The sequence below is a fragment of the Sinorhizobium sp. BG8 genome (assembly GCF_016864555.1).
Taxonomy (GTDB): Bacteria; Pseudomonadota; Alphaproteobacteria; order Rhizobiales; family Rhizobiaceae; genus BG8.
In genome coordinates, this window is sequence record NZ_CP044011.1 from 3319072 (window position 1) to 3375547 (window position 56476).

54 protein-coding genes and 1 pseudogene (1 of these 55 cut by a window edge) are annotated in these 56476 nt (G+C 62.0%); 28 read left to right on the forward strand and 27 right to left on the reverse strand.

The genetic code is table 11. The features are described 5' to 3' along the window. Nucleotides 1-44 precede the first annotated feature (44 nt). The 3 genes and pseudogenes from F3Y30_RS26730 to F3Y30_RS15660 all read right to left on the reverse strand — a co-directional run. A pseudogene (locus F3Y30_RS26730) lies at nt 45-464 on the reverse strand (hypothetical protein); the annotation flags it as partial. A gap of 143 nt (nt 465-607) precedes the next feature. After that, nucleotides 608-1309 (reverse strand): ferredoxin, encoded by a 702-nt coding sequence (locus F3Y30_RS26420; protein ID WP_246752989.1) that lies wholly within the window; start codon nt 1307-1309, stop codon nt 608-610. Nucleotides 1310-1407: 98 nt separating this feature from the next. Continuing rightward, complete coding sequence (locus F3Y30_RS15660; RefSeq protein WP_203423648.1) at nt 1408-2982, reverse strand: trimethylamine methyltransferase family protein; 1575 nt, start codon at nt 2980-2982, stop codon at nt 1408-1410. 324 nt (nt 2983-3306) lie between these two features. Between F3Y30_RS15660 and F3Y30_RS15665 the strand changes: the two genes are divergently transcribed. Then, nucleotides 3307-4005, forward strand: a complete 699-nt coding sequence (locus tag F3Y30_RS15665; protein ID WP_203423649.1) for a B12-binding domain-containing protein — start codon at nt 3307-3309, stop codon at nt 4003-4005. Between the two features lie 57 nt (nt 4006-4062). Here F3Y30_RS15665 and F3Y30_RS15670 read toward each other — a convergent pair whose 3' ends face one another. After that, complete coding sequence (locus tag F3Y30_RS15670) at nt 4063-4221, reverse strand: entericidin (protein ID WP_203423650.1); 159 nt, start codon at nt 4219-4221, stop codon at nt 4063-4065. Between the two features lie 17 nt (nt 4222-4238). Between F3Y30_RS15670 and F3Y30_RS15675 the strand changes: the two genes are divergently transcribed. The 8 genes from F3Y30_RS15675 to F3Y30_RS15710 all read left to right on the forward strand — a co-directional run bounded on the left by F3Y30_RS15675 (nt 4239) and on the right by F3Y30_RS15710 (nt 11252). Further along, a complete protein-coding gene (locus tag F3Y30_RS15675; RefSeq protein WP_203423651.1) occupies nt 4239-4877 on the forward strand; it encodes a DUF1638 domain-containing protein in 639 nt (212 codons plus the stop codon). A 102-nt stretch (nt 4878-4979) separates the two neighbouring features. Beyond that, nucleotides 4980-5777 carry a formyl transferase gene (locus F3Y30_RS15680; protein WP_203423652.1) on the forward strand — a complete coding sequence of 266 codons (798 nt, stop codon included), beginning with the start codon at nt 4980-4982 and terminating at the stop codon, nt 5775-5777. A 108-nt stretch (nt 5778-5885) separates the two neighbouring features. Next, nucleotides 5886-6188: a virulence factor gene (locus tag F3Y30_RS15685; protein WP_203423653.1), complete on the forward strand. Its 303-nt coding sequence runs from the start codon at nt 5886-5888 to the stop codon at nt 6186-6188. Continuing rightward, a complete protein-coding gene (locus F3Y30_RS15690; protein WP_203423654.1) occupies nt 6181-6756 on the forward strand; it encodes a methylenetetrahydrofolate reductase C-terminal domain-containing protein in 576 nt (191 codons plus the stop codon). Before F3Y30_RS15685 ends, F3Y30_RS15690 begins: the two co-directional genes overlap by 8 nt. A 3-nt stretch (nt 6757-6759) precedes the next feature. Then, nucleotides 6760-7854, forward strand: coding sequence for a methylenetetrahydrofolate reductase (locus F3Y30_RS15695; RefSeq protein WP_203423655.1), 1095 nt, complete (start codon nt 6760-6762; stop codon nt 7852-7854). Nucleotides 7855-7879: 25 nt separating this feature from the next. After that, nucleotides 7880-8848, forward strand: coding sequence for a methyltetrahydrofolate cobalamin methyltransferase (locus F3Y30_RS15700; RefSeq protein ID WP_203423656.1), 969 nt, complete (start codon nt 7880-7882; stop codon nt 8846-8848). 2 nt (nt 8849-8850) lie between these two features. Then, nucleotides 8851-9201 carry a hypothetical protein gene (locus F3Y30_RS15705; protein ID WP_203423657.1) on the forward strand — a complete coding sequence of 117 codons (351 nt, stop codon included), beginning with the start codon at nt 8851-8853 and terminating at the stop codon, nt 9199-9201. A gap of 47 nt (nt 9202-9248) precedes the next feature. After that, on the forward strand, nt 9249-11252 hold the full coding sequence (locus tag F3Y30_RS15710; protein WP_203426639.1) for an ASKHA domain-containing protein: 2004 nt from the start codon (nt 9249-9251) through the stop codon (nt 11250-11252). A gap of 326 nt (nt 11253-11578) precedes the next feature. Here F3Y30_RS15710 and F3Y30_RS15715 read toward each other — a convergent pair whose 3' ends face one another. Then, entirely contained in the window at nt 11579-12496 is a 918-nt protein-coding gene (locus tag F3Y30_RS15715; protein WP_203423658.1) for a LysR family transcriptional regulator, read from the reverse strand. A 112-nt stretch (nt 12497-12608) separates the two neighbouring features. Between F3Y30_RS15715 and F3Y30_RS15720 the strand changes: the two genes are divergently transcribed. Further along, nucleotides 12609-12827 (forward strand): hypothetical protein, encoded by a 219-nt coding sequence (locus F3Y30_RS15720; protein ID WP_203423659.1) that lies wholly within the window; start codon nt 12609-12611, stop codon nt 12825-12827. Between the two features lie 103 nt (nt 12828-12930). Further along, nucleotides 12931-13158, forward strand: a complete 228-nt coding sequence (locus F3Y30_RS15725; protein ID WP_203423660.1) for a hypothetical protein — start codon at nt 12931-12933, stop codon at nt 13156-13158. Between the two features lie 78 nt (nt 13159-13236). On the opposite strand, the gene F3Y30_RS15730 is transcribed toward F3Y30_RS15725, so the two are convergent. Beyond that, nucleotides 13237-13842: a GNAT family N-acetyltransferase gene (locus F3Y30_RS15730; RefSeq protein WP_203423661.1), complete on the reverse strand. Its 606-nt coding sequence runs from the start codon at nt 13840-13842 to the stop codon at nt 13237-13239. Between the two features lie 310 nt (nt 13843-14152). Between F3Y30_RS15730 and F3Y30_RS15735 the strand changes: the two genes are divergently transcribed. Then, a complete protein-coding gene (locus tag F3Y30_RS15735; protein ID WP_203423662.1) occupies nt 14153-15160 on the forward strand; it encodes a GlxA family transcriptional regulator in 1008 nt (335 codons plus the stop codon). Between the two features lie 46 nt (nt 15161-15206). On the opposite strand, the gene F3Y30_RS15740 is transcribed toward F3Y30_RS15735, so the two are convergent. The 5 genes from F3Y30_RS15740 to F3Y30_RS15760 form a co-directional block, all read right to left on the reverse strand. Then, complete coding sequence (locus tag F3Y30_RS15740; RefSeq protein WP_203423663.1) at nt 15207-16451, reverse strand: diguanylate cyclase; 1245 nt, start codon at nt 16449-16451, stop codon at nt 15207-15209. Nucleotides 16452-16701: 250 nt separating this feature from the next. Then, nucleotides 16702-17529, reverse strand: coding sequence for a response regulator (locus F3Y30_RS15745; protein ID WP_203423664.1), 828 nt, complete (start codon nt 17527-17529; stop codon nt 16702-16704). A gap of 109 nt (nt 17530-17638) precedes the next feature. Next, a complete protein-coding gene (locus tag F3Y30_RS15750) occupies nt 17639-17902 on the reverse strand; it encodes a hypothetical protein (protein WP_203423665.1) in 264 nt (87 codons plus the stop codon). Between the two features lie 117 nt (nt 17903-18019). Then, on the reverse strand, nt 18020-20509 hold the full coding sequence (locus F3Y30_RS15755) for a mechanosensitive ion channel domain-containing protein (RefSeq protein WP_203423666.1): 2490 nt from the start codon (nt 20507-20509) through the stop codon (nt 18020-18022). Nucleotides 20510-20764: 255 nt separating this feature from the next. Further along, the gene (locus F3Y30_RS15760; protein WP_203423667.1) at nt 20765-21310 is read right to left on the reverse strand and encodes a DUF924 family protein; all 546 of its coding nucleotides are present in this window, start codon (nt 21308-21310) and stop codon (nt 20765-20767) included. A gap of 204 nt (nt 21311-21514) precedes the next feature. Here F3Y30_RS15760 and F3Y30_RS15765 point away from each other — a divergent pair, with 204 nt between their 5' ends. Both F3Y30_RS15765 and F3Y30_RS15770 read left to right on the forward strand, forming a co-directional pair. After that, nucleotides 21515-22927 (forward strand): M10 family metallopeptidase C-terminal domain-containing protein, encoded by a 1413-nt coding sequence (locus F3Y30_RS15765; protein WP_203423668.1) that lies wholly within the window; start codon nt 21515-21517, stop codon nt 22925-22927. A gap of 141 nt (nt 22928-23068) precedes the next feature. Then, the gene (locus tag F3Y30_RS15770) at nt 23069-23329 is read left to right on the forward strand and encodes a hypothetical protein (protein WP_203423669.1); all 261 of its coding nucleotides are present in this window, start codon (nt 23069-23071) and stop codon (nt 23327-23329) included. 80 nt (nt 23330-23409) lie between these two features. Here the strand turns inward: F3Y30_RS15770 and F3Y30_RS15775 are convergent, their stop codons facing one another. Together F3Y30_RS15775 and F3Y30_RS15780 are read right to left on the reverse strand one after the other, a co-directional pair. Continuing rightward, nucleotides 23410-23979: a DNA-3-methyladenine glycosylase gene (locus tag F3Y30_RS15775; RefSeq protein ID WP_203423670.1), complete on the reverse strand. Its 570-nt coding sequence runs from the start codon at nt 23977-23979 to the stop codon at nt 23410-23412. A gap of 19 nt (nt 23980-23998) precedes the next feature. Beyond that, entirely contained in the window at nt 23999-24391 is a 393-nt protein-coding gene (locus F3Y30_RS15780) for a hypothetical protein (protein WP_203423671.1), read from the reverse strand. Between the two features lie 176 nt (nt 24392-24567). Between F3Y30_RS15780 and F3Y30_RS15785 the strand changes: the two genes are divergently transcribed. The 11 genes from F3Y30_RS15785 (at nt 24568) to F3Y30_RS15835 (ending at nt 38523) form a co-directional block, all read left to right on the forward strand. Next, nucleotides 24568-25167 carry an ANTAR domain-containing response regulator gene (locus tag F3Y30_RS15785; RefSeq protein WP_203423672.1) on the forward strand — a complete coding sequence of 200 codons (600 nt, stop codon included), beginning with the start codon at nt 24568-24570 and terminating at the stop codon, nt 25165-25167. 52 nt (nt 25168-25219) lie between these two features. Beyond that, nucleotides 25220-26500, forward strand: coding sequence for a CmpA/NrtA family ABC transporter substrate-binding protein (locus F3Y30_RS15790; protein WP_203423673.1), 1281 nt, complete (start codon nt 25220-25222; stop codon nt 26498-26500). Nucleotides 26501-26863: 363 nt separating this feature from the next. Continuing rightward, nucleotides 26864-28162: a CmpA/NrtA family ABC transporter substrate-binding protein gene (locus tag F3Y30_RS15795; RefSeq protein WP_203423674.1), complete on the forward strand. Its 1299-nt coding sequence runs from the start codon at nt 26864-26866 to the stop codon at nt 28160-28162. Between the two features lie 52 nt (nt 28163-28214). Further along, nucleotides 28215-29108: a nitrate ABC transporter permease gene (gene ntrB, locus F3Y30_RS15800; protein WP_203423675.1), complete on the forward strand. Its 894-nt coding sequence runs from the start codon at nt 28215-28217 to the stop codon at nt 29106-29108. Nucleotides 29109-29121: 13 nt separating this feature from the next. Continuing rightward, complete coding sequence (locus F3Y30_RS15805; protein ID WP_203423676.1) at nt 29122-29919, forward strand: ABC transporter ATP-binding protein; 798 nt, start codon at nt 29122-29124, stop codon at nt 29917-29919. A 5-nt stretch (nt 29920-29924) separates the two neighbouring features. Next, complete coding sequence (gene nirB / locus F3Y30_RS15810) at nt 29925-32375, forward strand: nitrite reductase large subunit NirB (protein WP_203423677.1); 2451 nt, start codon at nt 29925-29927, stop codon at nt 32373-32375. An 11-nt stretch (nt 32376-32386) separates the two neighbouring features. Then, nucleotides 32387-32716 carry a nitrite reductase small subunit NirD gene (gene nirD, locus F3Y30_RS15815; RefSeq protein ID WP_203423678.1) on the forward strand — a complete coding sequence of 110 codons (330 nt, stop codon included), beginning with the start codon at nt 32387-32389 and terminating at the stop codon, nt 32714-32716. A gap of 238 nt (nt 32717-32954) precedes the next feature. Continuing rightward, nucleotides 32955-35612 (forward strand): nitrate reductase, encoded by a 2658-nt coding sequence (locus F3Y30_RS15820; RefSeq protein WP_203423679.1) that lies wholly within the window; start codon nt 32955-32957, stop codon nt 35610-35612. Continuing rightward, on the forward strand, nt 35584-37083 hold the full coding sequence (gene cysG, locus F3Y30_RS15825; RefSeq protein WP_203423680.1) for a siroheme synthase CysG: 1500 nt from the start codon (nt 35584-35586) through the stop codon (nt 37081-37083). Before F3Y30_RS15820 ends, cysG begins: the two co-directional genes overlap by 29 nt. A gap of 513 nt (nt 37084-37596) precedes the next feature. Continuing rightward, nucleotides 37597-37851: a hypothetical protein gene (locus tag F3Y30_RS15830; protein ID WP_203423681.1), complete on the forward strand. Its 255-nt coding sequence runs from the start codon at nt 37597-37599 to the stop codon at nt 37849-37851. A gap of 165 nt (nt 37852-38016) precedes the next feature. Then, complete coding sequence (locus F3Y30_RS15835) at nt 38017-38523, forward strand: hypothetical protein (RefSeq protein ID WP_203423682.1); 507 nt, start codon at nt 38017-38019, stop codon at nt 38521-38523. Between the two features lie 24 nt (nt 38524-38547). Here F3Y30_RS15835 and F3Y30_RS15840 read toward each other — a convergent pair whose 3' ends face one another. Next, nucleotides 38548-38739, reverse strand: a complete 192-nt coding sequence (locus F3Y30_RS15840) for a hypothetical protein (protein ID WP_203426720.1) — start codon at nt 38737-38739, stop codon at nt 38548-38550. A gap of 345 nt (nt 38740-39084) precedes the next feature. Here F3Y30_RS15840 and F3Y30_RS15845 point away from each other — a divergent pair, with 345 nt between their 5' ends. Further along, a complete protein-coding gene (locus F3Y30_RS15845; RefSeq protein ID WP_203423683.1) occupies nt 39085-39348 on the forward strand; it encodes a hypothetical protein in 264 nt (87 codons plus the stop codon). 17 nt (nt 39349-39365) lie between these two features. On the opposite strand, the gene F3Y30_RS15850 is transcribed toward F3Y30_RS15845, so the two are convergent. From F3Y30_RS15850 to F3Y30_RS15885, 8 genes are all read right to left on the reverse strand, one after another. Further along, complete coding sequence (locus tag F3Y30_RS15850) at nt 39366-40148, reverse strand: glycerophosphodiester phosphodiesterase family protein (protein ID WP_203423684.1); 783 nt, start codon at nt 40146-40148, stop codon at nt 39366-39368. Nucleotides 40149-40203: 55 nt separating this feature from the next. Further along, nucleotides 40204-41076: an ABC transporter permease gene (locus F3Y30_RS15855; protein WP_203423685.1), complete on the reverse strand. Its 873-nt coding sequence runs from the start codon at nt 41074-41076 to the stop codon at nt 40204-40206. Between the two features lie 10 nt (nt 41077-41086). After that, nucleotides 41087-42016: an ABC transporter permease gene (locus F3Y30_RS15860; RefSeq protein WP_203423686.1), complete on the reverse strand. Its 930-nt coding sequence runs from the start codon at nt 42014-42016 to the stop codon at nt 41087-41089. Beyond that, on the reverse strand, nt 42016-43014 hold the full coding sequence (locus F3Y30_RS15865) for an oligopeptide/dipeptide ABC transporter ATP-binding protein (RefSeq protein ID WP_203423687.1): 999 nt from the start codon (nt 43012-43014) through the stop codon (nt 42016-42018). The genes F3Y30_RS15860 and F3Y30_RS15865 overlap by 1 nt, the downstream gene beginning before the upstream one ends. Next, nucleotides 43011-44018, reverse strand: coding sequence for an ABC transporter ATP-binding protein (locus F3Y30_RS15870; RefSeq protein WP_203423688.1), 1008 nt, complete (start codon nt 44016-44018; stop codon nt 43011-43013). The genes F3Y30_RS15865 and F3Y30_RS15870 overlap by 4 nt, the downstream gene beginning before the upstream one ends. 77 nt (nt 44019-44095) lie before the next feature. Further along, nucleotides 44096-45733, reverse strand: coding sequence for an ABC transporter substrate-binding protein (locus tag F3Y30_RS15875; protein WP_203423689.1), 1638 nt, complete (start codon nt 45731-45733; stop codon nt 44096-44098). Nucleotides 45734-46066: 333 nt separating this feature from the next. Next, a complete protein-coding gene (locus F3Y30_RS15880) occupies nt 46067-46885 on the reverse strand; it encodes a sugar phosphate isomerase/epimerase family protein (protein WP_203423690.1) in 819 nt (272 codons plus the stop codon). 314 nt (nt 46886-47199) lie between these two features. Beyond that, nucleotides 47200-48402: a glycosyltransferase family 2 protein gene (locus tag F3Y30_RS15885; protein ID WP_203423691.1), complete on the reverse strand. Its 1203-nt coding sequence runs from the start codon at nt 48400-48402 to the stop codon at nt 47200-47202. Between the two features lie 270 nt (nt 48403-48672). Here F3Y30_RS15885 and F3Y30_RS15890 point away from each other — a divergent pair, with 270 nt between their 5' ends. After that, nucleotides 48673-49467, forward strand: coding sequence for a WecB/TagA/CpsF family glycosyltransferase (locus F3Y30_RS15890; RefSeq protein WP_203423692.1), 795 nt, complete (start codon nt 48673-48675; stop codon nt 49465-49467). A gap of 54 nt (nt 49468-49521) precedes the next feature. On the opposite strand, the gene F3Y30_RS15895 is transcribed toward F3Y30_RS15890, so the two are convergent. The 3 genes from F3Y30_RS15895 to F3Y30_RS15905 form a co-directional block, all read right to left on the reverse strand. Beyond that, entirely contained in the window at nt 49522-49932 is a 411-nt protein-coding gene (locus F3Y30_RS15895; protein WP_203423693.1) for a pyrimidine dimer DNA glycosylase/endonuclease V, read from the reverse strand. Between the two features lie 81 nt (nt 49933-50013). Further along, nucleotides 50014-50790, reverse strand: a complete 777-nt coding sequence (locus F3Y30_RS15900; RefSeq protein WP_203423694.1) for a hypothetical protein — start codon at nt 50788-50790, stop codon at nt 50014-50016. 166 nt (nt 50791-50956) lie between these two features. Further along, nucleotides 50957-51898 carry a hypothetical protein gene (locus F3Y30_RS15905; RefSeq protein WP_203423695.1) on the reverse strand — a complete coding sequence of 314 codons (942 nt, stop codon included), beginning with the start codon at nt 51896-51898 and terminating at the stop codon, nt 50957-50959. A 613-nt stretch (nt 51899-52511) separates the two neighbouring features. Between F3Y30_RS15905 and nhaA the strand changes: the two genes are divergently transcribed. Next, the gene (gene nhaA, locus F3Y30_RS15910) at nt 52512-54377 is read left to right on the forward strand and encodes a Na+/H+ antiporter NhaA (protein ID WP_203423696.1); all 1866 of its coding nucleotides are present in this window, start codon (nt 52512-52514) and stop codon (nt 54375-54377) included. 73 nt (nt 54378-54450) lie between these two features. Here nhaA and F3Y30_RS15915 read toward each other — a convergent pair whose 3' ends face one another. After that, a complete protein-coding gene (locus F3Y30_RS15915; RefSeq protein WP_246752760.1) occupies nt 54451-55335 on the reverse strand; it encodes an alpha/beta hydrolase in 885 nt (294 codons plus the stop codon). Nucleotides 55336-55629: 294 nt separating this feature from the next. After that, nucleotides 55630-56476, reverse strand: the 3' portion of a protein-coding gene (locus tag F3Y30_RS15920) for an NAD-dependent succinate-semialdehyde dehydrogenase (RefSeq protein WP_203423697.1). 524 nt of this gene lie beyond the right edge of the window; only the last 847 of its 1371 coding nucleotides appear in the window; its start codon lies beyond the right edge, outside the window — the gene reads right to left on this strand; its stop codon occupies nt 55630-55632.

Genomic DNA, 56476 nt, shown 5'->3' on the forward strand with positions numbered 1-56476 from the left:
ACCACAAGCATCGGGCCTGACTGGGTGGCATGAAGCGGCTCCAGTCCGGCCCTGGCAAAAGCATCGCTCTCCATCACTCCCGCCCTGCCGCGCTCGACAAAGAAGACGCCGTTCGGCTTCAGGAAGAAATTTCCGGAGCCGCTGTCGCGGTTGAGCGGCGAAATCTCAACGCCGTTCTCTACGAGCAGTCCGACGGGGCGGTAGTCGGGATGGTACATGCCGCCATTCATGCCGAGGATCATGTATTCCCGTTCCTCTCGCAGCATCCCCCTGACCGATCGATAGGTCTCCGGCTTGCCCGTCTCACGCACACCGTAGATGCGCAGCGCATCACGCGACGGATCGAACGTGCAGACGATGTAGTCCTGCTGGAGGTGGTTCACGGAGCGGCATGGGGACGCTGCTGAAGCAGCGGAAGCACAGGCGAGCGTGACGAGAATGATGATCGAGGCGAGCGTCCGCATGTGTTGTCCTTCGGTGCGTCGGGGGCAAGCTAGGGCAACGAAGGGCTGTGTCAAATCCCAATTGGAAAATCATCCGGCGACAGATCGGTGCGGACAAGAGGTCTGCTCGAAACTCCTGCCCGTATCCCTGACCGGACGGTCGCTCAGACGTCCAGGGCCGCCATGTGAAAGCGAATCTGCTCCGCGCCATAACGATAGCCGCTCCCCACCGGACAGGCGCTGCGTGCGAGACAACCCCCATCGAGACAGCCCGTCCTCCCCTCAGACGTGGCCAGGTGGGATCGGCAGCGTCCGACATCGAATCCTCCGATCGTGAGGGCGCTCGCCGGACAGTGGCTGATGCATGGTTTAAAAGCACAGGCATCGCACGGGTGAGTGCGTGCCCGGGGTGCCGGCGATTCCGATGCCGATGCGAAGCCGAGTGCGCCCCTGTAGCCGTGCCATAGGCCGTACACGGGATGAATGAGGATGCCGAGCGGTGACGGCCGCATGGCCTCGGACCTCATCGCCCATTGTTGGAAGGGTTGCCATGGCTGGTCGGAGGGAAACCAAGCGGTCCCTCCGAAACGATGGGCAACCGGGCCGATCACCGCCTTTGACCAGGTGTCGAGGGGATCGCTGCCGCCTCGGTCCCGCTGCCCCTCGCGCCATGCGCTGAATGCGGCCCACATCGAACCGCCGATGTTGCCTACGAGAACCACACCAGCTGCCGGCCGGCCGTCGGCAAGAGCGGGCACCGTCTCGCCGTCCGTAAAATCGAAGCTTCCGCGCAAAAAAAGACCGTGCGGGCGCAGGGCCGCACGGATCTCTTCAATTGGGGGAGGATCGTCCCTCACTTGGGCAATGCCCCCTTCAGTTCATAGTGCGGGCGCCAGACTTCCTTCTGGATCATGTCCGCAACGCGCGCCGCCCCGCCTTGCTCCCTGGCGTGGTCGGGAGCCTTTCAAGTGAAGGCGTCCGGCATCGATTCCTTGCGCTTCGCGATATAGTCAAGCAACGCATCGTCGATCGCGGGATCGAGATAGGGTGCCTCATAGCTGTCGAGCCAGCTGCGGCAGAGAGCGTTGGCGCGCTGCTCGATCCGCTTCTGACCTTCCACTTCCCATTGCTCGAAGGAGTTGTTGTCGGCGAGGGGCGAGCGGTAGAAGGCCGTCTGGAAATTCGCCTGCGTGTGCGCGCAGCCGAGATAGTGGCTGCCAGGCCCAACTTCGCGGATAGCATCGAGCGCCTGCGCATTTTCAGAAAGATCGATGCCTTCGGCCATCTTCTGCATCATGCCGAGCTGGTCCTGGTCGATCATGAACTTTTCGTAGGACGAGACGAGGCCGCCTTCCAGCCAGCCCGCCGCATGCAGCACGAAGTTCGTGCCGGCCAGCAGCGTCATGTTCAGCGTATTGGCGGATTCATGCGCCGCCTGGGCGTCCGGAACCTTGGAACCGCAGAGCGATCCACCGGTACGGAACGGCAGTCCGAGCCGGCGGGCGAGCTGTGCTGCGCCATAGGAGACGAGAGACGGTTCCGGCGTGCCGAAGGTCGGCGCACCCGACTGCATGGAGATAGAGGCGGCGAAGGTGCCGAAGAGCACCGGCGCACCCTTGCGGATCAGTTGCGTGAACGCCGCACCCGCAAGAACCTCGGCCAGGATCTGCGTGAGCGTTCCCGTTACCGTTACCGGGCTCATCGCGCCAGAAAGGATGAACGGGGAGACGACGCACGCCTGATTGTGGCGGGCATAGACCTTCAGCGCTCCGACCATGGTCTCGTCGAACACCATCGGAGAGTTGGCGTTGATGAGGTTCAGCGTGACCGTGTTGTTCTCGACGAAGTCGTCGCCGAAGACCAGCTTCGCCATGGCAATCGTGTCTTCCGCGCGCTCCGGCGCGGTGACCGATCCCATGAACGGCTTGTCGGAATATTTGATGTGGCTGTAGACCATGTCGAGGTGACGCTTGTTCACCGGGATGTCGACCGGTTCGCACACCGTGCCGCCCGAGGAATGCATCGACGGCGCCATGTAGGCGAGCTTCACGAAATTACGGAAATCCTCGATCGTGGCATAGCGGCGGTTGCCCTCCAGATCGCGCACGAAGGGAGGTCCGTAGACCGGTGCGAATACGGTCGCCTTGCCGCCGATGGGCGCGCTGCGCTCGGAATTGCGCGCATGCCAGGTGAACGTGGACGGAGCCGACTTCAGGAGTTCCCGGCACAGCCCCTTCGGAAAGTGGACGCGTTCGCCCTTGACGTCGGCGCCGGCCTCCTTCCACAGAGCCAGCGCTTCGGCGTCGTCGCGAAACTCGATGCCGATCTCCTCGAGCACCCTGTCGGCGTTGCGCTCAATGAGTGTCAGGCCCTCCTCATCGAGAACCTCGTACTCGCGAATCTTGCGGGTGATGTAGGGAAGCGACGGTCCGGGACCGCCACCCGTGCGTGACGCGCGTCTCGCCGCAGCACCCCGCCCCTCGCCGCGCGAACGGCGACCGCCGCCTTCACCCTCTACCCGTTCAGAGACATCCGCCATGATCCGTTTTTCCTCACCATTCCAGCGCTCGCGGCGCCCACTCTTTCTATGCTACCAACCAGCGAAGTCGGGACGGTTCTTTATGCGCCAAGGCGTGGCGCACGCGGGATACCGCCGAGGGCGTCGTAATCTGCATCTTCTTCCCTGCGCAACTAAGGATCAATGCATTGACGTCATTGCCTGATCGAGTTGCACAGCTTTTGCTGGTCGTTTTTTGTCTCGCGCGACGTCGCTTTCAAAATTGGATTTTGAGGCTATCATCGCTAACACTGTGTTGGGGGAGCCGGCCCTTCAGCGCCGCACCATGGAGTCGAGGAACAAAACATGTCTGATGATGAAATCATTCTTGCGGATCTCTCCGACGAAGAACTCGTGCAGCAGATGCACGACGACCTCTACGATGGCCTGAAGGAGGAGATCGAGGAAGGTACGCACATTCTTCTCGAACGCGGCTGGGCGCCGTACGACGTCCTGACGGACGCGCTCGTGGAAGGCATGCGGATCGTCGGCATCGACTTCCGCGACGGTATCCTGTTCGTGCCCGAAGTGCTGCTTTCAGCAAACGCCATGAAGGCCGGCATGACAATTCTTCGTCCGCTCCTTGCCGCGACCGGCGCCCCGAAGCAGGGCAAGATGGTCATTGGCACGGTCAAGGGCGATATCCACGACATCGGCAAGAACCTGGTCGGAATGATGATGGAAGGCGCCGGCTTCGATGTCATCGACCTTGGCATCAACAATCCCGTCGAGAACTACCTCGAGGCGATCGAGCGCGAGAAGCCCGACATTCTCGGCATGTCCGCCCTTCTGACGACGACCATGCCCTACATGAAGGTCGTGATCGATACGCTGAAGGAAAAGGGAATGCGCGACGATTACGTCGTTCTCGTCGGCGGCGCTCCGTTGAACGAGGAGTTCGGCAAGGCGGTCGGCGCGGACGCCTACTGCCGCGACGCAGCCATCGCTGTCGAGACCGCGAAGGAGTTCATGCTGCGCAAGCACAACACGCTGGCCGGAGCCTGATATCGCGAAAGTAAGCGCCCAAGCACTTGCCTGGGCGCTTCCTGTGCGCATATCTGCTTACTTGGCAGCGTTAGCGACGCTCCTTCCGGCATCCTCCGTCGCATCGACCGCATTGGCCGTATCCTTGCCCATGCCGCGAATGGTATTGCCGCAAGCGCTAAGCGCGAGAAGGGCGGCGAGAATGATACTGATCTTGGTCGTGTTTGCTGCAATCATGGTCGGAGTCCCTCTTTATGGACAGGTTTGACGCAGAACTTCGGATCGAAAGCCCAAGCGGACAACGCGCGGAAGGCGAAAAAGTTCGTGTTATCGCCTGCGGCGCGATCGCCCGCGAAGTGCTGGCCGTCTGCAAGGCCAACAGACTCGATCATATCGATCTTCAGTGCCTGCCTGCAATCTGGCACGCGCATCCGGAACGCATTGCGCCCGGAGTGGAAAGCGCGATTCGAGATGCCCGGAACGAGGGTTTCTCGCGCATTTTCGTCGGCTATGCCGATTGCGGCACGGGCGGAATGCTCGACCTGCTCTGCGAGCGCGAAGGCGTCGAACGCATCGCCGGGCCTCACTGTTATTCCTTCTTCGTTGGAAACGACACGTTTGCGGCACAGGACGACGACGTCACCTCGTTCTTCCTTACCGATTTCCTCGCCCGACAATTTCGCGCCTTCGTGGTGGAACCGCTCGGTCTCGACCGGCATCCTGAGCTGAAGGAAATGTATTTCGGCAACTACCGCAAGCTCGTCTACATCTCGCAGATCGAGGACGCGTCACTGGCCGAAAAAGCCCGTGAGGCGGCCGACTACCTCGGCCTCGAATACGAGTATCGCTTCACCGGTTACGGCGACCTGACGGCAGAGCTGCTGCGCGCATGAATGCCTTATTCTGTCCGTCCCTGCACGATTGCTGCGCGGAAGCCTCTCTCCCTTAAAGCCTTCATAAACAATTCCTTTTAAGGTCCGGGCAGGAGCTGCCCCATGACCGCAACATCGAACACTTCAAACCTTCGCGGGACATCCCCCGTCGCTGTCCTGATACAGCCCGGATCCAATCCCGAGATCATCGTCAACGCCATCAAGGCGGAGTTTCCCGATCTCGTCGTGATCGAGGAGCAAGGGGAGTCCAAGGGCGTCTTCGTAAAACGCAGGGCCCGCAAGCTCGGATGGATACAGGCGCTCGGGCAACTCGCGACCATGATCGTCTCGAAGTTCGGCAAGCGCTTCACGAGCAGGAGGTCCGACGAGATCCTGCGGGAATACGGGGCCGACAGCCGCCGCGATCCATCTCTGCGCCGGGTGCAGGTCGCCTCCGCGAACGCCCCGGATTTCGCAAGCGTGATCGGGGAGTTGCGTCCAGCCGTGTTGTTCCTTGTCAGTTGCCGAATGCTGACAGCGCAGACCCTTGCCGCAATCCCCTGCCCGGTGCTGAATTTCCATGCAGGCATCAATCCACAATACCGCGGGCTCCAGGGCGGCTACTGGTCGAGGGTCATGAAGGACGAGGAGAACTTCGGCGCGACCGTGCATCTCGTCGACGCCGGCGTGGACACCGGCGACATCCTTTACCAGACCCGCATGCGCCCTTCTCCGCGCGATACGATGCACACCTATCCCCTCCTTCAGACGGCCGCCGGAACGGGTATCGCCGTCGCCGCTGTGCGCGATGCGCTGGCGGGCGACCTCAAGCCCTTCAAGATCGTTGCACCCTCGCGCCAGTGGTATCATCCACCGATCTGGACGTGGCTTTGGAATGGTCTCACGCGCGGCATCTGGTAGTTTTCTCCCGACCTGACGAGGCACGTCGCTTTTGAGCGAGGTGCGGTCGTGGCGAGTGCAGCCCGCGTGCCGGGCTATCAGCATTGTCAAGGCGAGGAGAATTCGAACATGGCAGATCGCATCGTCGTTTATTGGCGGGACATTCCTGCACAGGTCATCATCAAGCAGGGTCGCAAGACCGCCAAGCGCGAACTGACCCTGCGCTTCACGGAAGCGATCGACATGTGCGCCATGCGCACCGGCGCCGCCGAGACGGACGACTATCTCGCCGAGTGGCGCAAGGCCGATCCAGTGGCCGTCGGCGACGATCTCGAAGCAGAGGCCGACCGCGCCGCCGCCGAACTGGAGGCCGCCTACGACAAGGAGCGGCTCGTCGCACTCGTGAAGGCGGGAGGCCGCGACAATGGCTGACCCGAAGCCCGGCAACGCAGCGCCTGCCGCCAAAGCCGCAACCGGGGCCTACACCCCGGCGGGGGTATCGCCCAGCCGTCGCGCTCGCCACAAATACACGGTTCGCCTCTGGGCCGTCCGTCATTCGCGCTCGCTCGAATGGTTCTACAGTCGGTTCGCCGACGCCTTCCTGCTGCTGCATCCGCTTTGGAAGATGTTGGGCTACAACCGCGTGGAACGCCCGATCACCTTCGTGGAGCGGCATGTGAAGGGCTTCCTCTTCGACTGTCGCATGTGCGGCCAATGCGCATTGTCTTCCACCGGCATGTCGTGCCCGATGAACTGTCCGAAGCAGTTGCGCAACGGCCCCTGCGGCGGCGTCCGGGCCAACGGCAATTGCGAGGTCGAACCGGATATGCCCTGCGTCTGGGTGCAGGCCTGGAAGGGGTCGCAGAATATGGTCAAGGGAAATGCCATCATGAATGTCCAGAAGCCGGTGAACCAGTCCCTGCGCGAAACGTCGTCCTGGCTGCGGGTGACCGCCGAGGCGGCTGCCGCCCGTGATGCTGCCGCTGGAAAGGACGCGTGACGCATGGTGCACATGGATGAAAACCCGCTCGGTGCGCACCTGCCGCTTGACCCGCTCCCGGGACATTCCTCGCTCGGGCGCCTCGAGCGCGTGCTGCGTCGCGGAGAGTTTGCCGTTACCGCCGAGCTCAACCCGCCCGACAGCGCCAATCCCGAGGATGTCTACGAGCGCGCGGCGATTTTCGACGGATGGGTCGACGGCATCAACGCGGTCGATGCGTCCGGCGCCAACTGCCACATGTCGTCCGTCGGCATTTGCGCGCTGCTGACCCGGATGGGTTATGCGCCGATCATGCAGATCGCCTGCCGCGACAAGAACCGCATCGCGATCCAGGGCGACGTGCTGGGCGCCGCCGCCATGGGCGTGGCCAACATCATGTGCCTGACCGGTGACGGCGTTCAGGCCGGCGACCAGCCGGGCGCCAAACCGGTCTTCGATCTCGACTGCATGTCGCTGCTGGAAACCGTCCGCATCATGCGCGACAACGCCAAATTCCTTTCGGGCAGAAAGCTGACGACACCGCCCAAGGTGTTCCTCGGTGCCGCGATCAATCCGTTCGCGCCGCCCTACGACTTCCGCCCCTACCGGCTCGCCAAGAAGATAGAGGCAGGCGCCCAGTTCGTGCAGAGCCAGTACTGCTTCGATGTCCCGATGTTCCGGGAGTACATGAAAAAGGTCTGCGATCTTGGCCTCCACGAAAAGTGCTTTATTCTCGTCGGCGTCGGACCGATGGCTTCTGCCAAGACGGCGAAGTGGATACGCTCCAACGTTCCTGGAATTCACATACCCGATGCCGTGATCAAGCGGCTGGAAGGCGCGGAAGACCAGAAGAAGGAAGGCAAGCAGCTCTGCATCGACATCATCAACGAGGTGAAGGAGATCGAAGGCGTCTCCGGCATCCACGTGATGGCCTATCGGCAGGAGGAGTATGTCGCAGAGATCGTGCATGAATCCGGCGTACTGAAGGGTCGCCGCCCCTGGACGCGCGAAGCCAACCGTGGCGACAGCCTCGTTGCGGAACGCATCGAGCAGGCGCGCGAAGGCAAGGAACAGAACCAGCAGCAGTTGGCCGAGATAGCGGCCCATCATCCCCATTGAATAATCGCGAGGCAGAGGACCTTCAATGACACGCACCATCGTCGCATCCGCCACCCGTGAAATCGTGATCGGCTTCGACCAGCCCTTCTGCGTGATCGGCGAACGCATCAACCCGACCGGCCGCAAGAAGCTTGCCGCTGAAATGATCGAGGGCAACTTCGATACGGTCATCAAGGATGCGCTGGAACAGGTCGCAGCCGGCGCAACCATGCTCGACATCAATGCGGGCGTCACAGCCGTCAATCCCAACGAGACCGAGCCACCGCTCCTCGTCAAGACGCTGGAGATCGTACAGGGCCTCGTGGACATCCCGCTCGCGATCGACAGTTCCGTCACCGCGGCGATCGAGGCGGGCCTCAAGGTCGCCAAGGGCCGCCCGCTCGTGAACTCCGTGACGGGCGAAGAGGAAAAGCTGGAAGCGATCCTGCCGCTCGTGAAGAAGTACAACGTTCCGGTCGTCGCCATTTCCAACGACGAGACGGGCATTTCGATGGACCCGGACGTTCGCTTCGCGGTCGCCAAGAAGATTGTCGAGCGCGCCATGGACCACGGCATCAAGCCTGAGGACGTCGTGGTCGACCCGCTGGTCATGCCGATCGGGGCTCTCGGCGACGCCGGGCGCCAGGTCTTCGCGCTCTTGCGGCGCCTGCGGGAGGAACTGAAGGTCAACACGACCTGCGGTCTTTCCAACATCTCCTTCGGCCTGCCGCACCGCCACGGCATCAATGCGGGCTTCATCCCCATGGTCATCGGTGCGGGCATGACGTCCGCGATCATGAACCCTTGCCGTCCGCAGGAGATGGAAGCCGTGCGTGCCGCCAACGTGCTTTCCGGCACGGACGCGAACTGCACGAACTGGATCATGACCTATCGCGACCACAAGCCGGCCGAAGGCGGTGCCCATGCGGCCCCCGCGGCTGCGGCACCTGCCGCCGGCGGCGGCCGTCGTGGCGGCCGTGCAGCCCGCGCCGGCGCCGGCGCTGCGAGGGAATAGCCGTGTCCTCCGGCCGCCGCCTCCGGCGTGACGCCTCCAGCCTCTGGCTGGAGGCTCCGTTTGTCATGGCGATGCGCATCCACTCCATGCAGATGGCGGCGCTGACCGGCACTGCCCAGGATACGGCCGAGATGACGAAGATGGTGAGCGAGAAGATGGCGGCGACGGCCGAGAGCGCGATGGCCGTCAACGTCGCCCTCGCCAACGCCGCCTTCTCGGCCTTCATGGGGGCAGCGACCGGACGAATGCCGAAAGCGTCGAAGACCGGTGAGAAACTTGCCGCCGCCGCCCTCACCCCCTATGGCAAGCGCGTCCGAAGCAATGCGCGGCGACTGGCCCGCAAGAAAGTCTGAAATCCGTGTCCCCGACCGAAGATAGCGCCAATCCCCTCGTCCTGTTCATGCCTTCCGGAAAGCGCGGACGGTTTCCTGTCGGCACGCCCGTCCTGGAAGCGGCGCGCAAGCTCGGGGTCTACGTGGAAAGCGTCTGTGGCGGACGTGCCACCTGCGGGCGCTGCCAGATCTCGGTCCAGGAAGGCAACTTCGCCAAGCACAAGATCGTCTCCTCGAACGAACACATATCGCTGAAGGGGCCGAAGGAGGAGCGCTACGAGGAAATCCGCGGCCTGCCGGACGGACGGCGCCTTTCCTGCTCGGCACAGATTCTCGGCGATCTGGTCATCGACGTTCCGCAAGACACGGTCGTCAATGCACAGGTCGTGCGCAAGGCCGCGACCGACCGCGTGATCGAGCGCAACGCCGCCGTCCAGCTCTGCTATGTCGAGGTTGAAGAGCCCGACATGCACAAGCCGCTCGGGGACCTCGACCGGCTGAAGCATGTTCTGGAAAAGGATTGGGGCTGGAAGGACTTGCTCGTCGCATCTCACCTGGTTCCGCAGGTCCAGGGCATTCTGCGCAAGGGCAACTGGGGCGTCACGGCGGCGATCCATCGCGACATGGATTCCTCGCGTCCCTTCATCGTCGGCCTCTGGCCCGGCCTCAAGAACGAAGCCTATGGCATTGCCTGCGACATCGGCTCGACGACGATCGCAATGCACCTCGTCTCCTTGCTGTCCGGCCGTATCGTCGGCTCCTCCGGGACGTCTAACCCGCAGATCCGCTTCGGCGAGGATCTGATGAGCCGCGTCTCCTACGTCATGATGAACCCCGACGGACGAGAGGCGATGACGAAGGCCGTGCGCGAGGCGGTCAATGGCCTGATCGGCAAGGTCTGCGCGGAAGGCAACGTCGATCGGCATGACATCCTTGACGCCGTCTTCGTCGGCAACCCGATCATGCACCACCTCTTCCTCGGTATCGACCCGACGGAACTCGGCCAGGCACCCTTCGCGCTCGCCGTATCCGGCGCCCTGCAGTACTGGGCACACGAGATCGGCATCGACGTCAACCGCGGAGCGCGGCTCTACATGCTTCCCTGCATCGCCGGCCATGTCGGCGCCGATGCGGCAGGTGCGACGCTTGCGGAAGGCCCGTATCGCCAGGACAAGATGATGCTCTTGGTCGATGTCGGCACGAATGCCGAAATCGTGCTCGGCAACCGAAAGAACGTCGTCGCCGCCTCCTCGCCGACCGGTCCCGCCTTCGAGGGCGCGGAAATCTCCTCCGGCCAGCGGGCGGCCCCCGGTGCAATCGAACGCGTCCGCATAGATCCGGAAACCCTCGAGCCGCGGTTCCGCGTCATCGGCGTCGACAAATGGTCCGACGAAGAGGGGTTTGCAGACGCAGCCGCCGCAGTCGGAGTGACCGGCATCTGCGGCTCGGCGATCATCGAGGTCGTCGCGGAGATGTTTCTGACAGGCATCATCTCGCAGGATGGCGTTGTGGACGGCACCATGGCGGCAAGGAGTCCTCGCATCCTCCAGAATGGCCGTACCTTCTCCTATCTTCTCCACGACGGCGAGCAGCGCATCGCCGTGACGCAGAACGACATACGGGCGATCCAGCTCGCAAAATCGGCGCTTTACGCAGGAATAAAACTGCTCATGGAAAAGCTTGGCGTCAACCATGTCGACACCATTCATTTCGCCGGCGCCTTCGGATCGTTCATCGATCCCAAGTATGCGATGGTTCTGGGCCTTATCCCGGATTGCGATCTCGCGGAAGTGAAGGCGGTGGGCAATGCGGCGGGGACGGGAGCCCTGATGGCGCTCCTCAACCGCGGACACCGTCGCGAGATCGAGCAGGTTGTCAGCCGGATCGAAAAGATCGAAACCGCGCTCGAACCGAAGTTTCAGGAGTACTTCGTCAACGCAATGGCCTTGCCGAACAAGGTCGATGCCTTCCCTCACCTTTCAACGGTCGTTTCCTTGCCCGAGCGAAAGGTTCTAAGCGATGACGGCGGCGGCGAAGGTGGTGGCAGACGACGGAGGCGAAGCCGCGAATAGGCGGCGGCTGTCAGAAGCCGGTCCATCGTTCTTGCCGAATGAGACGTGGAGAGGTCAGCTTCGACTCCTGGCGCCGCCAGCCATAGGGTACACGCACTACTGGCATGCGTCGGCAGTCCCACCATCTGACGGGACAGGGACGCAATCCTCTTGCAGCTTTGTGGCAACGGGCCACTGCATCGCAGTGACCTGAAAGGCTTTTATACACCCCGGCCAAGCGGAGACATCTCCCCGAGAAACGGCGCTGCAACAAGGCTATCCCGGGCCGCGGAATTAGCCCCCCACGTCGACGAACGCATATGGGACAAACCCCATATGCGTATCTGTCAGCAGGCCACCGGCAGCACTTCCTTGGGTCGGCGCTCGATGCGTGCGAAGGCCGCACGGATATAGTCGGCCACGGCGAGCGCCGGTGCCTCCGCCTGTTCCGCCACGACCATGCCGATGTGGTAGTAGCCGAGCTCCGGCAAGCCGTCCTTCTCGGACAGAGCGATCATATCGTCGCGCACCAGGAAGCGTGCGAGCGGGGCCACGGCGAGGTCCGCGCGGATCGCCGCCTGCTGGCCCATATGATGGGCGCAGAAATAGGCGACGCGGAAGTCACGGCCGGACTTGCTCAGTTCCTCGAGTGCCCGCGCCCTCCAGATGCACCCCTCCTCCCACACCGAAACCGGCAGCGGGTTCTTGAGGTAGGCGGTGCCGCAACTCTTGCCCACCCAGACGAGCTGTTCCTTCATCAGCAGCTCTCCGGGAGACGTGCTCTCGATCTTCGTCGTGTTGAAGATCGCCAGATCCAGCCGGTGCTCGGCGACCGCGCGGCGAAGCGCGCCACTTGATTCGATCGAGACGTTCACGGCGATCGATGGGAACGAGTCAGCAAAGCGTTTCAGCACTTCGGGCAGGATGAGTTCGCCGACGTCGTCAGGCGCGCCGAGGCGGACCACGCCGTTCATGTCCGGCATCATGAAGCGGGACACCGCCTCGTTGCTGAGTGCAAGCAGGCGGCGCGCATAGGAGAGCAAAACCTCGCCATTGTGGGTCAGCACCACGGATCGTGCATCGCGCAGGAAGAGCGTGCAGCCGAGCATCTCCTCGAGCTTCTTGATCTGCATGGAGACCGCAGAGGGCGTCCTGTGCACCGTTTCGGCGGCCGTGGTGAAATTTCCCGTTTCCGCGATAGCGACGAATGTCTTGAGAATATCCAGCTCCAGCAGGGGAAGCGTCTGGCGCAGCATCAGGTTCATCGATCCCTCCACTATCAGTTTCTCTGATCTTTAGACTAACATCATTTCGTTTGATTGAAAACAGGCTTGGCGCGATAGTCACTTCAAGAATGAAGTCGAAAGGATGTTCGCAATGAAAACGGTCGTTTCCAACACCGGCGGCGCTCCTGTCGCCGTCAGGGTTTCCGGAGAAGGTTTTGCCTTCACCGTCCTGAAATTCGTCACCGAGGCTTACCACCGCGAGAGAGCACGCCGGGCAAATCGTCGGGCGGAGATAGAACTCGACGCCCTGCCGCCGGAACTGAAGAAGGACATCGGATGGTCCGGTCAGCGGTTGCATGACAAACTCTGATGCATGCGATCAATTATATTCGTTTGATTGATGGCTCGGGTCGCGGCATTCTATAATCAAGGTCGCGACCTTTCGACACCATAGGCTCGAAAGGAACCTGAACATGAGCATCTTGCATTTAACCGATCACGGCACTGCGCACAGCCAGCTTGAACTGCTGCTGGCCGGCCGGTTCACGCCCCTGAACACTTTCGCAACGCGCATGATTGAAGCGTGGCGTCTCTACCATGCCGAGCGCCAGCTCGAAGGCCTGCCCTTCGACGTCATGAAGGATATCGGCTTTCCGGCCCTCGACGACGCCGGCAAGAACGGGGCAAGACGGACACGATGAAATCCGACTGTCCTCCCTTCAAAAAACCAGCGCATGCCTGAAGCCGCCAGATCCAAATCTGGCGGCTTTTTCTTGAACTTACCTGGCCGCGGGCCTGAGGATCGGCACTCGCGGCGCAACGTCTTCGGCAAGCGTTCCGACCAGCCGGGGATCGTCGAAAACCTCGATCTGCCGCTTGAAGGGAACGAAACCCGAGCGAACGTAGAAGTTGAGCGCGCTCGGATGATCCAGAGTGCAGGTATGGACCCAGAAACGGCTGATCGGCTTGCTCCAGGCGCGCTCGATGGCCCTGTTCATCAACCAGCGCCCGGCCCCCTGTCCAATGATTGCACTCGACAACCCGAAGAACGCGAGCTCGCATTCGCCTTCCTGCCTGAAATCCAGCTCGAGCAGACCCTCCGCACGTCCGTCCTTCGTCACGGCCCAGATGTCGACTGCCGGATCTCCGATGACCTCGTGAAGTTCTCCGTCCGACATGGCAAGGCGCGATCCCCAGAGCCATTCGGCGCCGATGCGGCGATAGAGATCGCGGTACCAATCAAGGTCCGGCGCCTCAACTTTCCCGAGTGACAGATCAGGCTGGTCCGGATCGCGCCCCGGCGCCGGTGGGCGAAACATCTGCAGGCATGTTGCCACAACCGCCAGTTTCCCGTCCGGTATATCCGTGTAGCCATCCGATAGCATCGCAAGAACTCCATCTGCGTTTCGTGGACGCATCCATAAGCCATGGAAACGGCTTGTCAAATGCGTCCAATGTTTGCCGCCCCGTTCAAATCGGCGTCTAAAACCCTGCGCGCAAACCCCAGATTGTGTCGCAAATGCGTTAGGCACACCTTCACCGGAACATTCGACAGTACACTGTCGAACAGCTTGACGAAAAAGGCAAAACTTTCACTTCACAGTCGTAGTTTTCCATGAGAATGTCGCAAAACGACAAGCGCGACATGCGTTTTCCATTGACCTTTTTGCAAAGGCCCCGAGCATGGATTTCCCGATGAACAAGCCACAGGTCAAAAAGCGCTCTCTCGTCTTCTTCCTCGTACCGAATTTTTCCATGTTGCCCTTCTCAGCGGCAATCGAAACCTTGCGAATTGCCAACCGCATGTTGGGATATGAGGCCTATTCCTGGCGTCTCGCTTCCACGGACGGACAGCAGGTCCTCTCATCCGCCGGGATCGGGATCGAGGTGAACACGTCACTTGCCGACGAGCGCAAGTTTCTTGGCGGTGAGAACCGTCCCTCGATGGTGCTCGTCTGTTCCGGCGTCTTCGTCGAGGAGTTCAACAACAAGTCGGTCAATGCGTGGCTTCGCGAAGTCTACAATCGCGGCGTTGCCGTAGGCTCCCTCTGTACGGGCGCGCATGTCCTGGCGCAGGCAGGCCTGCTGTCCGGAAAACGCTGCGCCATCCACTGGGAAAACCTGCCGGGCTTCGCCGAGGCATTCCCGCAGGCGGACGTCTACGCCGATCTCTATGAGATCGATAGCAACATCTACACCTGCGCCGGCGGCACCGCATCGCTCGACATGATGCTCAACCTGATCGACCAGGATTTCGGCGAGAACCTCGTCAACCGGGTCTGCGAGCAGGCGTTGACCGACCGCGTCCGTGGCCCCCACGACAGGCAGCGCCTGCCGCTCAGGGCACGCCTCGGCGTGCAGAACGCCAAGGTTCTCTCCATCATCGAACTTATGGAGAGCAATCTCTCCGAACCGCTCTCGCTGCTCGAGATCGCCGACAGCGCCGATCTCTCCCGGCGCCAGATCGAACGGCTGTTCCGGCAGGAAATGGGACGCTCCCCCGCACGCTACTATCTGGAGATCCGGCTCGACCGGGCCCGCCATCTGCTGGTCCAGTCGTCCATGCCGGTCGTCGAGGTGGCTGTGGCCTGCGGCTTCGTGTCCGCCTCACACTTCTCGAAGTGCTATCGCGAACTGTACAATCGCTCGCCGCAGCAGGAGCGCGCCGACCGCAAGGTCACGCTGGCAGTCGCTACCCGCTAGCCGGATACTGACGAACCGCGTCACGACGCTCGCTGGTTACCACGCGTTATCCGGCGAGTGCATTCATCAGCGAAAGCTCCGAGAAAACCCGGTTCCGCCCGGCATGCTTTGCCATGTAGAGGAACTGGTCGGCCGCGTTCAGATAGTTGTCGAAGGATTCACGGCTGGCGATCGATGCAAGACCGATCGAGACGGTTACCGTGACCGGCTCGCCGTCGGCGTCGATTGGTTCCCCCGCCAGATCCGCGCGGAGCCCTTCGCAGTGATCCAGGGCCGCATCCAGGTCCAGTCCGTAGAACAGGATTGCAAACTCTTCGCCGCCGAGGCGCGCAAGGAGATGCCGGGCGCCAAGCCGGGTCCTGAGGCGCGTCGATATCGCCTTGAGCACGGCATCGCCGACCTCGTGGCCGTAAGTATCGTTCAACCTCTTGAAGTGGTCGATGTCGAGAATTGCGATGCAGCTCGGCTCGCCGCGGCGGATCGCCTGGTCGACGAGACGCGAGCCCGCCTCGAAGAAGAAGCGACGATTGTAGAGATCCGTGAGGTAGTCCCGAGCGGCAATTCTCTGGAGCGCCTGGACGCGTTTCTGTATTGCCGCGACCTGGAAGACCCGACTGTTGAATTCCTCGGCGAGAAAGGGCTTTTGAAGATAGTCGTCACCGCCTGCACGGAGAAAGCGGGCGGCAAGCATCCTGTCGGCACCCGATGAAAGTCCGATCACGCGGACGCTCTCGTCGCCGTGCAGCTTTCTGATCTCCCCGAGCAGCCTCAGGCCGTCCATGTCGGAAAGGTCGAGGTCCGTGACCACGATGTCGACGTCGCCTGCCCTGTCCAGAATGTCGAGTGCGCTTGCCCCGTCGCCGGCACATGTGACCCGGAAATTCTGCCGCATCATCAGTCCGGCCTCGAGCGCCAGACTGTCCGGGTCGGAATCGACGACCAGCACGTTCGTGATGCCGATCGTCAGAATGCGGTCGACGGCCACGATGAGTTGCTGAATCGACGAAGGATTGTCCTTGACGACATAATCGATCACCTGCTTGGCCATCACTGCATCGCGCGTGCCCTCGTTGAACGAGCCGGTGAACACCAAGGGCGCGATTCCGAGAGAAATGACGTGGTCGAGCGCTTCGCAGTTCGGCGCATCCGGCAGGTTCAGATCAAGGACAGCCAGGGCGAAGCGTCCCGGATCCTGCCTGAGCGCCTTCTTGAGCGCGATCATGCTGGAACAATGGGTGACGTCTATGCCGAGCTCATTCTTGAGCCTGAATTTGATCGCCGTGGAGAACATCCTCGAATCCTCGACGAGAAGCACATTGCAGCCAGAATGGCGCAAGAATGCATGCCCTCGTTGCGGATGACCATCCACGCCCACGTCACTTTTTACCTTAAAAGTTTCCCGTCCGGCGGCATTACAACGCGAGGTTTTTACCAACTCGTTAACCGGAAGCCGGATTCGGCCTCACGTAACGTAAGTATCGTATATTATCTTCTAATTTCAGGTATTTAAATTAGATATCTGTCAGTTATGCAGCTCCGGGTCAGGCAACCTTGGCGAGCTGTGCCGCCTTGATCTGGGTCAGTGTGTCCAGGTTCTGGTTGACCCGGCAATAGAACTCCTCGTCGATGAAGGGCCGCATGATGAAGTCGTTACCGCCTGCCTTCAGGAAACGGGCAGACAGCAGCCTGTCCGTCGAGGAGGAAACCCCGATGATCCGCAGCTGATGTGAGCCGATCGATCCTCGGATGCGGCGTGTGAGTTCGAAGCCGTCGATGTCGGGCATGTTGTAGTCGGTGATCACGAGACCGACATCCGGATTTGCCTTGAGGAGTGCCAGGGCCTGCGCGCCGCTCTCGGCAACGCTGACCCGGAAATTGTACCGCTTGAGGCGGGTCGACAGCAGCGCGCGCGCGGTGGCACTGTCATCCACGATCAGGACATGATGGCGGTGGTTCGTCAGGAACCGGCAAACCGACTCCGCGAGCATGTCGACGGCGAAGATGTTGTCCTTGATGATGTAGTCGACGATTTCCTTCGACAGCAACTGGTCCCGGGTCTGCTGCTGGAACGTGCCGGTAAAGACGATTGTGGGCACGCTGAGGTCGATCAGGTAGTTGAGTGCTTCACCATTTTCTGCACCGGGCAGATTGATGTTCGAGATCGCGAGCGTGATGCGTTCCGAAGACTTGTCATAGGCAAGCTCGAGCTCTTCGAAATTGCGGCAAATCTCTACATCGATATTGAACAGCTCCTTGAGGCGCTTGCTGATCATGGATGTGAAGACGTTTGAATCTTCGGCAACAATAATCCGGTGATGCGACAAAGAAGCGCCGGAATACTGCATTCCGGAAATACCGATGAAAGACATGGTTGCCTTCTGAAAACGATTGATCCCCTCCGAAGTGGTAGCGTCAAGCGTTTGCGAAAGGGTTAAGCCCGCATCCCGAAACCTTGAGGGCGAGCATCGAGGAAACTCTTTATTTTACAGTCGCCGATCCGTTCTGGATCTCGATGTTCTCGCCACCGTCGAGACCGATGCGGTCACCGCTCGGCAACGTCACGAAGCAGCCGCGCTCACAGACCTCTTCCGTCTCGCCGGGTTCCAGCGCAACTTCCACGCGGTTCCCGCCTTCGACGATGACGAGCAACCGCTCCTCAGAATCCTTGTTGGTAATCGTTGCGGCCAGGGCCGGAACGGCCGCAAGCCAGAGGAAAGGCACCACCGCGATCACGCGCTTCATGCAAGCCCGGCGCAGAGGCGCCGCCCCTTCTAAAAACCCCGTGCGAGCCTAGCCGCACTCTTGAGGGTTTGCATGTATTTTATGCCAGAAGGGGTGAATAACCGCTGAACGCGTCGTTCAGGCGTTGTCGCCTTGTCCGTCCTTACTGCGCGCGCGCCGCCGCTCCGACGGAGCGATCACCGCCGCTTCGTCGTCCACGCCGCCGCCCCTTGCCGTCTCGATGATCGCCGTGATCAGCCGCGCGCTTTCAGGATCGATCTTGATCGGCACCTCGGGGGCCGCCGGCGCGCCGATCGCAATACCTTCGTCCCTCAGCCGCTGGAGCACCGCGGCCCGAAGCTGCGTCTTCACGGCCGTGCCGTTCAGCACGTCGGCGAGAAACACGCGGATCTCGAGGTCGAGCGTCGCGGAACTGAAATTGACGAAGACGATGGAAGGCTCGGGATTGCGCAGGATATTCGGCTGCTGCTGCACGAGGTCGTTGAGCACCGCCATGACGCGACCGGGATCGTTGCTCGCGTGAACGCTGACCGGAAGGTCGACGCGACCGAGCTTGTTGCGATGCGTCCAGTTCCCGACAGAGCCGTTGATCAGCACCGAGTTCGGAACAATGATCGTCTGCCGCTGGAATGTCTCGATCTCCGTCGCGCGCACTGAAATACGCTTCACGAAGCCTTCGGTCGTGCCGGTCGCGACCCAGTCACCGACCTTGAACGGCCGCTCCGCAAGCAGGATCAGGCCGGACACGAAGTTCGAGACGATGTTCTGGAGACCGAAACCGATACCGAGCGACAGGGCACCGGCGACGAGTGCCAGGCTGGAAAGATCGATCCCCGCCGCCGACACACCGATCAGCCCTGCGATTGCGATGCCCGCGTATCCGATCGCGGTCCGGATCGAGTTTCTTACCCCAATATCCACGTGGCTGCGGGCCATGACGTTTCCGTCGAGCCACTTCTGGAACCAGTGCGTCAGGGCATAGCCGCCCGCGAACAGCAGCAAGCCGCCGAGTATGCCGACGAGCGAGATGGTGATGCTGCCGATCTTGATCTGCGTGAAGATGCGGTAGGCCCAGGATTCGATGTCTTCGACCTGGAACCCCCACTGCATGAGGATGAGCGGAACGAAGAAGACGATGACCAGCGCCTGGATGGCGAGACCGGCGGCAAGCCCGATCTGGTCCATCGTCACCTGCCCGAGACCGAAACGCTCGTCGATCCGCCGGCCAATGGCAGTTTCGCCGAAAGCGTTCGGTGCGGAGATCGTCCTGCCCGACAGGAAGCCGATATACATCGCGACCAGCACGGCGCCGGTAATGACGATCTGCGTTGCCACGAAACGCGCCATGCCGACGTAACCAAGCACGCTCGCCAGGATAAGGCCGATGCCGGTAATGATGAGCGCCGAAGCGATGGTTCGCGGCCAGGGGCGTCCGGGTGCGTCCGGGCTTTCGCCCTTGTTGAGCACGGGCTTTATGAAGGCCGTCGCGATCAGCACGAGGCCGATGACGATCGATGCCACGAAGCTCTTGACCACGGTCAGGACTATGGGAGAGCCCAGAACCTCGCTGATCCCGCCGAAGAGATAGTCCGCGGCATTCACCAGTGCCATGGTGAAGATCGCCCAGGACAGCATCGTTGCGCCGCGGTCGGAGACGCGCACGAGACGCCAGTCGCCGTCGCCGGGCGCCAGCACGGCGTTGGCAAGCTTGGTGACGAAAAAGAAGACCACGCCGACGGCGAGCGCCAACGAAACCAGGGGAGCGATGTCGGGCCTGAGAACGTTGAACCTGTCGAGGAAGAGATAGCTCGAGCCGGCAAACGCTGCCACCGCCAGCGTCGGGATCATCGTCGCCCAGAAGGCAACGGTAAGGCGGGTGATGTATCCGGGTTTGGTCTCCCTCAATCCCCGCGTGATATAGGGCGAAAACAGCCGGTAGCTGCCGGATACGAACACGAGCGCGGCGGCAAGCGACAGGACGAGCGCCCCGAAGAGCGACATCCTCTTGAATTTCCAAACGAAGGTCAGCCACGAGGAGATTGTCCGGTTGAGGTCCTCGCCCTCGACGACCAGGGCCTTGCCGGCTTCGCTGAAAAGGTCACCGCTGATTTCGGTCCGCCTCAGCAGCGTGTCCGTGAACAACCGCCTGCGAATCTCGTTGATCGTATTGGCAAGCTTCGTGGCTTCGATGGAGAGATTTTCGGCCTCGCCGGTCAGCGCGTTGATTTCGTTACGCGCGATCGTCAGCTTCTTGCGCTCTTCCACCACGATATCGGCTTCCGGTGCAGCACCTTCGGCAGGCGGGTCACCGAGCTCGGTCTGGCGCGCCTTGATGGCATCGAGACGCGGGCGTGTGCCGACAGAGATTGCAAGGATGGCCCTGTTCAGTTCCTCGGCCTGAACCTTGAGATCGACGAGACGGGTATCGTCGTCCCTGAACTTGTCGACCTGTTCCTGGATGGAGCCGAGCTGCGCCCTAGACTTCTCCAGCTGGTCGCTCGCCAGCTCGATTGGCGTGGGATCGATGACCGCCTGTTGCGCACGCACGGAAGCGCTTCCGCAGGCGAGAAGGATTGCAAGGCAGGCAAAGACAATACGAGCGATCAAGAAACGCTATCCTCAATATGCGAAGCACGAGCGATGCTCGACGTGCTTGGGGTGACTTGTTCTAGAGCAATGGATCTCCAAATGAAATCGCCCTGTCGGCCGAACAGCCCCTGGAATGGGACGACCCCGCCAACCGAAAGCGTGATCCGATCCCGCATCCGTTGCTTCTGCCGAGAAACCGGGTTCCTCGGCGACTCCGGCGCCCGTACTCACACTGCAATCGGGCAACAAGCGGGCAGGAAGCAAGATTCGTCCTCAGAAACCCGCTCCGGGCAGGTCGAGATACCGCTTATCGGCGACGGTCGACTCCCTTCCGAGCATGGCATTGCGGTGCGGAAACCGGCCAAACGAACGGATTACCTCGCGGTGGCGCCTGGCGTAGTCGAGGTGGACCGGGTCACCGAGTGCCTCGAACAGCGCGGCCGACCTATCCTGATCCTCCAGCGATTCGGAATGCTCGAACGGCATGTAGAAGAAAGGTCGACGCAGGGGGTCGGTAGTCTCGTCCGCGCCCGCCTCGAGGGCCAGCTTCGCCTCGCGCACGGCCATCCAGTCCGTGGAGAAGGCAAGCGGCGAGCCGCGATACATGTTTCGGGGAAACTGGTCGAGCACGAGGATCGCAGCCAGCCGCGATTCCGCGGTTTCCCGCCATTGCTTCGTGACACATCGCGAGAGAACGAGGTGCGTATGGGTGAATCGGACCCGGACTTCTTCGTCCAGTTCGGCTGTCGGTTCGAACCAGCTCTCCGGATCGATCGTCTCGAACCAGAATTGAACAACCGCTTCCGGGCCCACATTCATTCCAGCCTCCTGTCTCTGCTGCTCGTTGCCGGCCCCGCCTCCCCACCGGCCCCTTCGAAGAGACCGCGGTGAGCGCGGCGCCCGGGCCGGTTCTCGACAGCCAGGACGCGCCGCCGATTCACGGTTCGTTAGCCGTTCCGTTCACCGAGCTCTTTACCTCTCGCCGCTAAGATGTTGGCGACACCGGGTGAATTCGAGACTGACATGCTGAACTGGAATCGTATCGCAAAGAAGGCAGACTTCGACAGCTATGCCTTCGACCTTCTTGTCCTTTTGGAGGGATCGACCAGCAGAGCCTATCTCGACACGGCTTCCAGCCCCGCCCCCACGATCGGGATCGGTTTCAACCTACGCTACAATCTGGAACCCGTGCTGCGCGCGATGGTCGGGGACGACCATTGGAACAAGACGCTGCAGGACCAGCTTAAGGCCGTCATCGACCGCAGCTATTCGCAGGGGCAGAGCTCGCTTCTGAACAGCCGTCTCGATGCCGTGATGAAGGCCTGGAACGAGAGCCGGGATTCCTCGGTGCCGGACACGTTTTCGTTCTCCTCCAGTGCCGAAATCAGCGACGCGTTGACCGCTATCTCGCCGAGCTACTACGCGACCATCGACCGGTGGCTCTCCGGAATTCCACAATCCCGCGAGCGAGCCGTTCTGTTCAGTATGGCCTACAATGCTCCATCGCTTCTCGGACCGAAGCTGAAGGCGGCAATCGAGGACGGCAGCCGCGCCGAAGCCTGGTACGAGATCCGCTACAATTCCAACGGCAGCGGTATCTCCGGTATCGCCAACCGCCGCTACGTTGAGGCCGAGCACTTTCGCCTGTTCGACAAGGACAGCACCGCGACAACGGCCGAGGCCTTGAGTGCCGGGCGCATGTACACCGCCCATCGCGACAAGATCCTGTCGTACGAGACAAAATACGATGCCGACAATGCGGGACGCATCAAGGGGCTCGAGTCGATCGATCCGATCTACAAGGAATATGCCCCGGCGATTGCGAGGCTGGTTGCGGCCTACAAGGTTCCTGCTTCCTACAAGCCGGAAGAGCTGCAGGTCGGTGCCACGACGGCAATCACGCTCAAGGGTGACGGGAGCGCCTATGACACGGCTGCCAACGACGCCGATTTCCTCATCGGCTCGACGCGGGCCGATGCGCTCTACGGCGGCGTCGGCAGTGACGTTCTCGTCGGCAACAGTGGCAACGATCGTCTGTTCGGCCAGTCAGGAAAGGATTGGCTGTACGGTGGTTCCGGCGCGGACCGGCTCTCGGGCGGGACCGGCGCCGACGTGTTCGTGTTCAAGTCGGTGGCCGAGATCGGCCGATTGGCCGGCAAGCGCGACGTGATCCTCGACTTCGTTTCGGGCGAGGACCGGATCGACCTTTCGGCAATCGACGCCAACGGCAGCCTGGCGGGCGATCAGTTTACCTTCCTGCGGACCAAGGGCACCGAATTCCATGACAAGGCCGGGGAGCTCCGCTGGCTTTACGCCACACGCGAAGGCACGAAGGTCACCCTGATCGAAGGGGATGTGGACGGCGACGGCATCGCGGACTTCCGCCTAGAGCTGACGGGAAGGGTTTCCCTCGAGAAGGGCGATTTCCTGTTGTGAGCCGGCCGGAGCTCCGGTACCCTTTCCCCTGATCGCGACAGCCGATGTCCTTCAGCTCGAGTGACCGGATAGGCCGGCCGCTCCAGCACAGGAACAGGCGCTTGCGCTACGCGTTTTCCTTCGCCGAGGAGGAGCCGAGCCATGGGTCCACGCAATCGACCGTTCGACCCCGAGGTCGAACCTCAAGCCACGAGCGACCGCTATTCGCCGGACACCACCCCCGATAGCCTGACCGAGGAATGCGACCTTCCCTCCGCCCTCGAAGAGGATGGAGCAGCACCGGAAGGGGTGGCAGAGGATGCCTATCGCAACAGCGAGGAAGGCCTACCCGAAAATAGCCTGGAGGAAGATACGGTGACGCACGATGCCTCGGTGGAGGCGAGCCGTTTTGACGACGCCTAGGGCGCGTTGAGCCGGGCCGCAGCATGCTGCACGTTTCTTGAGGCCAGCACCACATCTTCGCTCGGATCAGTATAGATCCCTCAGAACCGACGGCTGAGGAATAGCGAGCCCTGCAAGCCGAACCGCCACGGCAGATCCGCCGCCTTCGTGATTCCGATACGAGGTCCAACGAGAAGCGGGATCTGCTCTCCGTGTGACGTAAGCCGAAAGGGCGCCGTCGTGAGTGGCAGACCGTCACTCGTTCCATCGATCGCCAGCGCCTGACACAGGCGCCCGGGACCCGAGCATAGAAGACGATCGGCAACACCCCCTCGTCGCCTTCGCATCGTGTCTATACCCGACTGCGGCGCGAGCGCCCTGATCAGGACCGCGCTTGCGGGCAGACAGACGAAGTTAAGGCACCAGTGGATCCCATAGGACCGGTAGACATAGGCAACCCCCGGTGGACCGAACATCGACCTGTTGCGAAGGGATTGTCCACCAAAGCTGTGCGAGGCAGGATCGTCAGGAAGGTAGGCCTCCGTTTCCACGATTACGCCGCCGACACCGGCAACTTCCAGCCCCACCCCAACGAGATCCGCCGCGACCTCGAGCGCACTGCGCTCGAAAAAGGCCGCATCGAGGGGGAAGGCCGAAGTTGCCGACGTCAAGTGGTGGTGCCTTTCAGACCTAGTGTTTTCTGGCCGGATCCGTCGCGATCGTGGAGGACGTCACCGATACGGGGTCGCTCGCGGGGAAGGAATCTTCCAATCCGGTATCCAACTGCTCCTCCAGCGTGCCGGTATCTCCGGCACCGCGCGCGCTGGTTCGTGTCTCCAACTCATCGCCCGGACGTTCGTCGTCACCAGTCTCTGCACTGACGGTGCTGCCGTCAACGTCGAAGGTCGCGAGCTGGATCATGACCGCCCTCGCCTTGTCGATTGCGTTGAGGCGGTTGAGCCCGCTCGTCGCATCGTTCCGCATGGTAACGGAGACAACTTCTCCGCCTTCGCCCACGAACTCGACGGTAAAGCCCCTGTTGCCCCCCATATCGGGAATGACCTGCGTGCCCACGACCTGCATAGCAGCCTCCTTTCCAATGTGGGGAGGGAACGGCGTACACCGCGCTTGGTTCCCCGCAATTCTGAAGCTGCAGGCAAGTACGCTCTCGACCCGCGGTCGTGCGCGAATTATGCGCACCACTTCGACAAGCGCGAAAATTGGGCAGCCCCTTCTTGTCAAGCTTATTGCGGTGCGGCATGAATGCCCGCATGACGCAGACCGATCTGACGATCCTTGTCATTGACGAGAACGCCATTCGCGCATCCATCATCGAAGAAGGATTGCGAGATGCGGGACATCTGCGTGTCACGGTCATCCACGAGGTACACGGCGTCGCCCGCATCATCGAGACGCTCAAGCCCGATGTCATCGTGATCGATATCGAGAACCCCAATCGCGACATGATGGAGCACCTCTTCCAGCTCACGCGCACCGTCAGCCGCCCGATTGCAATGTTCGTCGACCGTTCCGACACCGCTTCGATAGAGGCGGCGGTCGATGCCGGGGTCTCCGCCTATATCGTCGATGGGCTGAAGAAGGAGCGGGTCAAGCCGATCCTCGACATGGCCGTCAGTCGCTTCAACGCCTTCAGCCGGCTGCAGCGAGAACTCGCGGACGCAAAGTCGGCGCTCGAGGAGCGCAAGATTGTCGAGCGTGCCAAGGGGATCCTGATGAGGATGCGCGGCCTGTCCGAGGAAGAGGCCTTTGCGCTCCTCCGCCAGACGGCGATGAACGAGAAGAAGAAGATTTCCGAGATCGCGCAAAGCGTGGTCACGGCCGCCGGGTTGCTCATGTGAGGAAACGCGGACCGAACACCCGCCTGCCTCGAGGAGCCCGGAGAATACCGGAGTGGACACTATGACGAAGATTTCAGCTCCCGGCGGCGGAATGCCGGCACCGGCGCGCATAGCGTCGGAAGGCTCCAGGGTCCTGCGTGCCGGGTTCATTCCGCTCGTTGATGCATCCGTGCTGATCGCGGCCGCCGAGTTCGGTTTCGCGGCCCGCGAGGGTCTCGCGCTGGATCTCATCAAGGATGTCTCCTGGGCGAATGTCCGCGATCGTCTCGCGTTCGGGCAGTTCGACATCGCTCACATGCTGTCGCCTATGCCGGTCGCCTCCATGCTCGGGCTCGGCTCCAACCCCTCCCCGACGATCACCGCCTTTTCGCTTGGCCGGGGCGGAAACGCCATTACCCTTTCGACGCGGCTCTACGAGCGCATGCGCGAGGAAGCAGGCCTTCCGGAAACGGCAAGCGCGCTGGACAATGCCCGTGCGCTTGCAGTGGTCGTCCGCGGCAAGAAGGAACGCGGGGAGCCCTTGCCGACATTCGGCATGACCTATCCCTTCTCCTCCCACAACTACGAGTTCCGCTACTGGCTTGCCGCCGGAGGAGTTGATCCGGACAAGGATGTCAAACTCGTTGTCGTTCCGCCGCCGATGACTTCGGACGCGCTTGCCGCCGGCGCCATAGACGGCTTCTGCGTCGGGGCCCCATGGAACATGGTGGCCAGCGAGCGTGGTGTGGGCCGCATCGTCGCTGCCAAGCAGGACATATGGCCATTAGCCCCCGAAAAGGTCGTCGGCATGCGGCCGGAATGGGCAGAAAGCCATCCGGAAACGGTTTCAAGGCTCATTGTCGCCCTCGACGCGGCGGCTCGCTGGTGCGATCGCCCCGAAAATCACGACACGCTTGCGGAAATGCTTGCCGAGCAACGCTACATCGCCGCCCCCATTCGCATTCTCCGCCAGGTTCTGGCAGGTGAATTCGCGCTTGACGCCGCGGGCACCCGGCGTGTGATCGAAAAGTACTTCGCCTTCCATGCCGACGGCGCCAACTACCCGCATCCCAACCACGCGCTGTGGATCTACAGCCAGATGATCCGCTGGGGTCAGGCGTCGCTCTCGGACGATGGTTCGCGGGCCGCCGCGTCCGCCTATCGCCCCGAGCTCTACGCCGCGGCACTCGGCATCGACGCACCACCCGCGGAAGATCACCGGCTGGAGGGCGTCCGTGAGGGCGATCGCTTCATGGACGGACTTGTCTTCGATCCTTCGAACATCGGTCAGTATCTCCAGGGTTTCCCCATCAGGAGTGCTGCGGAGACCGGTGGTCAGAACGGTGATTCCTGACGATCACCATGTCGCGCTGCACAAATTCCTGGCAGGTGGCAGATATCGCCTGAGCGCATTCGCTTAAATGATTTGCACGAATTCAAGGCGCCGCCAAAATAGGCAGATCACCATGGTTGCATTTTAGCAATATAATTCAATACGATATCAGAAAATCGAAAAACTGGCACGCTGCTTGCGTTTCAATAATCGCTTCCGTCAACGGCGATGGAGGCGCGCTGGACGCGCGATAGGCGTCCTCCAAAGACATCGACGTCGCAAGGTTTTTGCTCCGGGAATCCTCCCATTCCCACGGACGCAAACTCCGAGCGGCGTTTTTTTGTTTTCAAATCTCGCCCGGCCACCACCAGAGGGAACCTGCGCATGAACAAGATACTTACCGGCGGCATCACACGCCGCAGCTTGCTTAAGACGACCGCCACCGCAGCACTCGTCGGCGCCGTGAAGACAGCCTTCCCGTCGGGCGCCTTCGCCGCCACTGCCGGTCCGGAAGTCACCGCTGCCAAACTCGGGTTCATTGCGCTGACGGATGCCGCCCCCCTCATCGTCGCCAAGGAGAAGGGCCTCTTCGAGAAATACGGCATGCCGGATGTCGAGGTTGCCAAGCAGGCATCCTGGGGCGCCACGCGCGACAACCTCGTTCTCGGCGGCGAAGCGAACGGCATAGACGGTGCGCACATCCTCTCGCCCCTGCCCTATCTGATGCACGCCGGCAAGGTAACGCAGAACAACGTGCCGGTTCCGATGACCATCCTCGCCCGCCTGAACTACGACTGTCAGGGCATCTCCGTCGCGCAGGAATATGCGGAGACCGGCGTCACACTCGACGCATCCAAGCTGAAGGCAGCGTTCGAGAAGAAGAAGGCCGAAGGCAATGAGGTGAAGGTTGCCATGACCTTCCCGGGCGGCACGCATGACCTGTGGGTCCGCTACTGGCTTGCCGCCGCCGGCATCGATCCGGACAGGGACGTCTCGACCATCGTCGTGCCGCCGCCGCAGATGGTGGCGAACATGAAGGTCGGCAACATGGACGTCTTCTGCGTCGGCGAGCCGTGGAACGAGCAACTCGTCAACCAGGGCATCGGCTTCACTGCCGCCACGACCGGTGAACTCTGGAAGGGACACCCGGAAAAGGCGCTCGGCATGCGTGCCGAATGGGTCGAGAAAAACCCGAACGCCGCCAAGGCGATCCTCATGGCCGTCATGGAAGCCCAGCAGTGGTGCGACGCCATGGAAAACAAGGAGGAGATGTCGAAGATCCTCGGCAAGCGCCAGTGGTTCAACGTTCCGCCGAAGGATGTGATCGGCCGCCTCAAGGGCGACATCAACTATGGCAACGGAAGGGTCGCGACCGCCACCGGCCTCGAAATGAAGTTCTGGAAGGACCACGCTTCCTACCCCTTCAAGAGCCACGACACCTGGTTCCTCGCCGAAAACATCCGCTGGGGCAAGTTTGCGCCGGACACCGATCTCAAGGCGCTGGTCGACAAGGTCAACCGCGAGGATATCTGGCGCGCCGCAGCCAAGGACCTTGGCGTTGCCGCAGACGACATTCCGGCCTCGACCTCGCGCGGTGTCGAAACCTTCTTCGACGGCACGGTCTTCGATCCGGAAAACCCCTCCGCCTACCTTGAAAGCCTGAAAATCAAGGCTTCGTCCTGACGCGATCGGCGCGCGCCGCAAGGCGCGCCATCCTCCCAACAAGGAAACAGACATGACGGTTACAGCCCTGAAAACAGAAAAGGCGGCACCGCCGATGGCCAAGGAGAATGGTCAGGTCGTCGCGCTCGCCAGCCGTCCGCGCCGACGGATCAACTGGATGGACATGCTCGCGGGCATCTGTCGCTCGGTCCTGCCGCCGCTCGTCGTCTTCGCCATTATGCTTGCCATCTGGCAGGTTGCCTGTTCCCATCCGGGGGCCACGCTGCCGCCGCCGACACAGGTGTGGGAAGAGGCCTATGACCTCATCGCCTATCCCTTCTTCGACTACGGCTCGCAGGATATCGGCCTCGCCTGGCGGGTCCTGGTCTCGCTCCAGCGCGTTGCGATCGGCTTCGGCCTTGCGGCCGTCGCGGGCGTGATCGTCGGAGCGGTTATCGGCCAGTCGGTCTGGGCGACGCGCGGCCTTGACCCGATCTTCCAGATCCTGCGTACCGTGCCGCCTCTCGCCTGGCTGCCGCTGTCGCTCGCCGCCTTCCAGGACAGCAATCCCTCGGCAATCTTCGTGATTTTCATCACCTCGATCTGGCCGGTCATCATCAACACCGCAGTCGGCGTACGCAACATTCCCCAGGATTACAGAAACGTGGCGCAGGTGCTTCGGCTCAACCAGGTCGAATTCTTCTTCCGCATCATGATCCCGGCCGCCGCCCCCTACATCTTCACCGGACTTCGCATCGGTGTGGGCCTTTCCTGGCTCGCGATCGTCGCGGCGGAAATGCTGACCGGCGGCGTCGGCATCGGCTTCTTCATCTGGGACGCATGGAACTCCTCGCGCCTTCCCGACATCATCGTGGCGCTTGCCTACATCGGACTGACGGGTTTCGCGCTCGACCGTCTGGTCGCGGCCCTCGGCGCCTTCATCACTCGCGGCACTGCGGCAAACTGAGGAAGACGTGACCATGACCGCCTATCTCAAGCTCGACCATATCGACAAGAATTTCGACCGCAACGGCCAGCGCACCGAGGTGCTGAAGGGTGTGAATCTCACCATCGACCAGGGCGAATTCGTCTCGATCATCGGCCATTCCGGCTGCGGCAAGTCCACTCTCCTGAACCTGATCGCCGGGTTGACGAAAGTCTCCAGCGGAGCCGTGCTCCTCGAAAATCGCGAGGTCAACGAACCGGGTCCAGAACGCGCCGTCGTCTTCCAGAACCACTCGCTGCTTCCCTGGCTGACGGTCTACGAAAACGTCAATCTCGCCGTCTCCAAGGTCTTCGGCGGCAGGAAGAGCAAGGCCGAGAAGCATGAGTGGGTCATGCGCAATCTCGACCTCGTGCAGATGGGCCACGCCAGGGACAAGCGCCCCTCGGAAATCTCCGGTGGGATGAAGCAGCGCGTCGGCATCGCCCGGGCACTCGCCATGGAGCCGAAGATCCTGCTCCTCGACGAACCTTTCGGTGCGCTCGATGCACTGACACGGGCCCACCTCCAGGACGCTGTCATGGAGATCCACGCCCGCCTCGGCAATACCATGATCATGATCACCCATGATGTGGACGAGGCCGTGCTGCTGTCCGACCGCATCGTGATGATGACCAATGGCCCTGCGGCAAAGATCGGCGAAGTGCTCGAAGTGCCGCTCGCCCGCCCGCGCAATCGCATCGCGCTTGCTTCCGACCGAACCTATCTCAAATCCCGCGAGGCCGTGTTGAAGTTCCTCTACGAACGCCACCGCTTCGTCGAAGCCGCGGAGTAAGATCTATGGCAGAAAAACTCGTCATCATCGGCAATGGCATGGCGCCCGGTCGCATGCTCGAGCACCTCTTCGAAAAGGCCCCCGGCCAGTACGAGGTCACGATCTTCAACGCCGAGCCGCGCGTCAATTATGACCGCATCATGCTCTCTCCGGTCCTCTCGGGAGAGAAGACCTACGAACAGATCGTCATTCACGGCGACGGCTGGTACATCGAACACGGCATCACGCTCTACAAGGGGCACAAGGTCGTCGCGATCGACCGCACGGCCAAGACAGTCACCTCGGACCACGGCGTGACCGAAAGCTACGACAAGCTGGTGATCGCGACCGGCTCCGTCCCCTTCATCATCCCCGTTCCCGGGAAGGACCTGCCCGGCGTTATCACCTACCGCGATCTCGACGACGTCCAGGCAATGCTGCTCGCAGCACAGTCGAGGGAAAAGGCCATTGTCATCGGCGGCGGCCTGCTGGGGCTGGAAGCGGCAGCAGGTCTGGCGCAGCGCGGCATGGACGTAACCGTACTGCACGTCATGCCTACGCTGATGGAGCGCCAGCTCGATCCCGCCGCCGGCTATCTCCTGCAGAAGGCGGTCGAGGAACGCGGCATCAAGGTCATCACCAAGGCCAACACCAAGCAGATCATCGGCAACGGCAAGGTCGAGGGAATCGAACTCGACGACGGCCGCATCATCCCGGCAACGCTGGTCGTCATGGCCGTCGGCATCCGTCCCAATGTCGGGCTCGCCAGGGACGCCGGCCTCGCAGTCAACCGCGGCATCGTCGTCGATGCTGGCATGCAGACGTCGGACGGGGACATCATGTCGCTGGGCGAATGCGCCGAAGTCGACGGCATGGTCTATGGTCTCGTCGCGCCGCTCTATGAGATGGCCCGTATCGCCGCCTCGCATCTTTCGGGCGACCGCTCGCCCGCCTTCGTGCACTCGGACACTCCCACCAAGCTGAAGGTCACCGGCATCGACCTCTATTCGCTGGGCGACTTCGCTGATGGCGACGACCGGGAGGAAATCGTTCTGCGCGATGCGACGGCCGGCGTCTACAAGCGCCTCGTCCTGAAGGACAATCGCATCATCGGCACCGTGCTCTACGGCGAGACCTCGGATGGCGCCTGGTTCAACGACCTGAAGAAGAAGGCTACCGACATCTCGCCGATGCGCGATACGCTGATTTTCGGCCAGTCCTACCAGGGAGGGTCCCCGCTGGACCCTACGGCGGCCGTTGCAGCCTTGCCGGATGATGCGGAAATCTGCGGCTGCAACGGCGTGTGCAAGGGCAAGATCGTCGATACGATCAAGGGCAAGGGTCTGACCTCGCTGGACGACGTACGCGCCCACACCAAGGCATCAGCCTCCTGCGGCTCCTGTACCGGCCTCGTCGAGCACCTGATGAGCGTCACACTTGGCGATGCCTACAATCCCGCCGCAGTCCAGCCCATGTGCACCTGCACCGAACTCGGCCATGACGACGTGCGCCGGCTGATCAAGGCGAAAAAGCTGAAGACCATCCCGGCCGTCATGCAGGAACTGGAGTGGAAGACCTCCTGCGGCTGCGCCAAGTGCCGCCCTGCCCTCAACTACTACCTCGTCTGCGACTGGCCGGACGAATATGCCGACGACTACCAGTCGCGCTTCATCAACGAGCGCGTTCACGCGAACATCCAGAAGGACGGTACCTATTCCGTGGTTCCGCGCATGTGGGGCGGCGTGACCAACGCGAATGAACTGCGTGCGATCGCCGACGTCGTCGACAAGTTTGCGATCCCGCTGGTGAAGGTCACAGGCGGCCAGCGCATCGACCTCCTCGGCATCGAGAAGGAGGATCTCCCGGCGGTATGGTCCGATCTCGGCAAGGCCGGGTTCATCTCGGGTCAGGCCTATGCCAAGGGGCTTCGCACGGTGAAGACCTGCGTCGGTTCGGACTGGTGCCGCTTCGGCACGCAGGATTCGACCGGGCTCGGCATCCGCATCGAGAAATTCATGTGGGGATCGTGGACACCCGCCAAGCTGAAGATGGCGGTCTCCGGATGTCCACGGAACTGTGCGGAGGCGACCTGCAAGGATATCGGCGTCATCTGCGTCGACTCTGGCTTCGAGATTCATTTCGCCGGTGCCGCAGGCCTCGATATCAAGGGCACGGAGGTTCTCGGACTCGTCAAGACCGAGGACGAGGCCCTGGAGCACATCGTGGCGCTAACGCAGATGTACCGCGAGCAGGCCCGCTACCTCGAGCGCATCTACAAATGGGCCAAGCGCATCGGCCTCGAAGAGATCCGCCGACAGATCATGGAGAATGCTGACAAGCGCAGTGCGTACTACGAGCGCTTCGTCTTCAGCCAGAAATTCGCCCAGGTCGACCCCTGGTCGGAGCGCGTCTCCGGCAAGGACAAGCATGAATTCCGGCCGATGGCATCCGTCGGCTTCTCCGAAGCTGCGGAATGAAGGAGACGACGATGAACTGGTTCGCCATTGGCAAACTCAGCGACATTCCATTGCGTGGCGCGCGCTGCGTCAGGACGCCTCAGGGCAAGATCGCGGTGTTCCGCACCGCCGAGAACGAGGTCTTCGCGATAGAGGATCACTGCCCGCACAAGGGCGGGCCGCTCTCGCAGGGCATCGTCCACGGCAAGGCGGTCACCTGCCCGCTGCACAACTGGGTCATCTCGCTCGAAACCGGCAAGGCGCTCGGTGCCGACGAGGGTGAAGTTCGCACGATCCCTGTTCGCATCGAGGACGAGGCGCTCTTCATTGCCCTTGAAAGCCTGATGATGGCTGCGGAGTAGCACATGGATCGAGGAATACCCCCTTCTGTCGCTTCGCGGCATCTCGCCCTTAGCAAGGGAGATGGGTCCGAGTTTGCTGCTGCCCGTTTGAGCAAGGATGGTGCATACCGCTCTTGCACAGTGGGTGGAGACCAGTGGCACGGCGAACTCCCGATCTCATTTGCCGGGAGTGGGATGAAAGCGGAGGCGATAGAGGGGGGTACCGACGGCAGGCGGCAGAGCGACGGGGGAAAAGCCCATGTCCACTGAGACGAAAACCACCTGCCCCTACTGCGGCGTCGGCTGCGGCGTGATCGCCACACGCGACCGCGACGGTGCGGTAACGGTCAAGGGTGATCCAGATCACCCGGCCAATTTCGGCCGGCTCTGCTCGAAGGGTTCGGCCCTGGCGGAGACAATCGATCTCGACGGGCGGCTGCTCTCCCCGGAGATCGATGGACATCAAGCCAGCTGGGACGATGCGCTCGACCTGGTCGCCGGTCGCTTCTCGCAGGCCATCGCCGAGCATGGTCCCGACTCCGTCGCCTTCTACGTCTCCGGCCAGTTGCTGACGGAAGACTACTACGTCGCCAACAAGCTCATGAAGGGTTTCATCGGCTCGGGCAACATCGACACCAACTCGCGTCTCTGCATGTCCTCCTCGGTCGCGGGCCACCGTCGCGCTTTCGGATCCGACACTGTTCCCGGAAGCTATGAGGATTTCGAGCTCGCCGACCTGGTGATTCTTGCCGGCTCCAATTTCGCCTGGTGCCATCCGGTCCTCTACCAGCGTCTTGTCGCAGCCAAGCAGAAGCGCCCCGGCATGAAGGTCGTGCTCATCGATCCGCGCCGCACCATGACCGCCGATATCGCCGACCTGCACCTGGCGATCCGTCCCGATGGCGATGTGGCCCTGTTCAACGGCTTGCTCGCGCACCTCGCAAAGAGCACGGCGATAGACGAAGACTTCGTCGCCGCCCATACGCACGGATTCGCCGAGGCATTCGCGACGGCGATCGGCACCGGTTTCACCGACGTGATGGAAAAGACCGGTCTTGGCGCCAGCGAGCTGAGGCAATTCTTCGCGCTCTTCGAACGCACCGAGAAGGTCGTGACTGCCTACAGCCAGGGCGTCAACCAATCCTCGTCCGGTACCGACAAGGTCAACGCCATCATAAACTGCCACCTGGCGACCGGCCGCATCGGGCGCCCGGGCATGGGGCCTTTCTCCTTGACGGGCCAGCCGAATGCGATGGGCGGGCGCGAAGTCGGCGGGCTCGCAAACATGCTCGCGGCCCACATGGCGATCGAGGATCCGGAGCATCGCGATCGGGTACAGCGCTTCTGGAACGCTCCAGCAATCGCCGAAAAGCCGGGCCTCAAGGCCGTCGACCTGTTCAAGGCGGTCGCCGAAGGGCGGATCAAGGCCCTCTGGATCATGGCCACGAACCCGGTCGTATCAATGCCGGATGCCGACGCAGTCGCGGCGGCGATCGCGTCCTGTCCCTTCGTTGTCGTTTCCGACATGATCAAGGACACCGACACCACACGCCTCGCGCACGTATTGCTGCCCTCGCTCGGATGGGGCGAGAAGGACGGCACCGTCACCAATTCCGAACGCCGTATTTCCCGCCAGCGCGGTTTCCTCCCCGCCCCGGGCGAGGCCCGTGCCGACTGGTGGCAACTGGCGGAAGTCGGACGGCGCATGGGCCATGGCGACGCCTTCTCCTACTTGTCGCCTTCCGACATCTTCGCCGAGCATGCCGCCCTTTCCGCCTACGAGAACGACGGCAGCCGGGATTTTGACATCGGCGGACTGTCTGACATCGATGCGGCCGGATACGATACGATCGTCCCGTTCCAATGGCCGCTACCGGCCGGACAGACCCCGCGTGAGAGCCGTTTCTTCGCCGATGGCGCCTTCTTCCATCGGGATGGAAGGGCTCGGTTCGTGCCTGTCGAATCGCCCCGAGGCGAAAGGACGGATGGAACCTACCCCTTCACCCTCAATACCGGCCGCATTCGTGATCAGTGGCACACGATGACGCGAACCGGGAGGACCCCGCGCCTTTCGGCCCATATCGCGGAGCCATTTGCCGAGATCCATCCGCGCGATGCCGAAACGGTCGGGGTCGGCGATGCCGGGCTCGTCGAGATCGAAAGCGCTCATGGCAAGGTTGTCGTGCGTGCTCTCGTCACGGATAGGCAAAGCCGCGGAAGCGTGTTCGTGCCCATGCATTGGAACGACCGCTTCGCGGCCAGGGCCAGAGTCGACACGGTCGTCGCCCCTCTCACCGATCCGCATTCCGGACAGCCCGCCTCGAAGAATGTTGCCGTCGCAGTGCGCTCCTACAAGGCCGAGGCATACGGCTTCGTGGTCTCCGCTTCCAGACCCCGTCGGCTCGAGACACCATATTGGGCGCTCGCGAAGGCAGATGGCGGCTGGCGAACCGAACTAGCGTTCAACCATCCTGCCGACGACTGGATTGGCTGGTGCAGGGAGACATTCGATCTTCCGGCAGGGATCGAGCCCCTGGGATACATGGACCGGCAATCAGGAGATGTTCGCCTCGCCTTCTTCCACGGCTCTCGCCTCCTCGCGGCAATCTACCTCTCGCGCGGCCCCGTCGCCGTCGCACGCAACTGGGCGATTGCCCAACTCAAGGCAACGCACGACGGTGCTCGCGATCGGCTTGCGATCGTTGCCGGGCGTCCCGGAGCGGACAAACCAGACCCCGGCGCCACCGTCTGCTCCTGCTTCAGCGTCGGCGTCAACCAGATCGTCGCGGCCGTCCGCGGCGGCTGTCACAGCGTCGAGGCTGTCGGGAAGACGGTGAGCGCAGGAACGAACTGCGGCTCCTGCCGCGCCGAAATCAGAGGGATCATCGATGGGTGTCTTGCAGAAGCTGCCGAATGAGCCAACACCTCGCACCGCCGCCCGGGTGGAGCCACTTGCCAAGCTGCCCGTGTTCTGGACCCTCGAAGGGCGCAGGGTCCTCGTAGCGGGCGGAACCGATGGCGCAGCCTGGAAGGCAGAACTTGCCGCCGCCTGCGGCGCAACCGTGCACGTTTTCGCCGAGGAACTGGGGGAAACCTTCGCCAAGCTCGTCGCCGCGGGCGTCTCCCATCCGAAAGGCCAGTTCCTCCATGAGAGGCAGTCTTGGGAGAGCTGTGATTTCGACGGCCTGGCTCTCGCGATCGGCGATCTGGAGGAGGATGACGAAGCGGAAGCCTTCGCCCGTGCGGCTCGTGCGGCCGGCGTTCCGGTCAACGTCATAGACAAGCCGGCCTACTGTGATTTTCAGTTCGGATCCATCATCAACCGCTCTCCCGTCGTCGTCGCCGTCTCGACCGATGGCGCCGCGCCAATTCTCGCCCAGGCCATCCGGCGCCGGATCGAGACGCTCCTGCCGCCCTCCATCAGGCTTTGGGCCTCGCTTGCCCAGTCCATCCGCGACACCGTCAACGCGCGGCTTCAGCCGGGTGCGCCTCGCCGGGCGTTCTGGGAAGCCTTCGTCGATCGCGCGTTCAGGGATGCGCCGGGGGCCGACGCGGAGGCAGACCTCCAGGAACAGCTCTCCCGCTCCTCGCGTCCGCAGGAGCCGCCCGTCGGGCGCGTCACCCTCGTCGGTGCGGGTCCGGGTGACGCGGAGTATTTGACCCTCAAGGCCGTCCGGGCACTGCAAGCGGCCGACGTCATCCTCTTCGATGACCTCGTGTCCGATGAGGTCCTCGAGCTCGCGCGCCGCGAGGCAAAACGCATGCTCGTCGGCAAGCGGGGCGGCAGGACCAGTTGCCGTCAGGAGGACATCAACCAGATGATGGTGACCTTCGCCAAGGCGGGCAAACGCGTCGTTCGGCTGAAGTCCGGCGACCCGATGATTTTCGGACGCGCCGGCGAGGAGATTGCCTGCCTGGAACGGGCGGCGATCCCGGTCGACGTGGTCCCCGGCATCACAGCGGCAAGCGCCATGGCTGCGCGCCTCGGCATCTCCCTCACCCACCGCGACCACGCCCAGTCCGTCCGCTTCGTCACCGGCCACTCAAGGAGCGGCAACCTGCCCGCGGACGTCGACTGGAAGGCTCTCTCAGACGCTCGGACCACGACGATATTCTACATGGGCGGCCGCACTGCCCCAGAAATCCGCCAACGACTGCTTGCCGAGGGAATGACAGCGAGAACTCCCGTCGTCATCGTCAGCGCGGTCTCGCGTGCCAACGAGCGACGATGGATAGGAAACCTCGACACGGTCGCAAACGGCATGGAAGAAATCGGGCTCGACGAACCCGTCCTCATCGGTATCGGCTCGGTCTTCGGGGATGCGCAGGAACGCGACCGCAATGCCCTCCCCGAGCAATCTCGCAAGCGCAACAGCGCGCGGGCTTAGAGTGTGACGATGTTCCCGCATGCATTACAGCGCGCCACGCTGTATGGAGGATATGCTCTGCGACAGATTCAGGCGAAAGCTGTCAAGTGACTACCCCCGCCTCCGAATAGACATGGTTGAGCTACATTGTTCAGGTCGAATCACTTGTTTAGACTGCTGGACATAAACCATACGGAGGGCCGGGGTTGCCGACAGAATGGACTTGGGGAAAAGAACAGATCTCTTCAAGCGATCTGAGAATGATTGAAGGAATACTTCATCAATGGTGTGCCGAGGCTGGTTGCGACTTGCGCGCGCCGATGGCCGTGAAAACCGCCAGGGAGCTCGTTTCCTGGCTCGAATTCGGCATCAGGGATCAAAACCAGCTACGCGCAATCATCCGCCCTCTCTGATTATCAACTCCGTCCGCCGATCAAAAGGAGGGCGGAGGATGCCGTGATCACCATCAAATCCTGTTCCGGTTTGTAGGATTGTGCGCTAGAGCGTCAATCATCACTGGGCGAGAAAGAGAAGATGGCCGCGCGCGACCGATATTCGAGAAAACTGGAATGCTCCAAATGCGGCCAGAGCGGCTTCGCGGAGGCATCCGAGGATGACGATCCGAAACGCAAGAGCGCCGGCTTTTCCGTCGATGAAATGCCTGCAGGCTTTTCGACGGAGCGCCATTCCGGCGATCCCGCCAAGTACATGATCCGTTGCCGCTGCGGCAATGTCTTCGCCTTCCGGCAGAAGACCGTCTACGCGCCGGGCGGCGAACCGCGGCACTGAGCGGCGGCTTTCCTCCCTACCCGCGTCACACGGAACACTTGCGCCGCCCAGCCGTTCAAGGACGGATGGCAAGTCGGGCGGCGGGGTGTAAGCTGGGCTCGGATTGAATGGCGAGCTCGCCGTCGAATGCCGGCCATGAGCGCGCGAAAGGGAATGGAGATCCGCATGAAATCCGTTCTGCCGGTCGTAACGACGATTGCTCTACTATGGTCGCCCTCGCTTTCCCGCGCCGATGAGGGCGCATTCCTCCAATCGCTCCAGGGCAACCTCACCGGACAGGGCTCAGTACGGCTTCGAACATACATGTCGCCGGTCAAGGTCTCCTGCGTGTTCGACGCCCGCGCCCGCGGGCTCACCCTCAAGCTCGACGGCACGTGCCGCGGCATGTTGGTCGTCTCCCGCGAGATTGGTGCGGAACTGCGCTACGACGGCAACGGCTACAGGGGGTTCTACACCGGGAGCCGCTCCGGCAAGGCCGTACTGACCGGTGCACGAGTGGGAAATTCCATCGATCTGACGGTTCACTGGGCGAAGAAGGTGAACGGCGACAAGGCCGCTCAACTGGTCTTGCAGAAGGTCGGAAATACCGGGCTCAAGCTCACGACAATCGACCGGGATCCGAAGACCGGCAAGTCAGTCGTCACGAGCGATATCGATCTGCGCCGTCGGTGACCGTCACCGGATCGCGGCAGATCCTCAGCGGAACTTCGGCGGGCGCAGCGGCATGTTCATGTGAAGTTCGTGGGCCGTAGCAAAGCGGCCGAGCAGTCTCAGCAGCTTCTTTTGTTCGGACTTGTCGATGCCATTCTGCTTGCAGTGACTTGCCACGTCGATGACGGACTTTGCCGTCGATGCCCGCATCTGCCTGTTGTCGATGTGATGAGTCATGACCTTCTCCCGTTGTCTGCTGCTCAATGGCAAGTCCGGTAAAAAAGTTCCCCGCTCCCGCGGAGAGTGTCAGTTCCCTTTTCCTTTTGGTCTTCCCTCAGTCTTGTTCGTCTTCTTTTTTTAACTCGGTTCACGCAGTGGACAGTGCTGGACCACATTCCGGCCCGCTGTGCGCAAGGCCGGCCGCGGCCTTCTCGCGACAGCTCCGCATCCGGCTGCTTCCCTTTGTTTCCAAATCGCAAAACCGCATGCGGCGTGGCTCCGCTCCTGCGATGGAGGGACCGTTCTTTTCGGAACAATCGGCTCTCATGAGGCTTATCGTAGCAAAGATCAGGAGAAGCGGAAATGGAATCAGGCAGCGAAAATGAGATTAGACAGAGAGCGGAAGCCGCAGAGAAGGCGCTACTCCTGCTCGTCGATCACCTGGCCATGCGTGGCACCATCTCGCTGGACGAAGGCCAGGAAATCGTGCGCATCCTCTCGGAGGCATCGCATGAATCGGCCGCGCGCGCATCGCACACGCTCCACACCCTGTCCCTGCTGCGGCAGCTTCGGCGCGGTGTTGGTTCGGATACTCCCGGCGCGCCCGTCAACCCGGTGTCCCAATAGAGCCGTCCGCGGCGTCCTTAAGCGGCGGGTTTCCTTATCGTTGGCACCGGAACGGTTTCAAATCCACTGAGGCCTCGGATTTCAAGCGCCAAATCCGGACGATCGGTCGTCACCTGGCGGACACCCTTCGCCAGCCAGTGGCGCAAGTCCGGTTCGGTGTTGGCTACCCACGGGCATACCCGTTCGAGCGGCAGCTCCTTGGTCACGCGTTCCCACGCCGCACCAAGCAGGCTCTTTTCGATCGCGACGATGTCCGCGATCGCCGCGAGACGACGCACGGCCGCCAACAGCCCTCCGAGAACGACGGCGGACTGCAGGTTCATCGACGCGAGGCGCCGGATATCGGGCGCAAGCGAGCGCACTTCCTCCAGGACTTCAGGCGTGAAACCGGTGAGGATGCATCTGTCTTCCATGCCCGCGGAGCGGATCGCGCCAATGGCCCGTTCGGCAAGCCCTGCATAGATATCACCGCACGATGTGTTCTTGAGCTCGACATGCAGTTCCATGGCCGTCGGCTTGAAGATGTCGAGCACCTCCTCAAGCACCGGGATATGCTCCTCCAGGCTTTCCCGGAGCATGGTGCGGCGCCTCGTCTCCGGCGTCAGATCCGCGACGTCGCCGGACGAATAGGTCGTGCGGTCGAGGCTTGCGTCATGCAGCACCGCAATCTCGCCCGAACGCGTCAGGTGAATATCGAATTCGACGGCTTCGATGCCGAGAGCGGCGGTCTTGCGGAAACCGGAAAGCGAATTCTCCGGCCAGAGGTTTCGCGCACCTCGATGCCCGACGATCATGGTCATTGTGTAGTCCCATACAATTGAGTGAAAAGTTCCCGCTGGCGATGCATCGCGCATGTCAGCGGATCGTGGGGTCGAGCCTGTCGCGCAGCCAGTCGCCAAGGATGCTGATCGCGAGCGTCGTCAGCATGATGACGAAAGCCGGGGTCAGCATGATCCATGGCGCTGTTGTGAGATATTCCCGCCCGTAGCCGACCATGTTGCCGAGGCTCGTCATGGGAGGCTGAACGCCGAGGCCCAGAAAGGACAGACTGCTTTCGAGCAGGATGATCTCCGGGAAGGTAAGCGTCATGGAGACTATCAGCGTGGAGGCGATGTTGGGGAGAATGTGGCGCAGATAGACCCAGGAGGGTCTGGCGCCCAGTTGCGTGACGGCCGCCGCATAGCCCTGTGCACTTGCGGAAATCGCAAGGCCGCGCGCGATGCGGGCATAGCGCTCCCAGCCGTAGAAGCCCATCAGGCAGGTCAGCAGCCACAGGGAATTGCCGAAGAACGCGAGAACCGCCAGCGACAGGATCAGGAACGGCAGCGCGGCCTGGAAGTCCGCCAGCATCAGGACGATCTGCTCGACGACACTGCGGAAATTTGCGGCGAGGAAGCCGACGAAGGTACCGAATACGGCCGAGATGATCGTCGCCCCGAAGGCGATCAGGAGCGAAACCCGGATCGATTCGATGAGGCGCGAGAGAACATCGCGGCCAAGCTCGTCCGTGCCGAGCGGGTGAGCGAGGTTGCCGGGCAGAGACAGCCTGTTGGCGAGGTCGTAGGCAGTGATCTCGTAGGGCCGGATGAGATCGGCAAGGATAGCGATTGCGACCATCAGCAGGAGCCAGGCGATCGCCAGGCTGACAAGGACTGGCACAGTCCTGCCCTTGCCGGTCTGCTTGGCGGAGGAAGACGCACTGTTGGCGATTATGGATACGTCGGTCATCTGTCGGTACTCAGGCTTTGGCGCGGGTGTCGCGCAGGCGCGGATCGAGGTATCCGTAGAGGATATCCACGATCAGGTTGGAGACGACCATCGTGGCCGCGACGAGAAGCAGTATGCACTGGACGACAGCAAGGTCCCGGTTCGATACAGCGATGACCAGCAGCCGCCCGACACCGGGCCACGAGAAGACCGACTCGACGACGACTGCACCCGCCACCAGCGTTCCGACCATGAAGCCGACGATTGTGACAATCGGGATTGCCGCATTCGGCAGCGCGTGTCCGCGCACCACGCGCGCCCAGGCGACACCCTTGGCGCTGGCGGTGCGAATATAGGGCTGCCCGAGGATCTCGATCATGGCGCTGCGCGAGAAGCGGGCGAGCACGGCGGCGCCTCCGATCCCCATTGTCGCAATCGGCAGGATTGCGTGCACCCAGCTTTGCTGCCCCCCCGAAGGAAGCCAGCCGAGGGTCACCGAGAACACCAGAACCAGGATGAGACCGATGACGAAGCTCGGCATGGTAAAGCCGATGATCGCCGTGAACATCACCAGGCGATCGATGACGCTGTCGCGATGGAGGGCTGCATAGACGCCGGCTGGAATGCCGATCAGCAGTTTGATCAAGAGGGCCGGAATTGTCAGCGTAAGAGTTGCGGGAATGCGCTCTGCGACAAGCTCGATGGCGGACCTGCCGTCGCGCATGGAAACGCCGAGATCACCCTCGAAGATGGCGCCGACATAGCGGATGTATTGCACCCAGATGGGCTGGTCCAACCCCCAGGCCTTGCGGAAACTCTCGACCGCCTGCATGGGGGCGTCGGGGCCGAGGATGATCGTTGCCGGATCTCCCGACAGACGCAGGACCACGAAGGCGAAAGTCGCGACAAGCGTGATGGTGACGAGAGCGCGAATGATGCGGATGGAAAGGTAGCCGAGCATTACAGAGCCGCTCCCGCACGCGACGTGACTGTTGCGGGGCCAAGAAGATGGCACGCCACCTGGCGACTTCCGTCGACGGCAACCAGTGCGGGCCGCTCGGTCTTGCATCGGGCGGTGGCAAAGCGACACCTCGGATGGAAGGCGCAGCCCGAGGGGCGTGCAGCAGGGTTCGGCGGCTCCCCCTCGAGAATGATCCGGTCCTTCAGCGCCGCACCGGGAACAGGAATGCTGGACACGAGCGCCTGCGTGTAGGGGTGCAGAGGCTTGCGAAAAATATCCTCCGAAGCCCCCTCCTCGACAATGCCTCCGAGATACATCACCGCGACCCGCTCGCTGACATTGCGAACCACCTTCAGGTCATGGCTGATGAAGACCATGGCAACATGCGTTTGTGCCTGGAGATCGCGCAGCAGGTTGACCACCTGCGCCTGGATGGAAACATCGAGTGCCGAAACCGGCTCGTCGCAGACGAGAAGTTCCGGCCCGCAGGCGATCGCCCGGGCGATCACCACGCGCTGTCGCTGGCCGCCGGAAAGCTCGTGCGGGTAGCGGTCCTCCTGGTCCCGGCGCAGCCCTACGGCGTGCATCAGTTCGCGGACCCTCTCCCGGCGTTCGTCCCGCGAACCGATGCCGTGTATTTCGAGCGGCTCGCCGATCTGCTCGCCAATCGTCAGGCGACGGTCGAGGGCAGCGAGCGGATCCTGATAAACGAGCTGCATGCGCTTGCGAAGGCTGCGCCATTGCGGGGTCTTGCGCTGCGGCATCGGCTCGCCGGCAAAAGTGACGCTGCCTGCCGACGGATCTTCCAACCCCAGAAGCAGTCGGCCCGTGGTCGATTTGCCGGAGCCGGACTCGCCAACGATTCCGAGCGTGGTGCCCCTGTCGAGCGACAGCGTGACGCCGTCGACGGCGCGTACTTCCGAGGCTGCCGCGAACATGCCGCGGCGCGACTTGTAGGTCTTGGCCAGATTGCTGGCCGCAAGAAGAGTGGACGTCATGCCATTGCCAGTTCGTTGTGCGGATGCAAGGTCGGTTTATGCCGGTTTCCGTGTTCGCTTCCGACGGGATGGAAGCACGAGACGGCCCGTCCGCGCTCAATGCCGGCGAGAAGCGGCCGAGATGCGAGACATTCGTCCTGCACCCTGCTGCATCGAGGAGAAAAGGCGCAGCCCTTCGGCAGCCGCGCGGGATCCGGAACCGTTCCCTCGATGGGAACGAGGCGCTCCCGCCCACCGTCCAGCCGAGGGATCGCGTCGAAGAGACCGCGAGTGTAGGGGTGGCGCGGATTGCGGAAGAGATTCTCGGTCGAACAGGTTTCGACGATCCGGCCGGCATACATGACACAGATCCGCTCGCATATCTGGGATACGGCTCCGAGGTCGTGGCTGATGAACACGATCGCCATCCCGGTCTCGGCGCGGATGTCAGCAAGCAGATCGAGGATCTGGGCCTGGATCGTCGCGTCGAGCGCCGTCGTTGGCTCGTCCGCAATCAGCATGTCGGGGCGCCCCGCGAGCGCCATGGCAATCATCAGGCGCTGGTTCTGTCCACCGGAAAATTCGTGCGGGAAATTGTCGAGACGCCGCGCGGCGTCGGGAATGCCAACGAGATCGAGAAGCCGGCGAGCTTCGATCCGCGCGGCCTCGCGGGAGAGACCCCGGTGGAGGCGGATCGATTCCTCGATCTGGCGGCCGACGCGGATAACCGGGTTCAGTGAGCTCGAAGGATCCTGGAAGATCATGGCGATGCGCTTGCCCCGCACGCCTTCCAGCCGCTTCTGCGGCGCGCAGACAAGGTTGTCCCCGCCGAGCAGCACCTGTCCGGTCACGCTCACCTTCTTCGGCAGGAGACCTAGCGCGGCAAGCCAGGTAACCGATTTTCCGCAGCCGGACTCGCCAACCAGTCCGACAGCCTCGCCCTTCTCGATTGCGAGATCGATGCCGTGCAGCACAGCGACGCCGTCGAAGGCAACCCTGAGGTTCGAGATTTCGACCAATGGCATCTTGCCCTCCATCTTTCGGATTGGAAAAGGGAATGTCGCGCCGGATGACGGGCGCGACACGAACGTTGAATTGAGAACTAGCTCCAGTTGCCCTGGCGGAAATCCATGGCGAAGGCGGACGCGGCCTTCCACTTGATCGCCTTCGGCTTGGCAGTGAAGGTCGCGTTCTGATGGATCACGTTATAGGCGGGGTCCTCGCGCTCGCAGATTTCCAGCATGCGGCGGAAGGCCTTGCGGCGCTGCTGCATGTCAGTGCTGGTTTCCATGATCACCGACATCTCGTTGGCCTCCTTGTTGGTCCATTCGCCGAGCTGCTGCTGCTCGCCGTTGGGGCCATGCTGGCGAACGATCGAGGAGACCGGATCGTTGAAGCTTGCCGAGTTCGACCACTCGCGCATGCCGCGGGTATCGTTGCGCTCCAGAACCTGTGCCCAGTTCTCTTTCATCTGGATCTCGACGTTGAGGCCAGCCTGCTTCCACATCTCGACCTGGATCTGTGCTGTCGCGACCTGGTTGGTGTAGTAGTTGTTGAGGACGCGGTAAGGGATGGGATCGCCCTTGTAGCCTGCCTCCTTGAGGAGATTGCGGGCGAGTTCGGGATTGTACTCGGGCACCTGCCAGTCTGACTGGAACATCTCGCCGTAGAACTCCCATTGCAGGCCCTGCGGCACGCGTGTGCGACCGGCCCAGAGAGCGTCGACGATCGCCTGGCGATCAATGGCGTGCGTCATGGCGCGGCGGATCAACGGGTTCGCGAGCTGCGGATGGTGTATGTCGAAGACGGTGAGGCGGTGGTTGAGGATGGTGCTTCCCTGAACCTCGAAGCCCTGATTGCTTTCGATCGCCGAGATCTGGTCCGGCGGGATGTCGCAGGCGAACTGATACTCTCCGGAAAGCAGGCCGTTGATGCGGGAGGCGACCTCGGGGACCTCCACGAAGCGAATTTCCTTGAGCGGCGGGCGACCGCCCCAATATTCGTCGTGAGCCACGAGGGTCAGCGAAACGTCCGGCTTGAATTCCGCGACCTTGTAGGGACCGGTCGTCACGGGCCGTTTCGCCCAGTCGAGATAGGTCGCAGCCTCGTCCCAAGCGCGCCGGTTCATGATCTGGCTGCCGAACATGTAGAGACGGCCTTCCATCGTCACGTCAGGCGTCCCGTTGTGGAAGCGGACCGTATACTTGTCGACCACCTCGACGCCGCGCAGGGACGGCCAGCCGCGTCTCGCGATCGCGGGCACGGACGGCGGCAGTTCCTTTGTCGTGCGGCCGGCAGCAACCGTCTGCACCATGATATCGATGGTCTTTCCGACGGCCGGCTGCGTGTCACCGAACATGCGATCGGCGCTGAACGAGAAGGCGACGTCCTCCGCCGTCAATTCGTCGCCATTGTGGAACTTCACACCTTCCCGCAGCTTCAGTTCGACGGTCTTGTCGTCGATGCGCTTCCACTCCGTGGCGAGACCGGCAAGCGGTCCCTGCTGGCCGAGCCAGTCACGCGCGATCAACCCTTCCCACAGGTTCGAGAAGAACACCCGCTCGCCGACGTTCGACTGTTCGAAGAGGGTGTCGAGCGTGCCGTTGTTGGTGATCTTCTGGACCGCAATCGTCACGGAAGGGCGATTGTCGGCCTGGGCGATCGAGAAGCGCGGAAGAATGAGGGTCGCTGCAGTTCCGGCCCCCAGGCCCAACGTGCTTCGGCGTGTCAACAGAACCATAGAATGTCTCCTTGGCTGGTTCGGTGAAATCGATTTCATGCCCGGGTTGGACGGTCGGGCGGCAGCGATGTGGGGGAAGCCGCCTCCCGTCCCGCCCTGTGGCGTGCTGGCCGGTCTAGGGTCGGGGTATGTCAGTGGGATGAACTGTCGATAACGTTTCGATGAAGCCTGAGTGACGGCTGTACGACAACGTTGCCCAATTCGGGCTGGAGAGACTTCCCATTGATTAATAAAGGAAAATCTAAATTGTACCCGGCATGCCCCGTGGAAAGTCCCCGGCAGTGCTCACGCACGCGGATGCCGGGGACTGCCTTTGCACGACGTCGTTGACGACTACTCTGAGAGCCCCAAGGAGGCGAGGAATGCGGCAGAGGCCGGAATCTTCCTTTTGTCCTTGATCTCGATGATCAGTCGGGGATTGCTCTCGAGGCGTGACAGTGCCGCAAATACGGCGCGCCAGTTGACGGTGCCCTCCCCCAGGCTCCAGTGGCGGTCTGCATAGCCGTCTGCATCCTGCAGGTGAATGTGCTGGAGCCTGTTTCCAGCTGCCTTCACGTAGTAGTCGACGGGTGGTGCACCGGTTGAGCCATGGGCGTAGTGCGCATGTCCCGTGTCGATCGAGACGGCGACGGCTGGAGAGTTGAAGCTGTCCGCAAGGGTGACGCGATCGAGCGGATCCTTGTCCTCGATGTTTTCGATCACCATGGTGCAGCCCATGCTTTCGGCACGGCGCACGGCAGCCTTGAGCGTACGATGCGTGTTCTCGATGGTTCGCTCGCGCTCGCCGGCAACGTTGTCGAGATTGTTGTAGGACCACGTCGTGTAGGGGCTGTGGATCACAATCTGGCTGGCGCCGATCGTATCGCAGACATCGAGGGCCTGGTCGAGACGCCTTGCGACGACTGCGCGGATATCGGGATCCTGCGAGTTGATAACGAAGCCCCAGAAGGGACCGTGGATGCCAAGCCGTCCCTTGAAACCATCGAGCAGCGACCTTGCGCGCGCAGCCAGCGGTCTCCAGTCGCCGTTGAGGATCTCGGCATCGACGAAACTCTGCAGTTCCAGGTCTCGCGGCTTTTCGAGAAGCCATTCGCGATGAGCCTCCACGTCCTGAAGGGTCATTGCGGCGCCTACGATCGGAAGCGATGTCATTGTCGTGTACTCCATGGGAATTGAAAGGTGCGGAAGAGCGTCCCGGCCCCATGCATCGGGAACCAGGCAAGGACGTCAGGAAGGAATCGCTGGGAGGCGATGAGCGTCGGCCCGTGCCGACTGGAGAGCCACTACCCGAACTCTATGACGCCCGTGTTACGCGCAATGGTGATCACGCGGACGCCATGGGCCACCTTCGAGGGTAGACCGGATAGGCAGCAAGGGTGTGTGGAAAGACGTGCGGGACTGTACCGGCGGGCGTCTTTAGGTGAAGGCACAGAGAACTTTGCGAGACGCCCGCAGTCGTGCCGGCCTCAGGATTCCTCCGGCCTGGTGCGATCCGTCCGGACCCAGCCGTCATTCGAGCGGTGCAGCAAGGCTCGCGGGTAGCGTGCGAACTTGGCGAGGATGTAGGCGGGCACGCCGACGAGCGTGCGGGCGGGCAAGGCCACCCTGCCGTGAACCGCCCAGGCAATGAATGTGGCTGCAAGGAGCAATGCCACGTTGGCCATGGAAATCCAGAATGCCGTGGCGCCGAGCCCCGCGAGCGATATGGCGCCAGAAACGAGAAGCATCGCGACGGCGACACCCGCAAGCAATGTAAGCGGCGGCACGATGATGTCGAGCGTCATCGCGAGGTAGTTTACCCCCCGATATGTCTTTGGGTAGAAGAGCGATCGCAGGGCGGACCGGATCAATGCAAGGTGCCCGTTCTCCCACCGCCGCCGTTGGGTCTCCGCCCCCTCGTTCGAATAGGGAAAGAAGCTCGTCACCAGGGCCTTCTCGCAGAATTGCGGGGGATGCCCGGCATATGCGAGCTCCAGCCCCATCTTCACATCCTCGACAATGTTCGCGTTCGCAAGCTTGGCGTGGCCGAGGACCTCCCACGGAAACGCGGTGCCGGTCCCCGTCACCTGGCACGGCAGGCCGAGCCGGTAGAGCCCCAGTGGCCGCACATGGTTCTTGACCAGGAAGGCAAACTCGGCAACCGACAGATTGAGGCCCGCTCCCTTCGGCGCAAGCATCAGGTTGCGCGCCTGGATCGGTCTTCCGGTCGCGGCGGCCGCGCCGGCGAGATGGTCGATGGCTCCGGGGCCGAACTGGCAGTCAGCATCCACGATAAGGACGATTGCAGGCGGCGCTTCAGCCAGATGGCGGATCCCGGTGTCGAGCGCATATCCCTTGCCGCGGCGCTCCTCGTCACGGCGTTCCACCACCTCGGCGCCTGCAGCGCGTGCCAGTGCCGCGGTCTGGTCCCGACAGTTGTCCGCGACGACGACAAGCCGGTCTCCCACCGCAAGCTGCGAGCGGATATTGGCAAGCGTTTCGGAAATTCCGGCTTCCTCGTCGTGAGCGGGCACAAGGACGGCTATTGCGGGGCGAATTCGCCGGTCCGGCACGCGTTCTCGCCGCGACGGAAGGCTCCCGGCCAAGCACTCGATCGCATAGACCGCAATCGGGACCGAGAGCGCGGCCGAACACAGGATCACCAACCAAACCACAGCCACTTCGATCATGGGAATACCTCCGGCCGCCACGACTCTAAGACACCGCGGCAGGCCTTCTCAATGCGACGCCCTAAGACCTTGGGGTAAACCGGACGCATGCTTTTTCGCGGTCCCATCCTCCCTGCCCCTTCCCCTACGCCCATTTGATGGCTTCAAGGAGAATTGAGCCCGGGGCGCTCTGATGACATTTCTATTATCGAAAAAATCCAAACGGTTACGGCACGGCCATCATTGCGGCATTCCCTGATTGGGAATGCGGCGATCCTTCGGGAGCGGCAAATGAGCGTGGCAGGCATTCAGGCAACCGACACCCCGTCATCAGCAAAACCAGTCCGGCGCTACTTTCTCGGCGCTCCCTTCGACGACATGGCGCAGGAATCGGTCGTCGACCTCATCCGCGACAGCAGGCAGCCCACACTTTTCCGCTATGTCGTGACGCCCAATGTCGATCATGTGGTGAGGCTCGATGGCGACCGCGTGCTGGCCCAGTATTACGATCGAGCCTGGATGTCGCTTTGTGACAGCCGGCCAATCGCGGCCCTTGCGCGCCTGATGTCACTCGATCTGCCCTTGGTGACCGGCTCCGATCTGACGGTCCGCCTATTTTACTCGGTCATCAGGGACGGAGATCGCGTCACCCTGATCGCAGCCAACGACCTGATCGTACGCGACATGGAGCTCGCCTTTCCGAACGTCCGCTTCCGGTCATTGGTGCCGCCCGCCGGGGTCTTGAATGACACCGCGGCACTTCAGGCCTGTGTCGAGTTCGCCGCGGGCGAAGCGTCCCGTTTCATCTTCATCGCGATCGGCTCGCCACAATCGGAAAAGATCGCCCATGCGCTGTCCATGCGCTCCGATGCGCGAGGCATTGGCTTCTGCGTGGGCGCATCACTGGAGTTTCTCGTGGGGGCGAAGAAGCGTGCGCCACTGTGGATGCGCCGCATCGGCATGGAGTGGGCCCACCGGCTCGCTTCCGATCCGAAGCGGCTGTGGAGGAGATATGTCTACGCGGTGCCCCGCCTGCTACGTCTCCTGTCCAGCGAAGTGATCGGCCGGCGATCGTCGATGCGGTAGGTAAGCCACGTCTCTCCCGCGATCGCCGCAACGGCTCGCCGGGAAGGACAGCCCTTACTCCGCTGCGGAAGGTTGGCGAAGGCGGACAGCGCCGGCCGTTCTTTCCAGAATTCGCGCCCGGTTGATCTGGACGCTCTCCTCCGCCGGGATCCAGTCAGAGCACCACTCCGGCGGAAAGCCGTCGAGCAGCGCCCCGGCATTCCTGAATGTCGGCTTGTAACCCCTCGCCTCCATCTCGCCGATCAGGGCCGCCTGACGCGCGGCGAGATAACCAAGACGGCTGTAGAAGAAACGTACATGCCCCTTCCCGAGGGTGTAGGCGAGCGGATTGCGCGGATCGTCCGGCCTCTCGCCGCGTTCGATGGCCGCGCGCACGAGCGCGAAGACGCGCGGAAGTTCCCTGTATTCGGCAACGAGGTGCGGGCCACTCAGTTCCGACGGCGGTATGCAGTTGATGCGAGTCATGATGCCATTGTCTATAGCGCAAATCACCCGTGCGGCGAACAGTGTTGCGCATCGGATCAGGGGGAAAGACAGCCGCCTGTTTCAGGCGACCAGCACGTCGTCTGCGCGTTCCTCGGCGGTCGGCTGCTCGTTCCTCTTGTGCCGGGTGACGTAGCGGATGTAGCCCGCAAGCATCGAGTAATAGGCCGGGGAGAAATGCGACGGCGTTCTCACGAGGCTTGGCGGCACTTCCATCAACGGCACCACGTTGACCCTCTTGGACGCAAAGAGCGAAGCGAACTCGGTTGTTCGCTCGGCCATGAGCGCGTTGTGGTGATGCTTCATCGGAAAATTGAGGAAGAAGATCTTCGTGCCCCTCTGGCGGGCCCGTATCCAGTTGATCAGTTCCCCCCAGTAAGCGACCGCTTCCTTCATATCGAGGTACTCGGCATCGAGCACCAGGCGTCCCTGCAGTTGGGGCAATTCCCTCGGGTTGGCGAAAATTCCGCCTGAAGGGTATCCCTGGAGATGACACTGTCTGGCGATGATGTCGACGTAGTTGTCGAGCAGGACGAGATCGAGTTGCTCCTCGATTGCGGTCATGAAGCCCGGCCGCCCCTTCGCGACGCCATGCAGGCCGAGCGTCCCGTTCATCATCTGGTTGTCGACCATGACCTTCAGCTTGGAAGTCGACTGGTCGTAGTTCGCCTTGACGAACTCGGAAATCGGAAGCTCGGGAACCTCGTTTCGGACATAGGTCCGGACAAACCGGTCGATACGGTTGTGATAGACGGCCCCGACAATCTCGCCCCTGAACATGCGGGCGTAGTTCATGGCCGTGAACCGCGATAGGCATGACCCAAATGTCGCAATCTTCATCGCCGCCACCTGTTTCAAGCGTGAGCTAATATTGGAAAGCGTCCCCAGTCAAGAAGAGCGGAACACGGCCCTTCGGACGTTTTGCCCGGGACACGTCGCCACGGATCCGCTCGACTTCGAGCGGATCGACGCATTCCCGGGACGTGCAAAGGACGGAAGCGTGCAGTCAGGCACCCCGCGCGGCGGCCTGTTCCCCCTTGTCCAGCAGATCGGGTACGAACCGCTCGAAGAAGCCCGCGGCGAAACCCGCCAGGAACGCCAGTTCAGGCTTTCCGTGGATGGTCGTCAGCACAAAGCTTCCAACCTTGATCTCCGGAAAGACCGTGCTCGTCATGAGATTGTAGATCGCCGCCGCCGATATCACGCCGATAGCGATCCTCAGGGCCGCATCCGTGGCATTCGCCCTTTTGTCCCCGTCGATCGGTACTGTGCGGGCCCTGATCCCCAAGGCAATGGAGAGGAAGGCTCCGGTCACTCCCCCGACCAGCACCAGCAGGAATTCGTGCGCGCTGTCCTTTGGTGCAAATATCTCCGGGACACCGAAATGTTGGGCGGCGATCAGAATGCCGTACCAAATGAGGAGCAGGAGGGCAGCATATTCCAGGTAGACGAACCGCCCCGAGCGTGCGAGCGCCTCGGTGGCATCAGCCACCGCCTCCTGGATCGTCAATTTCGCAGGCTCGCACTGCCCTTCGAGGCCAAGGCGCAGGGCCTCGGCGGTCTTCACCTTGTAGCACTCGGAGAACTTTCCGGACGAAAAATGCTTGCTCAGATAGTCCAGCCTGTCCCTGAGCGGCAGAATCCCTGACAAGGTCGCAATCTGCTCGTCGGCGACTTCGCTGTCATCCGCGTATTGGATGAGGATCCGACCTTCGGACTCGTAGATCGCGTATTTTCTTCTCTTGAAATAGACGTCGTCTATCTTCGCGCCACGTTCGTCCAGGGCTCCGACGATAATGTCCTTCACACCGAACGTCTCTTCCTTCGGGACGAAGATCGTCATCCCGGGTGCGTCTTCTGTCGTTTCCTTACTGTCCGTGGTGAGGGCCCAGGCTTGCTCGCCCTGCGGCCGATTTTCCTGCACATCCCTGGCCTGCAGCGAAGTCATCGCGCCCTCCTCGAGTAAGAAGCAAGATGGGGAAGGCTAGCACGCAGGAGGCATGGGGTGAATAGCGGCAGTCTGTTCCGACACACAGAAACGCCCAACCAACGCGATATCCAGTGCGCCAAGGCTCGACCGAAAATTCTAGAAAAATTAATTAAATCAGCACTTTGAAGAAACTTCGTGAGCGATGACGGGCTCAAACCGAGAGCCCGCTAAATAGAAAAACTCGGCTCGCGATCCGAATTCTCTTGTTACGGCAGGCGGCTATTCCGCTTCGTCTGGACGCCTTCGAAGCTTTTTCCGGGACTCGGTGCTTCGGACCGGCACCTGCATGACATCGTCATCCCTGACGGGCGCATCCTGCACCCTGCCCGTCGGTAGGTTTCGCCTTGCGCCAACGAGACTTCCGCCGTCGCTTCCCCGTCAATTCCACCACGGCGCGATCTGATCGCGCCGCTCGTGCAGCAACACAGTTTTCCGGGACTTAACCTCATTTAACAACGCCCATCGCCCGGCAGCAGTAAAGTTCGCGGTAGCGGCATCACTCGATCGGCCGCCGCTCGAAACGAACTCGATCGCGCTGAAAGGTGCATCCTGAGATGAGGTGGACCAGGCCATGACCCACCCGGAGCCTCCGGGCAGACTTGACCGCCCCGTCGATGGGCGTTCCGACCATATTCTCGGCAATGAGAGTGCCGAAGTCACCCTGGTCGAGTACGGCAGTTACGTCTGCCCCCATTGCAGGGCCGCAAATGAAGAGATTGCCCGCGTTCGCGGACAATTCGGAGATCGCCTACGCTATGTCTTTCGCCACCTGCCGATACCAGGCAGCGAGATTGCGCGCAGAGCTGCAGAACTGGCCGAGAGCACCCACAGCAACGAGGAGTTCTGGAAAGTCCACATGAGGTTGATGACTCGGTCCGCTCAACTGACTGAGGAAGACATTATCGTCGTCACGAGAGAAGTCGGACTGGAAAACGAGGAGCCGCGTCAGGCCGATCTTGTGGCTCAAAATGCGAACACAAAAATCGATGCCGATATCCGAAGCGCTCAAGCCAGCGGAGTTCGTTTCACACCAACCTTCTTCATCAATGATCGTCGCTACGACGGACCTTGGGACGAAAGCTCGTTGACCGACGCGATGCTTGGACGTCTCGGTCACCGCATGCAATCTGCCGCGTTGGACTTCGTCGCCTGGGGGCCATCGGCAGGCGTGCTTCTGCTGCTGGCAACCATTGTGGCGGTCATCCTCAGCAACTCGCCCGCCGGTGTCGCATTCGAAAGGCTGATGCATGAGAATGTGGGCTTCATCATCGGAACCGAAGCGTTCGGGATGTCGCTGCGCCACTGGATCAACGATGGCCTCCTGACAGTCTTCTTCCTCGTGGTCGGGCTTGAGATCAAGCGTGAGATGACCGTCGGACGCCTGGCGACCACCGCCACGGCTGTCTTGCCGATTGCCGCAGCGATCGGTGGCATGATCCTTCCGGCGCTGATGTACTGGCTACTGATACCGAGCGGCCCTTGGACGCACGGCTGGGGCATCCCGATGGCGACAGATACCGCCTTCGCTGTGGCAATCATCGCCATGATGGGCCGTCGTGTACCGGTCGAGCTGCGAATATTCCTGACTGCCGCGGCCATTGTGGACGATATCGGTTCGATCGCGGTCGTGGCCCTCTTCTATTCAGACGAACTCAACCTGCTCTACGCCTTGGCCGCAATGGCTCTTGGGTTTCTGCTCTGGTTGTTTAGTCGAGCCCATGTGTACCGAGTGTCCATGTACCTGCTCTTAGGCGTGGCACTGTGGGCATGCGTCTATGCCAGCGGCTTCCACGCATCACTGGCCGGGATCACGCTTGCCCTCCTGATCCCGACCCGACCACCAGCGAACCTCAGGGCACTCATCGTCCAGGCCGACACGATCATCGCGGCCGAGGCCCAGCGTGGCGATGTACTGAGGCACGGTCCCTCGCTTCGCGCCTTGAGGGCGCTCGACGCCATACATGACCGACTGGAATCTCCCGCAGATCGGTTGCTTCGGTACGCGGCAACACGTTCGAGCTATCTCATCCTGCCGCTCTTCGCCGTCGCGAACGCAGGCGTCGAGATCACCCCTGGGGTTTTGGCAAATCATGGGCCATTGATGCTGGCGATCGTCGCCGGTCTGTTCATCGGCAAGCCTCTTGGAATTATGGCAGCCTGCGCGATCGCCGTTCGATTGGGCATTGCAGCCAAGCCGGAGGCATACTCCTGGCAGCAATTGCTCGGCGCGGCCGCGCTCGCGGGAATAGGATTCACGATGTCCCTTTTCATCGCCGGGCAAGCGTTCACGGAGACAACGGATTTCGCTGCCGCCAAGATCGCCGTCTTCCTGGCGTCGATGCTCTCCGCCGTGGTTGGAGCGTTGTTGCTTCTGACTGCCGGGAAGCGTTCGACCAGTCGCGTTACAGAACTCGCCCCATCAGGGATAAGGCCATAACCATCCTGCCCGTAGGATCTCCGGAATCTCCGGACGGAGATCGTGATTCACAACGAAGGAAAGGCGCCGGAGATCACACGGTGACAGACCTGGACAGACGGTTCACAAAGCCTGCCACGAGGGGTGCGATCGTATCCAGGCACTCCTCCAGTGCGAAATGCCCGGTGTCGAAGAGGTGGAACTCCGCGTTTGGCAGGTCGACCAGGTAGGCGCGAGCACCGGCTTCCAGGAACAACGGATCATTGCGTCCCCAGAGGATCTGGGCAGGCGGCAACGCCCGCCGGAACCACTCCTGCCATGTGGGATAGGCTTCGACGTTGGATTTGTAGTCCAGCAAGAGTTCGAGCATGCGCGCCTTACGACCCGGCAGATCCAGATAGCCTTGGTCCAGAGTGTAGCCATCGGGGGAAATGGCCTCCGGGTCCACCACACCGGTAAAATACTGGAACTTGGTTCCCTCGAGCGTCAGTAGCCCATCCAGTTCCTTGAGCCCGGCCTCGTCCTGTTTCTGCATGGAGACAAGATGTCTTGCGGCGTCCGAAAGGCCTGCCTCGTAGGCGTTGGCGTTCTGTACGATGATGCCCGCAATCAAATCCGGCCTGCGGGCGGCGATCCTGAACCCGACCGGAGCGCCGAAGTCGAAGACGTACAGGACAAACCGTTCGAGCCCGAGTTTGTCGATAAATTCCTCGATGGTCCGCGAGATATTCTCGAAGCTGTACACAAAGCCGCCGGGAGGCGACAGGTCACGGGTCTGGCCGAAGCCTGGGTAGTCGGGGGCGATCATGCGGAACGCCTTCCCCACCCGTTGCATCAGCCCGCTGTACTGGTGTGAAGAGGAAGGAAACCCATGGAGGAGCAAGATCGGCGGCCGCTCGTCCGCGACCTCGGGCACGGTCTCACGGTAGAAGATTTCCGCCCCTGCGGTCTGCATAGTCCGATATCGCATGCGGGCCATGATCTGCTCCTTCGGTGTTGACCGCCCGCTCGGGATCCGCCCCTTGGCGTTCCGATAACTGCGACGGAGATGTGTTTCTCGGACACGAAGAACTTGCGGGCCATATCCATCTAAGTCCATCCCGGTGCGACAGGCTTGTTAATTGATGCGAATTCGGCAGCTGGAGCGGCCGGCACAGTTGAACGTGCCGGAGACGCTTTCCTCGTTCTGTGGCCGATACGAATTCCCAATCAAAATGGGCCGCTCGGCTGCGGCCCATCGTGTTGGCGGTGCCTGAATGTAATGCGCCCGGCCTCAGTGCGCGACGAGAACCATCTTCTGGTTCACCAGCTCCTTGATGCCTGCGCCTGCGAGTTCGCGACCGTAGCCGGATTTCTTGACCCCGCCAAACGGGAGTTCCGGTCCGGTGAAGGAGGACGTATTGATCCAGACGGACCCAGTCTCGACCTGCGAAGCGAGGGATTTGGCGCGCTCGACGTCCGCCGTGAAGATCGCCCCTGAAAGCCCGAAATTCGAGTCGTTCGCGATCCTGACCACGTCGTCATCGCTCTTGATCACGTGCACCTGAGCGACAGGACCGAAGAACTCCTCGAAGTACGCCGGGTTGTCCCTTGTCACATGGGTGAGGATCGTTGGCTTGTAATAGGCGCCCGGCCCCTCCACCACGGCCCCGCCGACCAGGACCCGGGCCCCGGCCTTGACGGCGCGTTCGACCTGCCCGGCAATATCGTCGCGAGCGCCTATCGATGACATCGGCCCGAGACCGACGGTCTCATCCATTGGGTCGCCGATCTTGGTGCTCGTGAACTTCTCCGCGAGCTTGTTGACGAACTCGTCGGCGACCTTCTCATGGATGAGAAAGCGTTTCGCACCATTGCAGACCTGACCGCAGCCGCGGAGCCTGGCTTCGACCCCGGCGGCCACGGCCTTGTCCACGTCCGCATCGTCGAGCACGACGAAGACGTCGCTGCCGCCGAGTTCCATCACGGACTTCTTGAGGTTTTTGCCCGCATTGGCCGCCACGATGCTGCCCGCGCCCTCGGATCCGGTGAGAGCCACGCCCTGAACCCGATCGTCAGCAATGAGTTTCGAAATCTGGTCACCCGTTGCGAAGATGTTCGTCCAGGCGCCTTCCGGCGCA

Coding starts and splice junctions, on each gene's coding strand:
- F3Y30_RS15660 (WP_203423648.1), bottom strand. CDS start 2,982: ATGGCGGATGTCTCTGAACGGGTAGAGGGTGAAGGCGGCGGTCGCCGT.
- F3Y30_RS15665 (WP_203423649.1), top strand. CDS start 3,307: ATGTCTGATGATGAAATCATTCTTGCGGATCTCTCCGACGAAGAACTC.
- F3Y30_RS15670 (WP_203423650.1), bottom strand. CDS start 4,221: ATGATTGCAGCAAACACGACCAAGATCAGTATCATTCTCGCCGCCCTT.
- F3Y30_RS15675 (WP_203423651.1), top strand. CDS start 4,239: ATGGACAGGTTTGACGCAGAACTTCGGATCGAAAGCCCAAGCGGACAA.
- F3Y30_RS15680 (WP_203423652.1), top strand. CDS start 4,980: ATGACCGCAACATCGAACACTTCAAACCTTCGCGGGACATCCCCCGTC.
- F3Y30_RS15685 (WP_203423653.1), top strand. CDS start 5,886: ATGGCAGATCGCATCGTCGTTTATTGGCGGGACATTCCTGCACAGGTC.
- F3Y30_RS15690 (WP_203423654.1), top strand. CDS start 6,181: ATGGCTGACCCGAAGCCCGGCAACGCAGCGCCTGCCGCCAAAGCCGCA.
- F3Y30_RS15695 (WP_203423655.1), top strand. CDS start 6,760: ATGGTGCACATGGATGAAAACCCGCTCGGTGCGCACCTGCCGCTTGAC.
- F3Y30_RS15700 (WP_203423656.1), top strand. CDS start 7,880: ATGACACGCACCATCGTCGCATCCGCCACCCGTGAAATCGTGATCGGC.
- F3Y30_RS15710 (WP_203426639.1), top strand. CDS start 9,249: ATGCCTTCCGGAAAGCGCGGACGGTTTCCTGTCGGCACGCCCGTCCTG.
- F3Y30_RS15715 (WP_203423658.1), bottom strand. CDS start 12,496: ATGAACCTGATGCTGCGCCAGACGCTTCCCCTGCTGGAGCTGGATATT.
- F3Y30_RS15720 (WP_203423659.1), top strand. CDS start 12,609: ATGAAAACGGTCGTTTCCAACACCGGCGGCGCTCCTGTCGCCGTCAGG.
- F3Y30_RS15725 (WP_203423660.1), top strand. CDS start 12,931: ATGAGCATCTTGCATTTAACCGATCACGGCACTGCGCACAGCCAGCTT.
- F3Y30_RS15730 (WP_203423661.1), bottom strand. CDS start 13,842: ATGCTATCGGATGGCTACACGGATATACCGGACGGGAAACTGGCGGTT.
- F3Y30_RS15735 (WP_203423662.1), top strand. CDS start 14,153: ATGAACAAGCCACAGGTCAAAAAGCGCTCTCTCGTCTTCTTCCTCGTA.
- F3Y30_RS15740 (WP_203423663.1), bottom strand. CDS start 16,451: ATGTTCTCCACGGCGATCAAATTCAGGCTCAAGAATGAGCTCGGCATA.
- F3Y30_RS15745 (WP_203423664.1), bottom strand. CDS start 17,529: ATGTCTTTCATCGGTATTTCCGGAATGCAGTATTCCGGCGCTTCTTTG.
- F3Y30_RS15750 (WP_203423665.1), bottom strand. CDS start 17,902: ATGAAGCGCGTGATCGCGGTGGTGCCTTTCCTCTGGCTTGCGGCCGTT.
- F3Y30_RS15760 (WP_203423667.1), bottom strand. CDS start 21,310: ATGAATGTGGGCCCGGAAGCGGTTGTTCAATTCTGGTTCGAGACGATC.
- F3Y30_RS15765 (WP_203423668.1), top strand. CDS start 21,515: ATGCTGAACTGGAATCGTATCGCAAAGAAGGCAGACTTCGACAGCTAT.
- F3Y30_RS15770 (WP_203423669.1), top strand. CDS start 23,069: ATGGGTCCACGCAATCGACCGTTCGACCCCGAGGTCGAACCTCAAGCC.
- F3Y30_RS15780 (WP_203423671.1), bottom strand. CDS start 24,391: ATGCAGGTCGTGGGCACGCAGGTCATTCCCGATATGGGGGGCAACAGG.
- F3Y30_RS15785 (WP_203423672.1), top strand. CDS start 24,568: ATGAATGCCCGCATGACGCAGACCGATCTGACGATCCTTGTCATTGAC.
- F3Y30_RS15795 (WP_203423674.1), top strand. CDS start 26,864: ATGAACAAGATACTTACCGGCGGCATCACACGCCGCAGCTTGCTTAAG.
- ntrB (WP_203423675.1), top strand. CDS start 28,215: ATGACGGTTACAGCCCTGAAAACAGAAAAGGCGGCACCGCCGATGGCC.
- F3Y30_RS15805 (WP_203423676.1), top strand. CDS start 29,122: ATGACCGCCTATCTCAAGCTCGACCATATCGACAAGAATTTCGACCGC.
- nirB (WP_203423677.1), top strand. CDS start 29,925: ATGGCAGAAAAACTCGTCATCATCGGCAATGGCATGGCGCCCGGTCGC.
- nirD (WP_203423678.1), top strand. CDS start 32,387: ATGAACTGGTTCGCCATTGGCAAACTCAGCGACATTCCATTGCGTGGC.
- F3Y30_RS15820 (WP_203423679.1), top strand. CDS start 32,955: ATGTCCACTGAGACGAAAACCACCTGCCCCTACTGCGGCGTCGGCTGC.
- cysG (WP_203423680.1), top strand. CDS start 35,584: ATGGGTGTCTTGCAGAAGCTGCCGAATGAGCCAACACCTCGCACCGCC.
- F3Y30_RS15830 (WP_203423681.1), top strand. CDS start 37,597: ATGGCCGCGCGCGACCGATATTCGAGAAAACTGGAATGCTCCAAATGC.
- F3Y30_RS15835 (WP_203423682.1), top strand. CDS start 38,017: ATGAAATCCGTTCTGCCGGTCGTAACGACGATTGCTCTACTATGGTCG.
- F3Y30_RS15840 (WP_203426720.1), bottom strand. CDS start 38,739: ATGACTCATCACATCGACAACAGGCAGATGCGGGCATCGACGGCAAAG.
- F3Y30_RS15845 (WP_203423683.1), top strand. CDS start 39,085: ATGGAATCAGGCAGCGAAAATGAGATTAGACAGAGAGCGGAAGCCGCA.
- F3Y30_RS15850 (WP_203423684.1), bottom strand. CDS start 40,148: ATGACCATGATCGTCGGGCATCGAGGTGCGCGAAACCTCTGGCCGGAG.
- F3Y30_RS15855 (WP_203423685.1), bottom strand. CDS start 41,076: ATGACCGACGTATCCATAATCGCCAACAGTGCGTCTTCCTCCGCCAAG.
- F3Y30_RS15860 (WP_203423686.1), bottom strand. CDS start 42,016: ATGCTCGGCTACCTTTCCATCCGCATCATTCGCGCTCTCGTCACCATC.
- F3Y30_RS15865 (WP_203423687.1), bottom strand. CDS start 43,014: ATGACGTCCACTCTTCTTGCGGCCAGCAATCTGGCCAAGACCTACAAG.
- F3Y30_RS15870 (WP_203423688.1), bottom strand. CDS start 44,018: ATGCCATTGGTCGAAATCTCGAACCTCAGGGTTGCCTTCGACGGCGTC.
- F3Y30_RS15875 (WP_203423689.1), bottom strand. CDS start 45,733: ATGGTTCTGTTGACACGCCGAAGCACGTTGGGCCTGGGGGCCGGAACT.
- F3Y30_RS15880 (WP_203423690.1), bottom strand. CDS start 46,885: ATGACATCGCTTCCGATCGTAGGCGCCGCAATGACCCTTCAGGACGTG.
- F3Y30_RS15885 (WP_203423691.1), bottom strand. CDS start 48,402: ATGATCGAAGTGGCTGTGGTTTGGTTGGTGATCCTGTGTTCGGCCGCG.
- F3Y30_RS15890 (WP_203423692.1), top strand. CDS start 48,673: ATGAGCGTGGCAGGCATTCAGGCAACCGACACCCCGTCATCAGCAAAA.
- F3Y30_RS15895 (WP_203423693.1), bottom strand. CDS start 49,932: ATGACTCGCATCAACTGCATACCGCCGTCGGAACTGAGTGGCCCGCAC.
- F3Y30_RS15900 (WP_203423694.1), bottom strand. CDS start 50,790: ATGAAGATTGCGACATTTGGGTCATGCCTATCGCGGTTCACGGCCATG.
- F3Y30_RS15905 (WP_203423695.1), bottom strand. CDS start 51,898: ATGACTTCGCTGCAGGCCAGGGATGTGCAGGAAAATCGGCCGCAGGGC.
- nhaA (WP_203423696.1), top strand. CDS start 52,512: ATGACCCACCCGGAGCCTCCGGGCAGACTTGACCGCCCCGTCGATGGG.
- F3Y30_RS15915 (WP_246752760.1), bottom strand. CDS start 55,335: ATGGCCCGCATGCGATATCGGACTATGCAGACCGCAGGGGCGGAAATC.